Raw genomic sequence first — 57105 nt, 5'->3', positions numbered from 1 at the left:
TTGCATATATTTATACACCGGGATACTATGTAATTCCCTTTGTAACAATGGTATTTCCATAACGAAGTAGCCTGTCTTATGAGTAAACGCATCCCAAACGACATGCGTGAGCATACCAAATAAAGCAGAATAGCAAAATACAAAGAAATCCTTCCATGTATGAAGCCCCCACCTCTCATCTACTGCATATGCAAAATAGCCAGCAAACGGTTTAGGTAAATGTGTTATAAACGGCTTTTTTAAAATGTAATGATACATATATGCTAACAGAAATACAAGTGGTAAATTTAAATATAAGAATCCAAGCCATGTATGCCCAATAACACCATACGGTCTAAAGTGTAAAAAATATTCAAAATCAGGCGCCATACTGCCTAATATAAGAGCCGTTACTGAAATATATTTGGACTGCTTTTTCACAAAAGGAAGGACTGCTGCTGGATGCGCAAATGTAAACGGCATGTTTTAACTCCTTTTCATATCTTCAATAGAATACCATCTATCATAACGAGAGAATTGATCTTGATGCAATATTTATTTTCACATTGGAATATGATAGTTTACATGTTATAATCCACATAAAATATTCAGAAAATAAGGAGAGGTTCACGTGTCATTAACACTTGCTTTTTTCTCATTCTGCTTATCTTCTTTGTACTTACATACATCGGCTTTTTTCTGTGGAAGCACTTAAAAATTATAAAATATATGCCTGCTCTCGTTGGTTTTATAAGCGTTCTTTTTATTTTCATATGGAGGAGAATGACTTTAAGCTGGGAAGGTCTTGGCTTTGGCGCACTTCAATATACAATACTATTTGCAAGCTGTCTTACCCTTGTATTTGCTGCTTTTTTAGAATCAAAATCCGTTATGAATTGAGGTTTATATATTGATTGACGTACCCTTTTTAAAAAATGTCACATTAAAAAAAGAAAATATCCCTAGTTTTTCCGCATATCCTTACTGTCTACCCGCTATCCGAACTTTACAATCACTTGCCTTCCATCCAAATGTAACATTCATTATTGGAGAAAACGGAACGGGAAAATCAACATTACTCGAAGCAATTGCAATCGCTTTAGGATTTAATGCAGAAGGTGGAACGAAGAATTTCCGCTTTAGCACAAACGATTCACATTCATCTTTACATGAATACCTTCGAATTTCTAAAAGTTTCAATACACCAAACGACGGTTTCTTTCTTCGTGCTGAATCATTTTATAACGTTGCTTCTTATATTGATGAGATGGATGCTGATCTAGAAGCACGCGGGAATCCAGTTATTGACTCATATGGTGGTATCTCACTACACAAACAATCACACGGCGAATCATTCTTTTCCTTATTTATGAACCGTTTTTCAGGACAAGGTTTATACATTTTAGATGAGCCTGAGGCCGCTCTATCACCAATGAGGCAACTTTCCATGCTTATTCGAATGCACGAACTAGCGGAACAAGGTTCACAATTTGTTATCGCGACGCACTCTCCTATTTTAATGGCTTATCCTGAATCCACTATATATTCTTTAACACAAGAAGGGATTCATGAATCCACATTAGAAGAAACCGAGCATTACCAAACGACAAAACTTTTCTTTGAAAATCGTGATCGATTATTTCATCATTTATTTGATTCTTAATAAAAAAGAAGCAGCGATTGCTGCTTCTTTTTTATAGTGCTTCTATAAATAATGCTACCCCAATACCGCCACCGACGCATAGAGAGGCAATTCCTTTTTCTAAACCGCGTCTCTTCAATTCATGAATTAAACTTACAGTAATACGAGCTCCTGTACAACCGATTGGATGTCCAAGTCCTACACCGCTACCGTTTACATTCACTTTTTCACGGTCTAAACCTAATTCTTTCTCTACAGCTAGGTATTGAGCCGCGAAAGCTTCATTAATTTCCAGTAAATCAGCATCTTCTAATGACCAATCTACTTTTTCTAACCCTTTACGAATTGCTGGTGCTGGTCCAATACCCATAATTTTCGGATCTACTCCAGCTACTGAATATCCAACAATTCTAGCTAACGGCTGTAAGCCTTTTTCTTTCGCTTTTTCTTCGCTCATTAATACTAGAACCGCACTTCCATCATTAAGGCCAGATGCATTCCCTGCCGTTACAGATCCATCTTTACGGAAAGCTGGTTTTAATCCTGCTAATTTTTCCGCTGTAATATCTGCACGTGGATGTTCATCCTTCGAAAATACTATTTCTTTTCTACGTTCTTTTATCGTAATAGGAACAATTTGCTCGTCAAAATATCCAGACTCGATTGCTTGCAGTGCCAATGTATGACTACGAAGCGCAACTTCATCTTGTTCCTCTCTTGTAATTTCATATTGGTCAACTAAATTTTCAGCCGTTTCACCCATCATAATATGGTGAATCGGATCTTCTAGTACTTCCCACACCGTATCACGAATTTCTCCGTGCTGTAGACGTTGTCCCCAGCGGTGCTGTTTTAATGCATAAGGGCTTGAGCTCATTGCTTCTACTCCACCTGCAATTACAACATCACTTACACCTAATTGAATTTGCATTGCAGCTGACATAATTGCTTGCATACCCGAAGAACATTGACGTTGGATTGTATAACCCGTAACTGTGTCAGGAAATCCTGCCGCTAATGCAGCTGTTCTTGCAGTATTTGCTTCATCAGTTCTTTGAATACAATGACCTAAAATTACTTCATCAACTTCGTGTGGTTCTACCCCGCCTCGTTTTACAGCTTCCTGAAGTACAGGAACCGCTAATTCTACTGGCGTTACATTTTTTAGCGCTCCTCCAAAAGTTCCAATTGGCGAACGAACTGCAGCTGTAATAACAACATTATGCATTTTGCACTTGCCCCTCTCTTATGTACCCTAGTCAGTTTTTAGGTGAAATTCCATAAGATGTATGTCTACATCTATCATACTATAAACATACTAAAAAATCAAAATATTTAATATAATAAAAATAGAAGGAATTAACCTTCTATTCTGTTAATGCATATAAAAATTTTTGTAAAATTTTCTCTGTCGTTTCATTCAATTTTGGTAACTTATCTACCGGAAAATATTGAAGCTTCAATCCCTCATGATCAAGCCTTAATTCTCCACTCACATGATGCCCCTGATACAGATGAATAACATTAAAAATTTCATCCCCATTAGGATAACGGAAATATACTTCCTTTCCTGATAAGACACCTAGAAATTGCATAATTTTTGCAGTTAATCCCGTCTCCTCGAATAATTCTCGGCGAGCAGTTTCTTCCGTCGTTTCTCCTAGTTCCATCGCGCCGCCAGGTACACCCCAATCATATGTATCTGACCGATATTGAAGCAATACTTCTTGATTATCATTTAGTATAATTATTGCTGATCCAACAAGAATAAGTGGTCTTGTCCCAACGACTTTGCGTAACTCTTCAATATACCCCAATATGTAAACTCTCCTTTCCTCACCCTTCCTTATCATAACAAAATTTTTCTCCTTTTGTTGATGTAATTTCAAAGAAAAAAAAGGAAGCTTTCGCTTCCTTTTTTCCAATTTTATTTCTTAAAACTTTCATATTTTACAGCTTCAAAAGCTTCTTCAATTTCATCATTACGATAATGAACGTATGTAAAACGCCCTAATTCTACTAATCTTGCTATTTCTTGTAACGCTTTATGTTGCTCATATGTTTCCTCCAGCTTAATATGTACATAAAACTTCATTAATGGATATTCATATAAAGGTTCTCCCACCTCTACATATACATCTTCAACCCCTTGTACAACTCTTACATAACTCGCAAATTGATAAAGTGCTTCTCTGTCTGAAACGATTTTTAATGTATACATATATTCTCCCCCTTTTCTTTACTATATCAAAAAGATGACCACACCATGTTATAGAACTATGAAATTTTTTCGACTTGTAATAAACAAGGCTTTTATCCATACATAGGGTCTTTTCCCAACATATATTATAGAAAGAATTTTTTCAGTTGAGGTGTTCCTTATGGATCCATACGTCAATATATGTATTTGCATTACTCCAGGCGCCGATATTTCTGATGACCGTATCGCAAAAGATTTAGCAGTTGCAGAATCAATTTGGCACCCCATTACATTTCAAATTAAAGACGTAATTATTTTAAATGAACTTTTTCGTTTTTCTGACCGTGAAATTAGTTATAAAAATTCTATTCAAAGTCAGGAAAAATTAGCATCCTTTTTCCAAACATGTGTAAATGAAGCTCCTGCATGCGACCTTTACATTTGTTATATTGGCAGTGATTATTTCAAAGAAACAGCCGTAATTGCCTGCGCGTACTCTTTAGCCAAACAACAGCAACTTACTGGTTATATCGTTTTAACAAATTCGGCTGCTCCCATGAAAAATATATATACGCTCGCTCACGAAGTCGGTCATATTTTATTTACAAGACGTGTTCATGGAAAACTTACTCACGCAGATCCTCATTCCCCAACTGGCTCGGAGCACCATCCTTCTCCAACAAATCTTATGTACCCTATCGTACCTCGTCCTGAAAACGTCCATATTCAATCCCTATTAACAAACGAACAAAAAGCACTCTCTTTACAAAGTTCTTTATTACAAAGAAAAAAACAGTAACTGTCATGTTACTGTTTAAAACAATTTATTCCAATTAATAAACGATATACCGGCTGCAAAGGATACACTATACACCTAAAACGAATCCCTCTAAAAATCAAAATATAGTATTTCTTTGGAAATAATTTTTTGTATATCCAGAGCAGCCACTTTTTTGAAATACTAGTTTACACTTTTTCTCTCTTCAATTTTTAAAGACCATCTCATTAACCCATATATACTTCCATACATAAGTAATATCTTTGCAATTCCCCAAAATACATTTTTTTCTTCTAATCCTTTAAATATAAACATAATCGCTAAAGGAACAATTAGCACCAAAACACCCATCCAACCAAGGACATACACTTCTCCAACGAAAAGTAATAAAAAGATACTTGCTGCTAATATGTATGTTTGCATTGTCGATAATTGCAAAATAGGTGTACCGTACCATTTATCAACAAACATCAATAATACTAATAATAAAATGGGAACCATTACTATTATGTAAATAATTCCGAACTCTACAAATTTATTTTTAAAAGAAGACATTCTAAACGCAACAATGGTTCCAATAATCGTAATGATTAAGACGATAGGATAGCCAATTAACTGTATATTCGTTAGTGTAAATTGCTGATTTGGATTATTAAATAAAATATGAGTTAATATCCAATACCCGCCAATACCAATTATCATCGCAAGAATACTCTTTATACTCCCACCTTTATCCTTCTCCATCTCTTTCGCCAATTCTTCCGCATACTCTTTTGGTGAATCACCAAATATATCCGTTACCGTCTTTCCCTCTTTCTCACCTTCTATTAAATGAAGCTCTGCATCTTCTATAAAAGCGTCCACATCTTCTTCTTTCATTCCTTTTGTTATTAAATACACTTTCGTATCGATTAAAAACTTTTCTCCTTCTTTAGAAATCTGCATGATAACCCCTCCCTTATTTAACCGTTACTCTTCTATTCGTCTTCATCATAATTTCAAGGAAAATTAAAATAAACAAACTTCCGTATAAACATATAATTTGAAATAACATTGGCATAAGATCTTCTGATGTGAATGTTTTAAACAGTAACATAATAGAAAGTGGAATAATTAAATATAAGTTTTTAAACCATCCTTCAAAATACATATTTATCGCTACTGTGATGACAAATATACCTCCAGCTAATATATAGCTTTGCGTTTGAGTGAATATAAACATTTTGGTAGGATATATCACATCTAATATTGTTACAGCCCCTATTAGAAACATTGGTACGATCATAACTAAAGCCCACATAGAAAACCACGTTTTTGTAAAACTTGTTACGAAGGTCATTTTGCGAAGTAGAAAATTAGGACCCATTACAGCTACAATCAATGTAAAGCTATAGCCAATGCACTGAATAAGTGACATCTGTAATAATCCGTTATTCACTATTAGGATAGAAGCAATAATCCAAAACGATACGATATTCATTACTGTAAAACCAATTTGCTTCCACGTTTCCTGTCTATCCTTTTCCATTACTTTTACAAGTTCATTTGCATATTCTTTCGGTGAGCTTCCGAAAATATCTTCTACACTTTTCCCATCACTCTCACCCTCGATTAAATGAAGTTCTGCATCTTCTATAAAATTTTCAATATCGCTTTCTTTCACACCCTTTGCCACTAAAAATAATCTCATATCTAATAAAAACTTTCGTGCTTCACTTGATATCATTATTTTTTTCTCCCCTTCCCCTCAAGTAGACGCTCTACACTACTTTGCATCGCTTCCCAGCGATCCATAAATTCATGAAGTGCTTCCTCGCCTTTTTCTGTTAATGTATAATATTTTCGCTTTGGGCCAGATGGAGATTCCTTCATTACACTTGTTATTAATCCTTCCTTTTGCATTCGTATTAATAACGGATAAATACTTCCCTCACTCGCCATTGTAAAGCCATACTTCGCTAGCTTTTCACTCATTTCATAACCGTATATTTCACCTTCAGAAATAATAGCAAGTAAGCATCCTTCTAAAATCCCTTTCAGCATTTGACTTGTCGACATAATTCAAATCCTCCCACTATCTTGTTTTACAAGATAGATAAGCGTAAGTATCTTGCTTTACAAAATAGTATAGCAGAGACTATTTTGCAAAACAAGATAGCTAACAATATTTTTCCAAATCTTTGCAGGATTTTTATTATCCCCTCTCTAAATAGAGCAATATGAGAACTTTATTACGAAGGGATGTTTTTCACCATGGTTACAAATCGAGTTGTCTTTTTAACAGGTGCTGCAAGCGGTATTGGTTATGAAATGGGAAACGCTTTCGCAAAAGAAGGTGCAAAAGTTGTGATTACCGATCGTCTTGAAGAACGTGCAAAAGAAGCTGCTGAACAATTACAAAAAGAAGGCTATCAAGCTATCGGTTTAAAATGTGATGTTACATCTGAAGAAGAAATTACCGCTGCAATTTCTCAAACCGTTACTCATTTCGGTTCATTACATATATTAATTAACAACGCAGGAATGCAGCACGTTTCACCAATTGAAGATTTTCCAACTGAAAAGTTTGAACTACTTATTAAAATTATGCAAATCGCTCCTTTTATCGCAATTAAGCATGCCTTCCCAATCATGAAAAAACAAAAGTATGGCCGAATTATTAATGTAGCCTCCATTAATGGCCTCGTTGGATTTGCAGGAAAATCCGCCTACAATAGCGCGAAGCATGGCGTAATCGGATTAACAAAAGTTGCTGCTTTAGAAGGCGCTACTCACGGAATTACCGTTAATGCGCTTTGTCCTGGTTATGTCGATACCCCACTTGTACGTAATCAACTACAAGATTTAGCTACTACACGAAATGTACCACTTGAAAATGTTTTAGAGGATGTCATTTATCCACTTGTACCACAAAAGCGCCTATTACAAGTACAAGAAATCTCTGATTATGCTATGTTTTTAGCGAGTGAAAAAGCAAGAGGTATAACTGGTCAAGCAGTTGTTATCGATGGTGGCTATACTGCTCAATAAAAATAAAGTTTGCTCACGAAGAGCAAACTTTATTTTACTTTCTATCGCGAGGACCTTCCTACTTTAGTAATTGTTTAGGAAGTTTCTCGATTGCAACAATTACCCCATCTAATTTACTTTCAATACGATGGAGTAAATATAATGTTACAACAATCGGAAACCCTACATTACCTATCATCCTGATCCATTCTTCCATCTTTCTCTCCTCCTTTCATTATATAAATAAGAGTGAGAAATACATTTAGGCATAAAAAAACAAGCTATTATGTATTAGCTTGCTTTTCAAATAATAATGCAATTTCCTGTTTATAATCTCCTCGTACAATACCTTTCTCGGTAATAATACCTGTAATTAATTCATTTGGTGTTACATCAAATGCTGGATTATAAACAGTAGTTCCAACTGGTGCCACTTGTTTTCCAAAAATTTTCGTAACTTCTGTCTCGTCTCTTTCTTCAATAACAATTTCAGCGCCTGTTTGTTTCGTAATATCAAATGTCGATAACGGAGCTGCAACGTAAAATGGAATATCGAAATACTTTGCTAATATAGCTAAATTCATTGTTCCGATTTTATTTGCTGTATCTCCATTTGCGACAATTCGGTCCGCTCCTACAATAATCGCGTTTATTTCTTTCGTTTGAATAGCATGCGCTGCCGTATTATCTGTAATAAGTGTTACATCAATATTTGCCTGTTTTAATTCCCAGGTCGTTAAACGCCCCCCTTGTAAAACCGGTCTCGTTTCACACGCATACGCATGTAAACGTACACCTTTTTCTTTCCCAATATAAAACGGTGCTAATGCAGTACCATATCTAGCAGTTGCAATACTTCCAGCGTTACAAATTGTTAAAATGTTATCACCGTCTTTAAAGCATGTTAATGCATGTTCTCCAATACTCCGGCATACCGCTTCATCTTCTTGCTGAATGAGAAGCGCTTCTTCTTCTAATTTTCTTTGTGCTTCTTTTATTGTAGTAATTTCTCGAATTGATTCTCTCATACGATCGATTGCCCAAAATAAATTGACTGCTGTTGGGCGTGACGTTCCTAAATAATTACAATCTCTATTAAACTTCTTTTGAAATTCTTCCATATGTACAGTATTATATTTTTTTGATGCAAGTGCCAAGCCAAATGCAGCTACAATTCCAATTGCAGGTGCTCCTCGTACTTCTAGCATGACAATACTTTTCCACACCTCTTCAATCGTCGTTAATGTTTTGTATTCTGTACTATGCGGCAAATTTGTTTGATTTAATACTGCAATGGCATCACCTTTCCAACTGACAGATCTCGGAACAGTAACAATTGTACTCATGCTTTTATCCCTCCAAAAACTGTCTGTTGAAATAATGTTCGGAACAGTTGAATATCAGCGCTCTTAGATTCATATTTTATTAGTTCTTTACCTAAGGATAACGCTTGTTTCTTAGCTTGAATTCTCGTTTCTTTATTTGCTATTCCATCTAAATCAGCTACATGCGCTAAGCCAATTGTTCTACGGATAAGCTCACATCCGGCAAATCCAACGGCATCCGTAAAAATATTTTGCAAAATTATTGGCAACCATTGTTTCTCTTTCGTATATGCTTCTACACCTTCTCCAATCCATAGCTTCGTAAAAGCTTCTACAAAATAACTCCATGTTTTCTCAATATGGAAAAATAGCACACTTCTTTTTTCCTCTTCACGGGATAGTGCATTTAATAATAAATTTGCAATAAATTGGCCAAGATCAAATCCAAATGGACCATATGTTGCAAATTCGGGATCAATTACTTTCGTTTCAGCAGGTGATGAAAAAATACTACCAGTATGTAAATCACCATGAATAAGCGCTTCTTTTCTTGTTAAGAACTTATATTTATACTGTGCTACTTTTAATTTTAAATTTTTGTCACTCCACAGTTCATCCACCGCTAGTTGTAACTCTGGTTCATAATCATTCGTATCATAATGACTAAACGGATCTGTAAACACTAAATCTTCTGTAATTTTGCAAAGGTCTGGGTTTACAAATGCACCTTCTAGTACCCTTTTCTCTTCTGACTCTAACCCGAAATCTGAAGTATAAAACAAAACATGTGCTAGAAAACGACCAATATGTTGGGATAAAAGTGGGTACTCCTCTCCATCTATTAATCCTTTTCTTGTAATTGTTAGCCTCGATAAGTCTTCTATGACCGTTACTGCTAACTCTTCATCATGACTGTACACTACCGGCACATATTCCGGCACATACTTCGCAAAAATTTGTAATGCTTTACTTTCAATCGTCGCTCTTTTTATAGACAGTGGCCAGCTCTCACCAACTACTTTCGCATATGGCAGTGCTTGTTTTATTATAATAGACTTCTCTCCATCATCTAATTTGAACACGTAATTTAAATTTCCATCTCCAATTTCATGACAAACTACATTTGCTTTCTTTTCAAAATAACCGTGTTCTTTCGCATATTGTATAGCTGTCGTTTCAGTTAATGAATAATATCCCATCGTCTTCTCCCCCTTTTTTAATTCAGAGGTTTTTCTGACGTAGAAAAACCTCTTTCCACAAAGAAAGAGGTTTGAAGTTTATCTTCTCCCCTCTTATCTGCCAGAAAGGTTTACTTTCTGCTGGAATTAGCACCGTGCCTTTTGGCGTAAATAAACGCCCCATTTCACAATGGTATTACGGTCGGTTGCTGGGCTTCATCGGGCCAAATCCCTCCACCTGCTCTTGATAAGAGTTGTATAATTTTTCGAATTTTTAACTTTATGTTGAAGACTATACCAAGAATAAAAATCACTTGTCAACATTTTATTTGTATAATTCTGGACGACGATCTGCAAAAACTGGAATTCCTTTGCGTACTTCTTTAATTTTCTCAAAATGAAGCTCTCCAAATAAAATTGATTCTTCTTCATTCGCTTCTACAACAACTTCGCCCCAAGGATCGACAATTAAAGAATGACCGGCAAACTCATTATTCGGATCCTTTCCTGCCCTATTACATGCAACAACATAACACTGATTTTCAACTGCTCTTGCTTGCAGTAACAAACGCCAATGCGCTAAACGAACCAATGGCCATTCTGCTACAACAAATAAAACTTTTGCACCTTTAGCAGTATGAACGCGCATCCACTCTGGAAAACGAATATCATAACAAATTGTGCCGGCGCACTCTACATCATCTAGCCTAAATTCACCTGTACTATTTCCAGCGATTAAATATTTATGTTCATCCATAAGCTGAAATAAGTGCACTTTACTATATTCATTGACTAGTTCTCCTTCCTTGTTTACCACATACATTGTATTTGTAACACCTTGCTCTGTTTGCTTCGCTATAGAACCACCGACAATATGTACACCATATTGCTTCGACCATTCTTTCAGCTTTTCTTTCGTTTGCAATCCATCCCTATCTGCAATTTCAGTAAGCCTCGTTAAATCATATCCCGTTGTCCATAGTTCTGGTAAGACAATCACATCTGGTCTTTCCTTCATCGCTTCGCTTATTTTATTTTTAGCATTCTCAATATTTTTTTCTACATCTCCAAAGACAATATCCATTTGAATACATGCGACTTTCATTTTGTCAGCCCCATTCTTAATTTTTTCTTTACAAAATACTGGAAAGATTATATCATTTGTCACTAGAATTGTAACAACTTTCAAAAGAGGTGGAAAGTATGAAATTATTTCAACCTTCTGAGATAGTAACATCATTGCCTACACAATTTTTTGCTTCACTTGTTGCAAAAGTTAACAAAGTCGTTGCAGCTGGTCACGATGTTATTAATCTAGGTCAAGGTAATCCAGATCAACCAACACCGCAGCATATCGTAAAAGCTTTACAAGATGCTGCTGAAAAGACCATTCATCATAAATATCCGCCATTTCGCGGACACGAAAGTTTAAAAGAAGCCGTGGCAACATTCTATCAACGCGAATATGATGTAGTAGTAAATCCAAAAACAGAAGTTGCTATTTTGTTTGGTGGAAAAGCTGGATTAGTAGAATTACCAGTTTGTTTTACAAACCCTGGTGATACTATTCTCGTTCCAGATCCAGGCTATCCAGATTATTTATCAGGAGTTGCTTTAGCAAAAGCACAATTTGTAACAATGCCGCTACTTGCAGAAAATAATTTTTTACCAGAATATACGAAAATTGATGCCACTACCGCTGAGCATGCAAAGTTAATGTTTTTAAACTATCCAAATAATCCTACCGGTGCTACTGCATCAAAAGATTTCTTTGATGAAACCATTCATTTTGCTAATGAACATAATATATTAGTCGTTCATGATTTTGCTTACGGTGCTATTGGATTCGATGGTCAAAAACCTGTTAGTTTCTTGCAAGCAGACGGTGCTAAAGATACAGGTATTGAAATTTACACTCTATCGAAAACTTTCAATATGGCTGGATGGCGCATCGCTTTTGCTGTGGGGAATGAAAGTGTGATTGAGACAATTAACTTATTACAAGATCATATGTATGTTAGTATTTTTGGTGCAGTTCAAGATGCTGCCCGCGAAGCACTATTAAGTTCACAGTCTTGCGTAATAGACCTTGTAAATAGTTACGAATCTCGAAGAAACGCTCTTGTTTCAGCTTGTCACTCAATTGGTTGGAATGTAGACATTCCAACAGGCTCATTCTTTGCATGGCTTCCTGTTCCGAAAGGATATACATCTGAGCAATTTTCTAATATTTTACTAGAAAAAGCACACGTTGCAGTTGCTCCTGGTGTTGGATTTGGTGAACATGGTGAAGGATATGTCCGTGTTGGTCTCTTGCATACAGAAGATAGATTACGAGAAGCCATTAATCGAATTGATAAATTAAATTTTTTCAAAAAGTAATTGACAACATGAAAAATATCTGACAAAATTCAGTTATCTTAAAAATTTAAACATTTCTAAATACTTCTTATCAAGAGCAGGTGGAGGGACGAGCCCGACGAAACCCGGCAACCGATCTACAATTGTAGACACGGTGCTAATTCTCGCAGCATTATGCTGACAGATAAGGAGCTGGTTGTAAAAAAACCTCTCCTTAGCTGAGAGGTTTTTTTATTTAACTAGGAGGTTTTAACAATGAGCGGAATTATAGCAACGTATTTAATCCATGATGATTCACATAACTTAGAAAAAAAAGCCGAGCAAATTGCACTCGGTTTAACAATTGGCTCTTGGACTCATTTGCCACACTTATTGCAAGAACAATTAAAACAACATAAAGGCAACGTCATTCATGTTGAAGAACTAGCTGAACAAGAACATACCAATTCGTATTTACGTAAAAAAGTTAAACGCGGGATTATTAAAATCGAATATCCGTTATTAAACTTCAGTCCGGACTTACCAGCAATTTTAACAACTACATTCGGAAAGCTATCACTTGATGGCGAAGTGAAATTAATCGACCTAACATTTTCAGAAGAGTTAAAACAATATTTCCCTGGTCCAAAATTCGGGATAGATGGTATTCGAAATCTTTTACAAGTTCATGAGCGTCCCCTTTTAATGAGTATTTTTAAAGGAATGATTGGGCGAAATATTGGGTATTTAAAAACGCAATTACGCGATCAAGCAATTGGTGGTGTAGATATAGTAAAAGATGATGAAATATTATTTGAGAATACATTAACACCACTTACGAAACGCATTGTATCTGGAAAAGAAGTTTTAGAATCCGTATATGAAACATACGGACATAAAACGTTATATGCCGTAAATTTAACAGGACGAACTTTTGATTTAAAAGAAAATGCGAAACGCGCAGTGCAAGCTGGGGCAGATATTCTATTATTTAATGTATTTGCTTACGGACTAGATGTACTACAATCACTTGCAGAAGATGATGAAATCCCAGTTCCTATTATGGCACACCCTGCTGTAAGTGGTGCTTATTCAGCATCCAAGTTATATGGAGTTTCCTCTCCATTATTACTAGGAAAGCTACTACGTTATGCTGGGGCTGACTTTTCATTATTCCCATCTCCATACGGAAGTGTTGCACTAGAAAAAGAGGAGGCTCTTGCCATCTCAAAACATTTAACTGAAGACGATGCATTTTTCAAGAAGAGTTTTTCTGTTCCGTCTGCTGGTATTCACCCTGGTTTCGTTCCCTTTATTCTACGAGATTTCGGTAAAGATGTTGTTATTAATGCTGGCGGCGGGATACATGGGCATCCAAGTGGGGCGCAAGGGGGCGGTAAAGCTTTCCGTACTGCAATTAATGCTACTTTGCAAAATACACCACTCCATGAAGTAGATGACATAAATTTGCATAGTGCACTACAAATATGGGGAAATCCCTCTCATGGGGTGAAATTATGAGTATTCAAGTATTTTGTGATTTCGATGGCACGATTACAAATAATGATAACATTATGTCCATTATGGAAAAATTCGCACCACCAGAAGCCGAAGAAGTAAAGAATAGAATTTTATCACAAGAGCTATCTATTCAAGAAGGTGTTTCTCAATTATTTCAATTAATACCTACTAGTCTACACGATGATATGATTCAATTTTTAATAGAAACTGCTGAAATCCGTAGTGGTTTTCAGGAATTTATACAATTTGTAAATGAAAATAACATTTCTTTTTACGTTATATCAGGTGGAATGGATTTCTTCGTCTATCCACTCTTACAAGGAATCATTCCAAAAGAGCAAATTTACTGTAATGAAACAGACTTTTCAAGTGAATTCATTACAGTTAAGTGGCCTCATCCTTGTGATCATCATTGTCAAAATCATTGCGGATTATGCAAATCATCTTTAATCCGTAAATTAAGTGATACGAATGACTTCCATATTGTGATTGGAGATTCAATTACTGATTTACAAGCTGCGAAACAAGCAGATAAAGTATTTGCTCGCGACTTCCTTATTACAAAGTGTGAAGAGAATTATATTGCTTATACACCGTTTGAAACATTTCACGATGTTCAAACCCAATTAAAACATTTGTTGGAGGTGAAATCATGAAACAACTTTTTCGTCAATGGTATGACTTAAGCGAGATAAAAAAAGAATTAACAACACGAAATTGGTTTCCAGCAACGAGTGGTAATATTTCTATAAAGGTTAGTCATGAGCCACTTACTTTTCTTATTACAGCAAGCGGTAAAGATAAAACAAAAACAACTCCAGATGATTTTCTATTAGTAGATCATCTAGGGCTTCCCGTATTAGAGACTGAATTACGCCCTTCAGCAGAAACAATATTGCATACACATATTTATAACAATACGAATGCCGGGTGCGTACTTCATGTTCATACAACTGATAATAATGTCATCACAAATTTATATAGTGATGCAGTCACCCTTCAAAATCAAGAAATTATTAAAGCTCTCGATATTTGGGAAGAAGGTGCCACAATTCACATTCCTATTATTGAAAACCATGCCCATATCCCAACGCTTGGAGAAAACTTCCGAAAGCATATACAAGGAGATTCGGGAGCAGTATTAATTCGTAACCACGGTATTACCGTATGGGGCCGAGATAGCTTTGATGCAAAGAAAAGATTAGAAGCTTATGAGTTTTTATTCCAATTTCATATAAAACTATTATCAATTCAAGGAGGCGTTTCTAATGGCGCAAATTCGTATTCATGAAGTAAATACTCGCATAGAAAATGAAGTAGAAGTATCTAAATTTCTACAAGAGGAAGGCGTTTTATATGAGAAATGGAACATCTCTAAACTTCCTACTTATTTAAATGAAAATTATTCATTAACAGATGAAAACAAGGCTGAAATATTAGCTGTGTTTTCAAAAGAAATCGCTGATGTTTCAGCGCGCCGAGGTTATAAAGCACATGATGTAATTTCACTTTCAAATAGCACACCTAACCTTGACGAATTATTAATTAATTTCCAAAAAGAACACCATCATACCGATGATGAAGTTCGCTTTATTGTTAGTGGACATGGCATCTTTGCCATTGAAGGAAAAGATGGCAAATTCTTTGACGTTGAACTTGAGCCAGGCGATCTCATATCTGTTCCAGAAAATGCAAGACACTATTTTACCTTGCAAGATGATCGTCAAGTTGTAGCTATTCGTATTTTTGTTACAACTGAAGGCTGGGTTCCGATCTATTAAGGTAGTTAGTTGAATAAAAGGACTTGGATCCCCTTTTCCAACCTTTTATTCACTCTACATATATACATCCTCCTATAGAACAGGCTTATTTCAAAAAATGAAATAAGCCTGATTTTTTATGTACCTAACCATACGATTCCTTTCGTTCAAAAAAACAACCTCCCCCTTCTATTTTTTAAGTGTATTTCTGAACATTTATTGAACTTTTTTTGAATTTTTTCTGAAAATTCTGTTTTGTTTATGGTATACTACTATTAAATAAAAAGGAAAAGAATATCGCAAACAGAGGGGGATAATCATGAGTTTACTTATCGCACTTATACTAGGGGTTACGTGTGGAGCACTTCCTGTTATTCTAGGAGCTATTATGGAAGAGTTAGAAGTTGGTGTTTTAGGTTTTGTCGCATCTTGTGTAAGCGCTTTATTTTTTGGTTTATTCGGTGCTATTCCTGTTTCAATTCTGTGTGCATTTTATATAGTACGCCATGCTCGTGCAAAACAATTTGGTCCTAATCACATCGCGCAAGTTATTCCATTCCCAATTGAACGATGCCGCCGAGCTTCTAGCTTATAATTATAAAAATTAAATATACCTAAATAAATAAAAGTCCTCAAATGAGGACTTTTATTTATTTTCTTCTAGAAATTGAAACAATTCTTGTAAATGTAGGACATCTTCACTATAGCTAACAGATACGTGACATATACCGTCAATCTCTGCTTGCATATAAAGATCAACCCCATCTCGATCATATTTCAATGCCAAATAAAACTCCATTTCTTCTAACATCTTTTTTGAAGTTCGAATAACATAATGCCCCTTCTCATCTCTTCCATATTCGAATTCCGGCTCAAAATCATATTTTTGTTTAAAAGCTTCTTTTTGTTTTGCACTAATTTGTATACAAGTTGCTCGCTGAACAGTATCAATCATCTCATCAAATTTTTGAAGATCCATCTCATTTACCCCCTTATGTATTTTTTGTATAAAACTTGTGTTCCGCTATTCTCTTCCCCATCTTTCATTAACTCTTCATACAATTCCTTCGCCAAACTTAAACCTGGTACTGGCAATTGCAATTTTTCAGCCTCATCTAAAGCTATCTTCATATCTTTCATAAAATGCTTTACATAAAACCCTGGTTCAAAATCTCCCTTTAACATTCGAGGAGCTAAGTTACTCAATGACCAGCTACCTGCTGCTCCCGTTGAAATACTCTCTAATACTTTATCTGGGTCTAGTCCAGCTTTTTTCGCATAAGCAACAGCTTCACATACTCCAATCATGTTAGAAGCAATCGCAATTTGATTGCACATTTTTGTATGTTGTCCACTTCCAGCTGGTCCTTGCAACTGAATATTTGTCCCTAGTTTTTCAAATAACGGTAAACATTTTTCATATATTTCTTTTTCGCCACCGACCATAATTGCGAGCCTTGCTTCTTTCGCACCAACGTCTCCTCCAGATACAGGCGCATCTAACGTATATACATTCTTACTTTTACCGGTTTCGTTAATACGTTTTGCCAATGTTGGTGTAGATGTCGTGAAATCAATTGCTATCGTACCTTCATTTGCATTCTCCAAAATTCCATCTATCCCAAAGTACACTTCTTCTACATCATGTGGATATCCAACCATAGTCATTACAACATCAACTTGCTTCACTAACTCTTTCGGTGTATCACACCAATTCGCACCATCTTGCACTAAAGAGTCTGTCTTCGTTTTCGTTCTATTATATACATATACTTGATAGCCGTCTTGCATTAAATGACGCACCATACTTTTTCCCATTACACCAATACCGATGAAACCTATTGATACATTTTTACGTTCCATTTTCTCATCCCCTTTGTTCTAATAAATCACTTACCATCTTTCGAAACTCATTATTAAAATCATCATCTATACTATTTTTCACATTTGAAAATAATATAACAAAAGTACCTTTTTCTTTATTAAAATTATTGAAAGTGTTCCAACCAGATAGTACACCATGATTATGAAAATAATCCGAATATATGTAAAAACTATATGCATATTTTCGTTCTGTTGAAGGTGAAAACATCGCTTGTCTACTTTGTTCAGAAAGAAGTTTCCCATTTATAATCGCTTCGTCTAATTTCTTCATATCGCCAACTGTCGTATACATCTCACCGCATCCGTATAACCACTCCATTAACAATTTTTGTGCAGGTTCAAGTACATTCTCTTTCTTTACATATCCTTTAGTAAAATGCTGATCTCCCTGAACCATATTTCCCATACCAGATTCATGCATTTCTGCTTTAGTAAATATATTTTCTTTTATGTAATCTCCTAAAGGTTTTTTTGATATGCTTTCTATAATATAGGCAAGCACCATATAATTATAATCTGTATATCTCCAACCTGCGCCTGGTGAAAATTCTAATTTTTGACTTCCAATCCAATTTACTAAATTTATACGAGAAGCGGCATTCACTTTCCCTTTTCCGCTTTCTGGTAAACCTGATGTGTGTGTTAACAAATGATATAAGGTGATATTTTTATCTACCGGAAAAGAGGGAATATATTTATTTACATTATCTTGAATATTTAACTTCCCTTGTTCCTGCAGCTGTAAAATAGATGTGGCCACGACTGTTTTCGTAATAGAACCGACACGATATTTTGTTTGAGGCGTATTTTCTATCTTATTTTGAACATCAGCATATCCATATCCTTTATTCAATATAACATGCTCTTTATCTGTTACTAAAACTGTTCCATTAAATTGCTTTCCTATTAAATATTGATCTAACTTTTGAGATATACTAGCATAATCAATTTGTTTTTCTTCTTTTTCTTCTATATTCTCTTGTACTTCTGATTCAATAGTAGGATTCACCTTAGTTGTTAATACAGTGCTTTCCTTTATATTGGGATTATAGAGAAAATAGTATACTCCACCACAAACTACAGCAGACAGCGAAGCCATCGTCATTATTTTTTTATCATGTTGTTCCTCCATAATTCCTTCGTCCAAAATCCCCCCCACATTCTATTATCAAACAATAAAAAAAAATCGCAACAATTTGTTGCGAAAAATCACTTTTTTTCTTTTCTATATACACACACTTGATTTTTCCCATTTTTTTTCGCTTCATATAATGCAATATCCGCTCGTTGCATTAATTCTTCTCTTGTAATCCCTTGTTCATATAACGCGACTCCAAAACTCGCTGTTAATTTCGAAATTCCGGAGAAATGCTTTGTTTCAATGAAAAATCGTAATGATTCTGCAACCTGAAATGCTTCTTTTTCTACTGTATTAGTTACTAATATAATAAATTCTTCTCCTCCCCACCTTGCAAATACATGTTGCTGCTCCACTTTAGATTTCATAAGCTCTGCAAGCTGAATTAATGCTAAGTCACCAAAATCATGGCCATACGTGTCATTTACTGTTTTAAAATTATCTATGTCAAATAAAATAAGTGCTATTTTTTCATCGTTACGCATTGCATTATCCCATTCTGCCTCTAGTATTTGTTGGAACTTCAAACGATTATAAATCTCTGTTAACGAATCTATCATAGCAAGCCTTTCTTGTTCTTGATAGATTTCATCTAATTCTGTAATCTCTGTACACTTCACAATAAATCTTGATAAATCTTCTGGCAGTGGTGTCGCACGCAATAAAAAAGTTGACACTTCCCCTTCATAATTAGACATCTTAATTCTTCTATCATATGATAATGTATCATCTAACCATGTTATATCATGAGTTGTTGAATAGTATCCGTTTTCTCTAATAAAATGTTCAGCAAATACTAAATGTTGCTCACGATAGGCAAATAAATTTTCATATCCGAAAAACTCTAAAAAATTTGTATTACAATCAACAATCTCATCGTCTTCTACTATAAATAATAGATCATTTTGAAAATCAAACATCGTTTGAAGTAGTTCTTGTTGCAAACTTACTTGCCGCACTAAAGAAAGTTGATACAAACTCTTATTCACTTCCTCTAACACCATTTGTGGAGTCACAGGAGCTATCACAATATTACGTATTCCTAACGTAAGCACCTCTGCAAACTCGCTTGTTATCTGTTGATCCCAAATGACAATAAATGTACTCTGTGGATTATACATATTCTTTATATATTTTATTTGAGAAAAATCTGTTACATACATAATTACAATATGTGGTTTTGTTCTCTGAAACAATAATTCTCCTTCTTCAAAACTATTTGCTATAAACATACATTTTGGATGAATATTTTCTATCGTTTGTTGATGTGTGCATCCATTTTCTATATAAAGGACATTTAACTGAAGATCTTGTAATACATTTTGGAAAACCGTATTCTCTAATAAAAAATGTAGTATGTTCATCACTAGTCTTCACTCACTTCATATATCTTGTTCTACTGCATTCCTCACAAACATTTTATAAAAAAACTGTTCTCTAAATACTTTAATAAGTGAGGGATACATATTAACAAGCTAATTGAGAATGTTCTCTTCGTTTTTTCACTCTATAAATTCCTTTTCTAGTGTATGATTATAGGAATTGTATCGTTTGTATGAATGCCCTAGCTTCCTCTTTAAAACTTGACAATTAAAATAAAGATATTATATTCTTAAATTCGACAACTTACAAAATGTAAGTAGAATATATTACATGTATTTTTTTATAATTTGATATGTTACTTGGAGGATATATAATGACAAACGACAACTTTTTTAATGTTCTATACGAACGCACATCTACACGTGCATTCAACCCAGATAAAGAAATTTCATCTACAGAGTTACACGAGATTTTAAAGGGAGCTGCTCAAGCACCTTCTGCTTGGAACTTGCAGCACTGGAAATTCCTTGTATTCCAAGGTGAAGATGTACAGAAACGATTGCATCCAATTGCTTATAACCAGCAACAAATACTTGATGCTTCTGCTGTAGTCGCTATTTTAGGTGATTTAGAAGCTTATAAAAACGTTGAACCAGTTTATGGTCCAATTGTAGAACAAGGATTTATGAAAGAAGAAGCAAAAGAGCGCTTAGCTAAAAATATTGAGTCTGCATATGCTCGTGAGCAATTCCCAAGAGATGCCGCCTTTTCAAATGCATCTTTAGCAGCAATGCAACTTATGCTTGCGGCTAAAGCAACTGGCTGGGATACTTGTGCTATTGGTGGTTTCAACCCACAAGCACTTACAGAAGAATTCAATGTTTCATCTCGTTACGTACCAATTATGCTTATTACAATTGGTGAATCAACTTTAAAAGGTCATCCTGCACCACGAATGAGCGTAGAACAAGTGAGTGAATGGGCAAAATAATAAAGTGAACCTTTAATCAATGTGAGGGGCTTACTGCCTGTTAATACGGGATAAAAAAGAAACGAAGGTAATTTCATTACCTTCGTTTCTTTTTCTTCTGTCACACACCCGTAATATTACAATGTATTATTCGACATCTATACATAAAAAAACAGTAAACTTCATGCTATTCCCATACACATAAATGGCGTTTCGTGTCGAATTTTGTTAAAACATCGAAATATAACCGTGTGTTTTTGTTACAATTATGATACAATGATAACAAATAGATAACAAGAGAGGGATTTTCATTGAGTTCATACGGAAGCTTTATCGCACTTTTAAGTTACATAGTAACTGTACTGCTGTTATATTTTATTGGCGATGCTACAAACATATCAGTGTTACAATTCCCAAAAGAAGAAACGTTCCAATTAGACGCAGAAAAACATACTGCAAGATCCATTGCACCACTACTCTTAGCTCTCCCTGTATATATCATCGTTTTATATAAAAGTAAAAAAGTGTAAAGCCTACCTATTTCATTCATTTCGGTGGTCTTTACACTTTTTTGTGATATTTCCCCTATTTTAAACATCATTCCGTACTAAACACCCAGCTAGTCTTTTAAAATGAGAAAATCACCCAGAAAAAATTCCACTCTCTGTCCAGTCACTCATTACCGAACTTACATAGATTATAAGTGTGAAGGGGGTGATGAGGATTATGTTTGGATCATTTGGATGCTGTGATAACTTTAGAGACTGTCATCATCGTGAAAGAGAGTGCGACCATCGTGACCATCGCGAGAAAGAGAGAGAGAGAGAGGTAAAACCACAACAACCAGCTGTATGTAACGTGCTTGCTAGCATTTCAGTTGGAACAGAACTTTCTCTTTTAAGCATTAGAGGTAACGGAACATTCAACAATGTAATTTTTGAAGGTTTCGCTAACGGCGTTGCTCTTTTCTCTGCTTTAGCTCGTAATAACAAAGACGATAAAGATAATAATAAAGACGATAAGAACAATCAAAATCGAAATACTTTTACTGGTATTTTACGTGTATGCCCAACTGATATCGTTGCTATCGCTATCTAATTCCGTTCCTTATCCTCTATAGTAAGAAAATAAGATTTACTTTTCTCATAGAAAAAACCTGAGACCGATTTCAAATCGACTCAGGTTTTTTTATTGATTATATGCTTTTAACTAGTTCAACAACTTCTTCAGCAGTTGACATCATTAATGCTTTTTCTGCTAATGTTTCCATTTCTGCTTTTGACAACTTGCTTAGTTGTGTTCTTGCAGGAAGAATAGATGTTGCACTCATACTGAACTCATCTAAACCTAATCCTAATAATAATGGGATAGCAAGTGAATCTCCCGCCATCTCACCACACATACCAGCCCATTTGCCTTCTTTATGAGCCGCATCGATAACCATTTTTACAAGACGTAAAATAGACGGGTTATATGGTTGGTATAAGTAAGCTACTTGTTCGTTCATACGGTCTGCAGCCATTGTGTATTGGATTAAGTCATTTGTTCCGATAGAGAAGAAATCAACTTCTTTTGCGAATTGATCTGCTAATACTGCTGAAGCTGGGATTTCAACCATCATACCCACTTCAATAGAATCAGAAACAGTTGTACCCGCTTCTACAAGTTTCGCTTTCTCTTCTAATAAGATTGCTTTCGCTTGACGGAACTCATCAAGAGTTGCAATCATTGGGAACATAATTTTTAAGTTACCGTATACGCTAGCACGAAGTAATGCACGAAGTTGTGTACGGAACACATCTTGCTCATCAAGACATAAGCGAATTGCACGGTATCCTAAGAATGGGTTCATTTCTTTTGGTAAATGTAAGTATGGAAGCTCTTTATCTCCACCGATGTCCAGTGTACGAACAACAACAGGTTGACCTTCTTTTACACCTTCAAGAACTGCTTTATACGCTTCGAACTGCTCTTCTTCTGTTGGAAGATTGTCACGGCCCATGTATAAGAATTCTGTACGGTATAAACCAACGCCTTCTCCGCCATTATCGATAATACCTTGTACATCATTTGGTGTTCCGATATTTGCAACAAGCTCAACGTGATGTCCATCACTTGTTACAGTAGCTTGGTCTTTTAATTTTGCCCATTCAGTTTTTTGCTCTTCAAATTTCGCTTTCTTTTCTTCAAAAGAACGAAGAGTTTCTTCTGATGGATTTACAATTACTTCTCCATCTAAACCGTCGATGATTACGATATCGCCGTTTTGGATTTTCTCCATAACAACTTTCGTACCAACAACTGCAGGAATTTCCATAGAACGAGCCATAATTGCAGAGTGAGATGTACGTCCACCGATATCAGTTGTAAAACCTTTTGCATACTTACGGTTTAACTGAGCTGTATCAGATGGTGTTAAATCTTCAGCAATGATGATTACTTCTTCAGAAATTGTACCAGGGTTTGAGAAGTTAATTCCTAGTAAATGTGCAAGAACGCGTTTTGTTACGTCACGAATGTCCGCAGCACGTTCTTTCATATATTCGTTATCCATGTTTTCAAACATAGAAATAAACATTGATGCAACTTCATCCATTGCAAATTCAGCATTTACTTTTTCACTATTTACTTTATCTTTTACTGGGTTTACTAGTTCTGGATCATTTAACACTAATAAATGTGCTTCAAAGATCGCAGCTTTATCAGCACCCAGCTCAGCAAAAGCATGGTCCTTAATTGCTTCTAATTCAGTTTTTGCTTTTTCAAGCGCAGCGTCTAAGCGTGCAATTTCAGCAGCTTCGTTTGTAATTGATTTCTTTTCGATGTTAAATTCAGGATTCTCAAGTCTGAAAGCCTTTGCAATAGCAATCCCACTTGATGCAGCGATCCCTTGAATATTAAGAGTCATTATTCTCCTAATCCTTCGTTTTTCATAGTTTCTTCGATAGCTGCTAGTGCTTGAGCTGCATCATCACCATTTGCAGTGATTTTAATTTCTGCGTTTTGTTGAATGCCTAAAGACATAACGCCCATGATTGATTTTAAGTTAACGTTTTTTCCGTTATACTCTAAGTTAATGTCAGAACCAAATTTGCTTGCAGTGTTTACAAGTAGAGTTGCTGGACGAGCATGAATTCCTGAGTCGCTAGTTACTTTAAAGATTTTTTCCATGATAATTTATCTCCTTTAAATTACAGTATTTTTTAGTTGTATAGACGTGAGTACTACATCATCTATTGTATATAATAGGCGATGTTCGGTCAACCACATCGCCTATTATAATTATAAACATTTTGCGTCAAATTCCTACTGAATGTCAATAATAGCGTTTTCGCCCTTCTTAACATTTCCATCTTTTTTCAATTCGACTTGTTGTCCTTGTTGTAAATTCGTAAAGACAATTGGTGTAATGATAGATGGTGCATTTTCTTTTACAAATGCAAGATCTACTTTTAATAATGGTTGTCCTTGTTTCACTTTGTCGCCTTGTGCTACAAGTGCTTCAAAACCTTCACCATTTAATTTTACAGTATCAATACCGAAGTGGATTAAAATTTCTTTTCCGCCTTCAGATTGAATACCAATCGCATGCTTTGTAGGGAATACGTTGACGATCTCACCGTTAACTGGGGAAACTACTGTTCCTTCTGTTGGCTCGATTGCAAATCCGTCTCCCATCATTTTTCCTGAGAATACTTGATCAGGTACTTCTGTAATCGGTAAGATTTTCCCTTCAATTGGTGATACGATTGTTTCGTTTTCATCAACTTGTTTAGGAGTTTCTTCTACCTTTACAGGCTCTTCTTTTTCAACATGAGGTGTACGACCTGACATAATATCATGAATTTGTGATTTTAATGTGTCAGATTTCGGTCCAAAAATAGCTTGAATGTTATTTCCAACTTCAAGTACACCAGCTGCTCCAAGCTCTTTTAAGCGATCTTTGTTTACATTCTTTTGTTCGTTAACTTGAACACGTAAACGAGTAATACAAGCGTCTAAAGAAGCAATGTTTTCTTTACCACCAAGTGCTACTAATACTTCACGTGGAAGTTCTCCTGCTTCTGTTTTACCTGCGCCGTCATTCGCATTTGCTACTTCACGACCAGGTGTTTTTAAATCCCATTTACGGATTGCAAAGCGGAATCCGAAGTAGTAAATAACTGCTAGTACAAGACCAACAATAATTACCCACCACCATGCTGTACGGCCTGGCAGTACACCGAATAACATAAAGTCGATTAAACCACCAGAGAATGTCATACCAATTTTAACACCTAAAATTTGCATTGTCATAAATGATAGACCAGCGAATACTGCGTGAATTCCGAATAGTACTGGTGCTACGAATAAGAATGAAAATTCAAGTGGTTCTGTAATACCTGTTAAGAAAGATGTTAATGCAGCAGAACCTAAAATACCAGCTGCTAATTTTTTATTTTCTGGACGTGCTTCATGGTACATTGCTAATGCTGCTGCTGGAAGACCGAACATCATGAACGGATACTTACCAGTTGTAAATGTACCTGCTGTTAATTCTACACCGTCTTTTAACTGTGCCATAAAGATCTTTTGGTCACCACGGATTAATTCGCCAGCTGCATTTGTATACTGACCGAATTCGAACCAGAACGGTGAATAGAAAATATGATGTAATCCAAATGGAATTAATGAACGTTCAATTAAACCGAATATGAATGCCGCTAATGTTCTATTTGCATCAATCATTTGATGTGAGAACGTATTTAAGCCACCTTGAATGTATGGCCAAATGAAACACATGATTATACCTACTACTAAAGAGAATGTTGCAGTTGCGATCGGTACGAAACGCTTACCTGCGAAGAAACCTAAGTATGATGGTAATTCAATGTTGAAGTATTTATTGTAGCAATATGCCGCTACTATACCGATGATAATACCACCAAACACTCCCGTTTGTAGCGTTGGAATTCCTAATACGTTTGCATATGCTGGATCTGTAAATCCAATTTTTACTGGGTCTGCTCCAGAACTTGTTACTTTCACTAGCTTATCTACTTCTAAGAACACACTCATCGTTTTGTTCATAATTAAGTAGCCGACGAACGCTGCTAATCCAGCTACTCCGTCTCCACCAGCTAAACCAATTGCTACCCCAACTGCGAATAATAATGCAAGGTTAGCGAAAATAATATCACCAGATTGTTCCATAATTTTTGCTACCATTACGAACCAATCTGCTTTTAAAGCAGGAATAACATTTGTTAACTGTGGATTTTGAAATGCATTACCAAATCCAAGTAAAATACCTGCTGCCGGTAAAATCGCTACTGGAAGCATTAACGCTTTTCCGACTTTTTGAAGAACACCAAAGATCTTCTTAAACATGGAAACCCTTCCTCTCTTATCTATATTGATACCTTCCGACAAACGCCAAAAAGACATGAGGAAAAAAAGATAGAACGATAGCTATACAAAGGGTAGTATATCCCTTTCTCAAGCTTACATTCCTTGCTTTTCTCCACTCATGCCTGATCGAATCAGTAACACGTGTCAAAAATAGGTTTACGTATAAGTTCACTATAATTAAGGCAAACGTTTTCGTTACTTACCTTAATGTGTTTGTCGAAATTTGTATAACTTTGCAATAGTTATTATACATAACTATTGTAAGCGATTCAATGATTTTTTTTAACGTTTTCATTTTAGACAAAAATATATGTCTTTTTACACATGCTCTGCTTTCACTAAGCGCTGCAGGTGCATCGTTAAATATATGCTCTCTGCTTCATACACAGGAAGTTGCAATTCTTTTTGCATGACCTTAACTAGCTTCCAAGCTAAATTATAACAGACAGGATATTCTGCCTTTAATAAATCAGCAAAACTTTGTGATTCCTCTACTTTTTCCCCTTTTTTTACCCGTTCAATTGCGTATTGTAAATGACGGATAAGGCGTAAATAGTGGATACTTTCTTGGTCTAATGTAATTTGTAAGTTTGTCTCAATTAAAGATACGAGCTGTGCAATGAGACGGGAGTTTTGATTAACTGAAGATAAATCTGAATTTGTAAGCGAACTGTAAATATGGAGTGCAATAAAACCAATTTCTCCTTCTGGTAATGTAATTTGTAAACGAGAATTTAAAAGGTCTACAACACCTTCAGCAATTTCATATTCCTCTGGATAGAGCATTTTCGTTTCAACTAAAAAAGGATTATCAATTGTAAGTCCTTGTTTTAACCGCTTAATCGCAAAAGAAATATGATCTGTTAAAGCGATATGAATATGTTCATTCAATGGTGATTTTGCTTTTTCTTGAATGTAGAACATAATATCATTCATTAATTCAATTAGTTTTTCACTCACATGCGGCACTAACAGTTTGTATTGTTCACGATCACGTTCATTTTTTAAAACAAACATTTTTTCAATTTGTTCTTGCTCCAATACATCTTTCGCTTTTTTCCCAAATCCAATTCCTTTACCAATCACTACTACTTCCTCATGTTCAGGATGGCTAGCAATGATGACATTATTATTTAAAACTTTTTTAATTTCTAGATAATTATTCATATAACACCACCCTCGTACTTAAATAGCCTGCTTTTATGTTACAGAACATTCTTCTTTGTCGTCAATGTAAAACATCTACCATTTCATAAAAATTCATTTTTTAGACATGTTTATATATGATGCGTATAATGTAAGAGCAACTGTACATAGAAAGGAGATAACAACATGATTAAAATGTTTGTAAGTGATATCGATGGTACAATGATGCAACACGGAGGGTTAATTGACGAACAAGATATTGTAGCACTTCGTAGTCTTGCTGAGCAAAATGTTATTCTTTGTTTCGCTTCTGGCCGATTGGATAATGAAATTGCAGACTTAATGAAAGCTGTAAATACAAATTTCCATCGTATTAGTGTAAATGGTGTTTTCGTGTACACATATGAAAACAAGCAACTATTATCTGCAACATTCGATTCGAGTATTCTACCTGATCTGTTAGCAATGACAAATGAAGATCCTTATTTTCGTTATGTAAGTGATGAGCATAATTATTACATTGAAGAGAAAACACCGTTCATTCATGAGCTTGAACAACAAGTAACGATGACTTCTGTTGAAGAACCGCATCTATTACAGAAAATTGATGATACAATTTTCCCAAATAAAATCTCTGTCGGTGGAACAAAGGAAAGCTTACAACTCCTTCAGAAAAAAATTGATGAAAAATTCCATGGAAAAGTTAGTACATTCATTTCAGCAGAACAATGTTTAGATGTAATGCCACCTAATATTAGTAAAGGGGCTGCTATTTCTGTTTTATTAAAAGAGTTTCAACTACAACCAGAGGAAGTTGCTTGCATAGGGGATTCTTATAATGATATCCCGATGTTTTCTTTAACTCCTCACAGTTTTGCTATGTCTCAAGCAGATGAAGCAGTAAAAGAACACGCTCACTATGTAGTAAATACAGTTAAAGATGCTGTTAACCACGTAATTGCTCATAATAAAAATACGACTCACTCCTTATAAGGATGAGTCGTATTTTTTCTTTACATGTTAAACAATTTGACATTAACTGTACTTCACAAACTGAAATATATTATTTGTTACGTGCGATGTTTGTAATAAACTTATAACGATCCCCACGATAAATACATTTCACATACTCTAACGGTACTTCACCTTCTGAATATGACCATTGACGCATTACAAGCACTGGCGCCTTTTTAGGAATATGCAGATGTTCAGCTTCATTATCCGTTGCAATTGAAGCTTCAATTGATTGAGTAGCGCTAACAAGTTTAAAGCCCAGTTTTTTCTCTAAATGTTCATATAAAGATTGTTGCAATATTTCTTCGTTAATATCTTTTACAAGAGCTGGCGACAAATATGTCGTCTCAAAAGCAATCGGTTCATCATCAGCTAAGCGAATACGCCTCACTTCATAAACCGACTCTCCCTCCTGTATTCTCAACCGGTCTGCTATTTTCGCAGTAGCTGGAACTAGGCGGAAACTAAGTAATTGACTACTTGGGTTCATCCCACGAGAAATCATATCTTCTGTGAATCCCGTCATTCCTTGCAGTTTTTGTTCCACTTTCGGAAGTTGGACAAACGTACCGATTCCACGTTTCCGATATAAATAGCCTTGTTCCACTAAATTATTAATCGCCTGTCTGATTGTCATACGACTCACTTCGAACTTATCGCAAAGTTCATTCTCAGATGGGATTTTATCTCCCGGCTTCCATTCGCCGTCCTCAATTAGCTGTTTCACCCACTCTTGAATCTGATAATAGATCGGAAATGGTGAATACTTGTCGATGTTCATCAGCAATCGCCTCACTGCATAAAGATAGAGCTTCTTGATCAGCAATTACGGTTACATTCGGATGACGTTGTAAAACTGTAGCAGGACACGCTTCACTATATTCACCTTGCAATAATTCTTTAAGAGCTTCTGCCTTTTTAGAACCCATAGCAACAAGTAGAACTTGTTTCGCTTTCATAATGCTTCCAATACCCATTGTAATCGCATGAGTTGGCACATCTTCTTCTTTTTCGAAGAAGCGAAGGTTTGCTTGGCGTGTAGATTCTGTTAATTCAACAATGTTTGTTGGAGAATTAAACAGTGTTCCTGGTTCGTTAAATCCGATGTGACCGTTTTCACCGATTCCAAGAATCTGTAGGTCAACTGGGTTAGCAGCTAGAATGCCCTCGTAACGTTTGCACTCTTCCTCTAAATCACTTGCCATCCCGTTTGGTACATAAGTTTGTTTAAATGGAAGATGATCAAACAACTGTTCTTGCATGAAATAGTGATAGCTGTTTTTATCTTCATGTGGTAAATTTACGTACTCATCTAAGTTTACAGTGGTTACACGGCTTGTATCAAGTTTATTTTTTCGCATTTCTGCATAAATACCTAATGGAGAGCTTCCTGTAGCCATTCCCAATGTTGGATTTTCTTTTGTTTTTACAACTTCTTCAATTAATTTATAACCTGCTTCTGCTAGTTCTTCTGGAGTTTTTACAACAAGAATATTCATTTAATTACTTCCCTTCCTTCATATGAATTCCTAAACGAACCGTATCATATACATGTAAATCTTCATTCATCACAACAAAGTCTGCATCTTTTCCTACCGCTAATGCACCTTTATGATTTAATCCAAACTCTTCTGCTTGGTTAACTGATGTCATCAGTACTGCATCTTCGATTGAACAACCTGTAAATTCAATTACATTTCGGAAAGCTTGATCCATTTTTAGAATACTACCAGCTAACGTTCCATCTTCTAATCGAGCACTACCATCTTTTACATGTACTGGCTGTCCGCCAAGCTCATATAATCCATCTTCAAGACCTTTTGCACGCATTGCGTCAGTAATAACACTTACTTTTTTCGGTCCTTTTAATTTATATGCTAATTTCACCATATCAGGGTGAATATGAATACCATCTGTAATTACTTCAACCATTACATCTGGATTTAATAACACATGACCAACAACTCCTGGTTCTCGGTGATGTAATCCACGCATTTGATTGTATAAATGCGTTGCATGTGTAATGTTTCTATTTTTTAGTTGCGCATCAATTGCATCTGTATGCCCCATTGTGCCAACAACACCAGTTTCAGCAAGATACTGTTCAAACTCTAACGCACCTTCTTCTTCAGGTGCATATGTTACTAATTTAATTAGATTCCCGCTTGCTTCCTGCCATTGTTTAAATTGTTCAATATTCGCAGGAACAATATGTTCAAGTGGTTGTGCACCTGCACGTTTTTTTGAAACATACGGTCCTTCTAAGTGAATATATTCGAAATGTGCTCCTTTTTCTTTCGCTTCCTTCGCAGCATGTAGTGCCGCTTCGATTGCTTCTGGAGCTTGTGTCATTGTTGTTGGAAAGTAAGTTGTAACTCCTTCTTTTAACATTTCTTTACCTAGAGTTACTAATCCATCGCTATTTGCATCCATCGCATCAATATCGTATCCACCATGAATATGAACATCAATCATACCTGGAATCACAATCTTCCCTGCCGCATCTAAAACCGCTTCATTTTCTTGTGATACATATTGAGCCATCAAACCAATTTCTTTAATTGTTTCTGCGTAACGAATAAATCCGTTTCCCACTACTTCTTGACCTGTATAAATTTTGGCATTGATGACAACTTGCGTTTTCATTTTCATCGATCCTTTCCCATGAAATACCTACTTGTTATTATTACCTTATTCGCCTAATTCCATCTTAATATATGCACGAGTAGTTGTCTAGACATTCGAATGAAATTTCCTCTTTGTTTAACAAAAAGGAAACTTAGTACGTCTCTTGCAATTATAATATATGTTATTCAGTTTTCCAAAAAGGGAGAATATCCCCTATCATATTACTCACTTAAGTAATGGCATTAATCCACTAGAGCCTATTGTAATATGCTCGCCGTCTGTTTCCATTTCTACTGTACGTTTATTTGTTCCATATATCATTATACCATGCTGTTTTAAGCGTCTCACTACACTTTGATGCGGATGTCCATATGGATTTCTGCTTCCATATGAAAGAATCGCAAACTGTGGTTCTACTTTCTTTATAAACATTTCACTTGTTGAAGTATAGGAGCCATGATGTCCCACCTTTAACACATCTGCATGTACATCAAATTGCTTTAATATTTCAGTTTCCGTCCGCACATCAGCATCACCCATTAGTAAAAAATCCGCTTTTCCGTATCGTACCTTTAACACAATTGAAGATTCATTATTTTCATCTTTTGATTTCCCATTGTTTAATACTTGTATGGAAACATGCGGATCTAGCGGTATGTATTGTCCCTCTTTTACTGAAACGAAAGGAATTCCTCTTTTTTTAATATGATTCCGGTATGTGTGATACGTAAAAGAACTATATGTTTTTCCACTATCTAATATAAGCGATACCGGCATTTGCTCTACAATCGGAATGAGTCCTCCAATGTGATCCATATCAGGATGCGTACTGACGATAGCATCTAAATGGTTAATCCCTTTTTCGATTAGTTTTTGAATGATAACCTCACCGGCTTCATAAGGTCCCCCATCAATTAACATCGTTTGTCCATTTGGCAATGTAATAAGTGTCGCATCACCTTGCCCAACTTTTAAAAAGCTCACTTTCATTTTACCAAAATGTTGTCGCTGCATATGTAAAGGAGACGCGGTATGAATAGACATCATATATCTTTTAGCCGATGCACTATTTAAAGAAAAGCATAACAAAACAGAAACTAACAATAAAATACTTCGCATACTTCTCATAACTCGTCTCCTTTTTTCAATTAGTATGGCACGGTATATAATTGATATACAAAAAAAGCTTAGCAAAATGCTAAGCTTTTATTTCGATATCTCCTGTAAAGAACCAAAGAATAAATCTGCTTCATTCATTTGTTCATTCTCTTCAGAAAGTGCCGGTAAATCATCTAATGTTTTCAATCCAAATGTATCCAAAAATTCTTTCGTTGTTCCATATAAAATAGGACGCCCTGGCCCTTCTGCTCTTCCCATTTCTTTTATAAGTAAGTGTGAAACTAACGTTTGTAACGCCTTATCGGTTTTCACCCCTCTAATCTCTTCCATTTCAGTCCTTGTAATAGGTTGACGATATGCCACAATCGCTAACGTTTCTAAAGCAGCCTGAGAAAGTGAAGCAGCTGTTGGGATATCTATTAATTTTTGATAGTACGAAGCATGTTCTTTCTTTGTAGCAAAACGATATACTTTTGCATACTGTACAATTTGCAAACCGCGGTGTGCACCTTCACATTCTTTTTGCATTTCTTCTAAAATATCGATTACTTCATTTCCTTCAATTTCAAGCACCTTCGCTATTTGTTCTGGATAAATCCCTTCATCACCAGAAACAAATAAAAGCCCTTCAATGATTGATTTCTGTTCTTTTCTATCCATTTTACGAGCTCCTTCCTCCAATTTTCTCCATAAAAATACACATCAAAAAACCGAATCACAATCAATGCGTTCGGTTCAATATTTTTTCTCTTGTTCCAAACGATACATTCAAACCTAGCATGAGATATATTATTTCCATCCCATTTTCCATACTAACTCTATGCAGATTTAGTAGAGCTTGATACGAAAATTTCATCAAAATTATGTTCCTGTTCAATTATGATTTGTTGATTTTTCATAAGCTCAAGAACCGCTAAAAATGTTACAACCATTATTTCCCGTTCATCATCAACAAACAAATCATAAAAACTTTGACGACCACCTTGTATTTCTAACTGTTTTAAAATATCAATCATGCGCTTTTCAATTGGTATTTCTTGACGAGTAATACGTGTTGTTACAGGTTTCTTTGCTTTTTTACGGCGCATTAATTTTTGAAATGCCGCTAGCATATCATATAACGTAACATCAAGAGGCAAGTTTGTCTCCTCTTCTTGTTGTAACGATGTAAAATCAATTGGCGGACGTGTATATAGCTGTGCTCTTTCTTGTTCTCTTTCTTTTAGCTCAGTAGCAACTTGCTTATATTTCTTATATTCAATTAACCTCTCCATCAATTCTTGACGAGGATCATCTATAAAGTCATCACCGTTATCAAGTACATCTTCTTCATGTTTCGGCAACAACATTTTACTTTTAATTTGTAATAAAGTCGCAGCCATTACTAAATACTCACTTGCAACATCTAATTGTAGTTCTTTCATCGTATGAACATAAGATAAATATTGCTCTGTAATTTCCGCTACAGGAATATTATATATGTCAATTTCATAACGATGTATTAAATGTAACAATAAATCTAAAGGCCCTTCAAAAGCCTCTACTTTAAAATTATACTGCACAAAGCATCCCACCACATTTTTTCTATAACAACATAAGTATAGAGCATACTCATGTTCTATCCAACCTTTTTAAGAAATTTAATTAAAAATAGACCTATGCCTATATCATCATGCCCACCGCTTCATATGATAACAGTGTAGTAAGAACAATGTAGGAGGTCAAAAAACTATGGGTCACGTTGATTGCGGTTTTAGCGGTGGGTTCGCATTACTTGTTGTATTGTTTATTTTACTAATTATTGTAGGGGCAACTTGCTTCTGCTAATATGAACAATAACGACTAGGGGCAATTCCCTAGTCGTTTATTGTTTATATTTCTATGATACACTTGTATTTATAACCGTTAAACAGGGGTGAAGAAAATGTATCCTACCGAATACATACAATTTTTAATTCATTTTCACGGAGATTATGATTATTTTGAATGCCACGAAACACTGGAAGAATATTGGAAAACAAAACCGAGAGGAAATCGTGATAATTATTTAGTCGGTCTTATTCAAATTGCAGTTTCTTTATACCATCAAAGACGCTCTAACTGGAATGGTGCAGAGAAGATGATGAAAAGCGCCATAACGATTTTAGAAAAAAACAGTGCACCTTTACTACGTTTAGGAATAAATCAGACACAACTTCTATGCTTACTCCAGGATAGATTGCAATCTATACAGAAAGAAGAGAGTTTTACACCGTTATTTTTACCGTTATCGGATACAGCATTAGAAAAGCAGTGCATGGAATTATGTCAGAAACAAAACCTTCCTTGGAAAGACGTGAATGCTACTTCTAATGAATATATAATACATAAGCACACGTTACGTGATCGAACAGAGGTCATCGCTGAACGAAACGAACAATTACAAAAAAGAAAGCAGAGATAATAAACCACTTATCTCTGCTTTTACGAATGTATATTTTGTTCTAGCCCTTTACACTTTTTGCAAAAACTTGCTGTTTGCTCATTTCCGCAAATTGTAAACTCAAGAAATTTACTCTTTAACTCTTGAACCATCTTCGTCCCAATACCCATATGACGATGAGACGGGTTCACACTCAAATGCTGAATTTCCAACACTTGATTCTCTTTTTTTACAATCCCCATTATACCAACAAAATCTTCGTTTTGTTTCCACAAATACAATTGCCAATCATCCTTTGCTTCATAATCTTTCATAGTCAATTGTAATGTTTTCACATCTTTTTCAGTTGGCATAAATGAAAGAAGCCCCATTGCAATCTTTTCATAACTTTTTTTAAAACGAATTAACATAACCCTTATCCCTTCTTACAAAAGTTACAAACTATTAATCCCCTCAACCACTCTTTTCATATCACATTCATTTTACAATATTTTCAACAGAGTGAGAAGGGCCTAAAACAACTTGATAATCATACAAAGCGAAAAGAAGAAAGTCAAATATATGTTTCAGTACTATTTTTTCTAAGTAGATTAACAAAGAAACGCTGTTATATGAAAGTAAAAAGAAACATCCACCGCTCATTACACTTCAATATTCATCACCTGAGAGCAAATGAATTCTAGCAAAATTAATGTAATAAAAATATTTATTGAAACATGAAATCTAATGTATTCTATGTAATTTGTTAAAATTTTGTTCTTATAAGCGCCATATTTTCGCTACAATAACAGTACTACTTGTATCATGTACTGCAAACGAAATACCCATTCCTATTAAAAAAAACAAAAAAGAGAGCCATAGCTCTCTTTTCCCATTAACTTATTCTTCCCAAACTTTAACTTCTTTCATTACATCGCCTTGACGCATGTTTAATACTGTTTCAATACCGCTTGTTGCTTTACCGAATACAGTATGTACACCATCTAAATGCGGTTGTGGCTCATGAACAACAAAGAATTGGCTACCGCCTGTATTACGGCCAGCATGAGCCATAGAAAGTGAACCTACAAGGTGTCTATGAGGATTTCCATCAGTTTCACATGGGATAGAGTAACCTGGGCCACCTGCACCTGTTCCTGTTGGATCTCCACCTTGGCTTACGAAGCCAGGAATAACGCGGTGGAATGTCACACCATCATAAAATCCTTGCTCTGCTAGTTTTTTAAAGTTTTCTACTGTTTTTGGTGCCTCTTCTGGGAAAAATTCTAACTCGATTTTTTCGCCATTTCCCATTAATATGTATCCTAAAGTTTTCATACGTATATGTCTCCTTTCAACTATCTCAGCACTATATTACCACATTCATGACTAGAAACAAAAAGAATCCGACAATCTAGATACTTCTTTTTTGAAATGTGGAAAAAGCTAGGTGACAAATAAGAAATATATACTATAATAACTGTGTTGCCCGAAAATTTTAGAAAGAGAAAGGGAGCGATTTTTCGTGAAAACGAAATTACTAGCTCTGCTATTGGCTGTAACGGTATTTATGATGCCAACAGCTTCGTTTGCAGACATCATCGAAGGAGAATCAATTGTTACACTAGGAGAAAACTTGTCTGAACAACAAAAACAAGATCTGTTAAAAGAAATGAAAGCACCAAAAGATGCTACAATCATTACTGTGTCTAATGCGGAAGAACATAAATTTCTAGAAGGGATTGTTCCAAAAGCGCAAATTGGTACGAGAGCAATTTCCTCTTCTATGATTACATACACAAAGCCAGGGTCTGGTCTCATTGTACGTTCAAAAAACATTAATTCGATAACAGATGCAATGTACACAAACGCACTTATTACAGCAGGTGTGAAAGATGCAGAAATTCAAATTACTGCACCATTTAAAGTTTCAGGAACTGCTGCTTTAACCGGTTTAATGAAAGCCTATGAAACAACATCGAACAAAGCAATTCCTGAGGAAGTAAAAAAAGTAGCCAATGAAGAAATGGTGCAAACAGCCCAGCTCGGCGATAAAATTGGTGAAGAAAAAGCAGTTCAACTTGTTGCAAAAATTAAAGAAGAAATTGCCAAAGAACAGCCAAAAACGACTGAAGATTTACGTTCATTAATTAAAAAAATTGCGGATCAACTTGGTATTACATTAACGGATGAACAGTTAGATAACTTAGTTGCGCTATTTGATAAAATGAAAAATCTTAATATCGATTGGAATCAAGTTGGCAGTCAGTTAAATAAAGCAAAAGAACACGTTTCTGCCTTTTTAGGATCTGAAGAAGGGCAAGGTTTCCTAGATAAAGTTAAAGATTTCTTCTCAAGTATCATTGATTTTGTTAAATCGTTATTCAAGTAAAAAGAAGCTCGTCACCGACGAGCTTCTTTTTTATACAAGTAATGGCAATTTCATAACAGCTTCTTCGACCGAACGAACAATATGATTTGCCTTATTCTTCACATATGGATGAGCATGATGTAGAGTAAATGAATGCGGAGTTACTTCAAACATAGAAATATCATTGAAAGAATCTCCAATGCATGCAACTTCATTTGCTTCAATTTGTAAATGTTCCATTAGTCGCCTTAAAGCACTCCCTTTACTTACTCCCCTTGGCATAATGTCAACATAGCGTTTACCAGACATAAAAACTTCCGCTTCGCTCTGAAATGTATCTCGTAACTCTTGATCTAATGCTGCAATTGTCTCTTCTTCCCCAAAAACAAACAATTTCGCAGGATGTACAGTCTTACCAAATTCCTCTTCTAATGCTTCTATCTCAGCAATATGCACGCCCATATACGTTTCAAAAGTATGATGATGTTCATTCTTTCTTTTTGTATACCGTTGCTCATTTGCACAAACAATATCTGCTAGTCCCTTTTTATGGATATATCGATATATTTCCTGGGCAATCCCATCTTCAAAACTTGATTCATGAAATATTTTTCCATCCGGCAGTAACATCGTTGCTCCATTTAAACTAGTTGTGTAATATTGGAATGCAAACCTATTTACGACTTCATCAATTCGATGAGTAAAGCGGCCAGAGGCAAAACAAATATTTGTCCCTTTTTCAGCTAACCAACAAAGTGCACGTTCATCTTCTTTTTGCATATGATTCACATTGTAAACGAGCGTATCATCTAAATCACTTACAAATAATTTAATCATGTCCTCTTCCCCTTCCATACACAATATCTACTCTAAGTGTACACAAAAAATGTTTGATTTTTGTTAAAAAACAATAAATTTTTGCTAAAAAAATAAACGGGTGTATAATCCCGTTTATTTTTGTCTTTTTACATTTTGAGGTCTTACAATACTTGGTCGTACTTTTAAACTAGACATCGTCGGGCGAAGTAGAATTTTTGTTAATGCACCCCAATCAAATGGTAAAAACGGCCATAAGTAAGGTGTTTGTAAACTTTTTATAGACGTTAAAAATAAAATCAATATCGTCATACCAATTACAAATCCCATCTCATGGAAGAGACCTGTTAAAATAATAACAAACAATTTTCCAACTTTATTTCCTAATCCTAATTCATAACTCGGTGTTGCATATGCACCGATCATAGAAACTGCTACATACAAAATAACTTCTGGTACAAACAAACCTACATCGATTGCTATTTGACCAATTAATATAGCGGAAATTAACCCTGCTGCAGAAGATAACGGCGTTGGCGTATGAATGGCTGCCATCCTTAAAAACTCAAGTCCGATTTCGGCCATCAACACCTGTAATAGAATTGGTAAATGTGTCATCTTAGTCGGTCCAATGAAAGCAAGGTTTTCTGGTAAAAGAGTTGGATCAAATACAAACACTAACCAAAATGGTAGTAAAAATAAGGAGAATAAGACACCTAAAAAGCGTACCCAACGTAAAAATGTACCGACAGCTGGATTTTGTCTAAACTCTTCCGCATGCTGTAAATGGTGGAAATATGTTGTTGGAGTAATCATAGCACTCGGTGATGTATCAACTAGTACTAACACATGTCCTTCTAATAAATGATTCGCCGCTACATCCGGTCTTTCTGTATATCGAATAAGCGGGAATGGATTATAGCTTTGCTTTACAACAAATTCTTCCACTGTTTTATCCGCCATCGTAATTCCATCGACATCAATGTTATTTAATTCTTGTTTTATAATCTTTACTAAATCTGGATTTGCAACATCTTGAACATATGTAATACAAATATCCGTTTGGGATCTATCTCCTACTCGAATCATTTCATTTCGAAGACGTGGGTCACGTATCCTTCTACGAATTAACGCTGTATTTACAACGATATTTTCAACAAATCCATCCCTTGCACCACGTACCACCTTTTCTGTATCTGGTTCTGTCGGCGTCCGGCCCGGATAACTACGAACATCTATTGCGAACGCTTCCGTTTCACCTTCCACAAATATAACGATGAGTCCTGATAATACTTGAAGCATTACCTCATCCATCGTTTTCACTTTGCTTACTTGTTGATGGATTAAACGATTCTCTAAAAGCTTCACTGTATCTTCTTCTACATCCCTTATCTCATTTGTATCCACTGCTTCTTCTAAAATAGGGATAATATAATTTGTATCACAAAGTCCGTTTACAAATAACACACCAATTTCTTTATTTAAAATTTGAAATTTACGAATGCCAACATCGTATGTAACACCCAGTCCAGCTGTTTGCTTTAAGTAATTTTCATTATCACTTATGAAAGATGAAATAGGGATTTCCACTTTTTTAGGTTTCGTCATAAAAACCACTCCTTTCCAAAATTAATTGAATCGCTTTTCTAGTAATAGGTGATCCTCTCTCCCATTCATCGTTTCCACACATCTTACCAATATCACCAACTCCCACAATGACAGGAACATTCAGATCATCTAAACAATAAATTGTATCTCCGCTAATTCTGCCAATTTCACCATCTGGAAGTCCAAATTTATCAACACCGTATTCCGTTAAATTCCCGTTCCGATCTACACTGACATCTACACGTGCCCATTCCCAATGATGTGTATTAGACGCTACTGCCAAAATCCCCAGTACATCAATTTGTTTATGTGTGGCTACATATTTTAAAGCCTTTTCACCAGATCCTTCTCCAATAAATCCACTGTCATCAAACATGACAAATACAGGGTCATATGGCGTTTGCATAATAAGCTCAACAACTTTCTTCCCTGTTAATTTGGTTGGATTACTTTGTGATGCTGAAATACACCTTCCCCCAAATTCCTTCGTTAAAAGCTCAATTGTCCGCTTTGCATATTCATCTCCATCTGTGACCAAAACAACCCTTCGTCTCATTTGATTTATCCTTTCGGTTTACATATAAGTGCTACAAAAAATGAAAATAATATCGCTGCAGAAATGCCTGCAGACGTTAAACTAAACATACCCATACCAATCCCAATATATCCGTGTTTTTCTGCCGCATGCATTGCCCCATGTAATAGCGAATGTCCAAAACTTGTAATAGGAACTGTCGCACCAGCACCAGCAAACTTTATAAGCTTATCGTACAATCCGAATCCATCTAAAACTGCTCCTATAACTACAAAGGTAGCCATTAAATGGGCTGGTGTTAACTTTGCGAAATCTAACAATACCTGTCCAATTACACAAATGGCGCCTCCTACAAGAAATGCATATATAAAATCCACAATTCACTCTCCCTTCACTCTCTCAAATACGACACCATGTGCAATTGTTGGAATGGTTTCTTTCTGCTGCATCATCATCGGACTTAATAACGCGCCAGTAGCAACGACAAAAATTCGTTGTAAATTCCCTTTTTGCATCTCGCTTAATAAATGACCATATGTGACAACAGCTGAACAAGCACAACCACTACCACCGGCAAATACTTCTTCTTGACCGGAATCATAAATCATTAATCCGCAATCATTATATATATGCCTAAGATCATAACCTTCTTCCAATAACAGTTGTTTTGCGATTGGTGTCCCAATAGCTGATAAATCACCGGTAACAATCAAATCATAATCTGCTGCACTCCTCTTCAAATCTTCAAAATGTTGTTGAATTGTATGAGCAGCAGCAGGTGCCATCGCCGACCCCATATCTAAAGGATTCGCAATCCCTAAATCTTGCACTTTTCCAATCGTAGCTGCCGTAATTTTAATAGCACTTTTTTCTTTACTAATTAATATGGATCCCGCACCTGTAACAGTGGAATTTGCTGTTCCTGGTTTTTGTCCCCCATACTCTGTTGGATAACGGAACTGTCTTTCAGCCGTTGCATTATGACTACTTACCGTCGCTAAAACACGATTTGCGAATCCACCATCTATAAAGGCTGATCCAACCGCTAAAGTCTCCATCGAGGTTGCACAAGCGCTAAACATCCCTAAAAAGGGAATCCCCCAATTACGTGCAACATAATTTGCTGTCACTGTTTGATTTAATAAATCACCCGCTAAAAAGAAATCAATTTGTGATGTTTTTACATTTCCTTTTTGCAAGACTTGTTGAATTGAATCTGACATTAATCTTCGTTCAGCAAGTTCCCAGTTTTCCTCTCCGCAATGTAAATCATCATATGAAATATCAAAATCCTTCCCAAGAGGGCCTTCAGCTTCTTTTGGACCGACAGCAGTACCGGTTGCATTCACATAAATATCATTTTGAAATACCCACGTTTGTTTTCCGGTCAACCTCATACTAGCCCCTCCTTTAAGACATAAAAATGTTAAAAGTATATCTTATTAATCCAATAACGTATGCACCAACAACCCCAAAAACGATAACACTTCCCGCTAGCTTAAACATATTTGTAGCAACCCCAAGCACAATTCCTTCACTCTTATGTTCTAGCGCAGCGCTCGCCATAGAATTCGCAAATCCCGTAACAGGTACGGCCGATCCCGCTCCAGCAAATTGACCGATTTTATCATATACACCACAACCTGTTAAAATCGCCGATAATAATACAAGCGTTGCAACTGTCGGATTTCCTGCCTCTTGTTCACTGAAATGAAAATAATGTATATAAAATTTCATCAATACTTCTCCGACAGTACAAATGAATCCACCTACAAGAAATGCCTTGACACAATTTAGAAAATAGTTTGGTTTTGGATGGTACTCCTTCACTTTATTTATGTAATCATCCTTTAGTTTTCGCCCTGTCATTTATATATTGCCTCCTACTTTACGAAATAAATCCAGTGAAACAATGAGCCTATTACTTTGCCAAGTACAAGAGCAACGAGTAAAACAACGATTTTCCCTTCTACCCCTACTCGTTTCGCTAAAATAGGTAAAACATTTAACACTTCTGTTAATGCGGCTGCAAGCATTCCAATGAATGTGCCACAAAATATTCCTAATATGACAAGCCAATATTGCGACGTTTGAAATGTAATGTTTTTCAAACTACACCAAGCTCCTGTTAACGTACCTGCAATAACTGCCCACTCAAAATATTGAATGTGCTTTCCACTTCTCGTTAATTGAGCTAGACGGGGGATTATACCAAGTACAGCTAAAAATGCGACATACCCGCTACCTACTGCAATTCCTCCCGCTAAACCAATTAAAATAACAAGCCCAGACTCAATCATCGGCAAGTTGTTTCATATTGTCCTTGTTTTCATGAACAATTACATATTGGTCAAGTGACTGCTGGTATTGGAACATCTCCACTTCTAACGGACTCGGCTCTTCATTAATTCGCTTTTGAAATACATGATTAAAAAATAAGACCATACCTAACCCAAGACCTACTGAATAAGGAATTTGAAATAGAAGTGGTTGTGCCTTAAATTCTCCCGTAATCATGTAATATAACCGCTGGTGCACTTGTTGCATGCTTACATCTTCATGGAAATAAATGATCGCAAGAGCCGCTCCAATAAAAAGTAACAACCATACAAGTCCGAAGAAAATCGGATGTACTTTCTTTTTTTCATATATAATTTCAACAAGAGTTTGTCCAGAACCGAGTAAATTAATTTGTATATGAGCCGCTTTTCGCCTAATAATCTCAATAATTTTCATAACATCAATTACAACATGCGTCTTATCATGCGCTGTTATTTTGTAAACTACCTCATCCTGTAACAACTCAACTACCACAGTATCTCCGGCAAGTTGAGCGACATCACGTAGTTTCACTTCATACGTAGGAGAAACTTTTAATCGATTACGCATTTTAATATAAATTGTTTGTTCCAATTTCCATTCACCTCTTCACTCTTCCTCGTAGTTGTAGTATGGTTATTGAATTTTTTTCTAATACAATTTTTTCATAAAAAAACATCTGTACCGTTTCGGTACAGATGTTTTTTAGTTTATGCCTTTTTCTTAAATAAATTTGCAATACTTAATGCGAGTCCTCCCCAAATGACTACCATACCAATAACCATCATCATAATCGCTGATCCGCTCATTATGAAACACCCCGATCTTTCCATTCTTTTTCAAGCTTAGCAGAATCTGAATGTATTTGTGCATTCCATTTCTTTATACTAATGATTAGTGCAACGATAAGGAACGCTGCTGCAATTGACCAACCATATGTTACGACAAACTCCGTTGGATAATCTCCGTAGTTCTTTTTAATATTTTGGGTTGTACCATCAATTAACATGTATCCTAACATAAGCGGGGTAATAACGAGTAAACTTACTCTCCAAAACGTCCCTAACTTAATATCAGATACGAAGTTTGCGTGATTTTGATAAACTGGTAAACGGCGTAGAATGAGCCCTATCGTAACTACTTCCACTAATGCAATTGAAATTAATCCGAAGTTATTAGCGAAATAATCAACAACATCTAAGAACATAAGCCCGCCACGTGTTGCAAAAACAAGGGAAACTAGTACGAGAAGCGTTCCCATAATTCCAATTGTTTTTTGGCGGCTTAAGCTAAACTTTTCAGATACGGCAGCAAAACATACTTCCGCAAGCGAAATGAGGGATGTAATTCCAGCAACCGTTAATGATAAGAAAAATAATACGCCAAATAACGGTGACATCGGTAATTCATTAATAATTTGCGGGAATACTACGAATGCAAGTCCTACACCAGCACTTGCTACTTTATCAACTGGTACTCCCATATTGTTTGCCATAAATCCAAGAGCTGCAAAGACCCCAATCCCTGCTAATAATTCAAATCCTGAGTTTGCAAAGCCAGTAATAAAGGCATTATTTGTTGTATCTGAGTTTTTAGGTAAATAACTAGAATACGTAATCATAATTCCAAATGCTAAAGATAAGCTAAAGAAAATTTGACCGTAAGCAGCAAGCCATACCTTTCCATCAAAAATACGACTCCAATCCGGTTTAAAGAATGCATCTAATCCTTGCATCGCACCTTCCATCGTCACTGCACGAACTACGATAATAAGGAACATAACAACTAATAAAGGAATGAAAATACGGTTAACAACTTCGATTCCTTTTTTAACTCCTTTGAATGCTACACCGAGCACGATAATCCAAACGAGAGCTAATGGAATTAATACTTCCGGTACGAGCCCTCCAAACTGTCCAGGCTTATCTGCAACATGCAAATACTCTTTAAATAAAAATGATTGCGTGTCTTTCCCCCATGCTCCAGTAATTGCAAAGTACGTATAGGAAATAGACCAAGCAATAATTACTGCATAATATGTTGAAACGATAAACGTTACACACATTTGCCACCATCCGATAAATTCAGCACGCGGACTAATACGGAAGAATGTAAGTGGCGCTGAACCACGATGACGATGCCCAAGAGCGAATTCAAACGCCAATAATGAAATACCAGTCGTTAATAATGCGAATAAGTACGGTAAAAAGAATGCGCCTCCCCCATTTTCATACGCTGTATAAGGAAAACGCCATATGTTTCCTAATCCAACGGCAGAGCCGACCGCTGCGAAAATGAATCCAGCCCTCGTTCCCCATTGTTGCCTCGTTTCCATATTTCCTTCCCCCTTTGTGACAAGTTCATACTCGGATTATATTTTAAATTTACTAAATTATCAATAAATTCTGTTAATTTTTACGAAAGTTTACAATCTCCTCCTATTAAAGTCATAAAAAAAGATCGAATAGATAGCTACTCATCTATTCGATCTTTCATCTGTTTTAATATTTTCTTTTCAAGTCTTGAAACTTGTACTTGCGAAATACCTATGCGCTCCGCTACTTCTGATTGGGTTTGGTCTTTATAGTAGCGTAAATATACAATTAAACGTTCTCGATCATCTAATTCTCTAATTGCTTCTTTTAAAGCAATTTTATCGAACCATTTCGTTTCAGATTGATCGGCAATTTGATCTAAAATAGTGATTGGATCTCCATCGTTTTCATACACCGTTTCATGTATGGATGAAGGAGCACGACTCGCTTCTTGCGCCAGAACCACTTCTTCTGGCGTTAGTTCTAACGCTTCGGCTACTTCGTTAATCGTTGGTGCCCTTCCGAATTCTTTCGAAAGCTCGTCTCTCATCTTTCGAATTTTATTTCCTGTTTCTTTTAAAGATCTACTTACTTTCACTGATCCATCATCACGTAAAAATCGTTGTATTTCTCCAATAATCATTGGAACTGCATATGTTGAAAATTTCACGTCGAAAGATAAATCAAATTTATCTACCGATTTTAAGAGCCCAATACATCCAATTTGAAATAAATCGTCTGGTTCGTATCCTCGATTAAGAAAACGCTGCACAACCGACCATACGAGACGCATATTACTTTGAACGATTGTATCTCTAGCTTGTTGATCTCCATCTTGACTTTGTTGAATTAACGCTTTTAGCTCGTGGTCCTTTAACTGAGGTTTCTTCTTCTCATTTTTGACCTCTATGTCCATAGGCTATTCTCCTTAATTGCATAGAGCGTTACTATTTGATAAGTATTTTGTCAAATGGATTGTTGTCCCGAAAGATTCGTTTGAAATAACTTCTACTTCATCCATAAAATTTTCCATGATAGTAAATCCCATTCCGGAACGCTCTAATTCAGGTTTAGTTGTAAAAAGGGGTTGTCTTGCTTCATCTAAATCAAAGATGCCAATCCCTTCATCTCGAATCGTGAGTTTCACCATTGCTTCTTCCAAAATTACAGAAATATAAACAACACCTTCTGCATTTCCATCGTATCCATGAATAATTGCATTCGTAACTGCTTCTGACACAACTGTTTTAATCTCCGTAAGTTCTTCCATCGTTGGATCTAGTTGCGCAATGAAAGCAGCTACTGTAACGCGAGCGAATGATTCATTTTGACTTAATGCTGAAAATTGAAGGTTCATTTCATTTCTCATTTATGCCACCCCCAACGTCGCGAGCGCATGCGCTTCACTTTCTTCTAAGCGAACAATTTTAAATAAGCCCGACATTTCAAATAAACGTTTAACAGGCGGTGAAATTGCACAAACAACCATTTCTCCACCTAATCCTTTTACATGCTTATATCGGCCTAATATAACACCTAAACCAGAACTATCCATAAACGATAAGTTCTCTAGGCTCAAAACAATATGATGAACACCATGTGTCTCAATCATATCTGTTACTTTCGTTCGCAACTCTTCAGCAGTATGATGATCTAATTCACCCGCTAGTCTCACACATAGGACGTCACGCTTTACTTCTAATTGCATGGAAAGACTCACACGATTTCCTCCTTATGCTCAAACTTTACTCATTTACATACATAAAGATTTTCGTGATACAACATAAGAATCCTTCCTACTGACAAAAGAAGAACTATTTCGCCATAAAGTGAAACCATTCGGCAATTATTTACTTTCATACGAATAGAAAAGCGGCAAAATGTTTGCCGCTATTTTGATGTTGAAAACATCCCAAAACTTCTTTTAAATAACTCCCACCAGCTCGCTGCAGCAACATCTTCTTTTGCTACAATTGTTTGTTTTAATAAAACATCTTTATCTTTTTTAATAACAAGTGTACCAAGCGCGTCACCTTTTTTAATCGGTGCTTTCACTTTCTTTTCAGCAATTACTTCTTGCTTTACTTTGTCCATATTTTCGCCCTTCTTCATAAGAAGAGACACATTGTCTGACGCAACTAAATCTACTTTTTCTTTTTTCCCTTTTCCTACTTGTACAGTCTTAATTTTTTCTCCTCGTGTATACAATTTCTTTGTCATATATTGTCCAAATGCGTAGTCAAGAAGCTTTGTTACTTGGTTGTTCCGTTCTTTCGATGTAGGTGCTCCCATAACAACTGAAATAACACGCATCCCATTCTTTTCAGCCGATGCTGTTAAACAATATTTTGCTTCTGTCGTAAAGCCCGTTTTCACACCATCTACTCCAGGATAAAAACGTACTAACTTATTCGTATTCACGAGCCAAAACTTCTTATTCGTATCTTCACGTAAATAGTCTTCGTATTTACCTGTATATTTGCGAATAAGTGGGTACTTCATCAATTCTTTTGCCATTATAGCCATATCATTTGCTGTGGAATAATGGTCTTTAGCCGGAAGACCTGTTGGGTTTTGAAAATGAGTATTTTTCAGTCCTAAATCTTTCGCTTTTTTGTTCATCATATTTACAAAACCTTCTTCTGAACCCGCGATATGCTCCGCTACTGCAACTGACGCATCATTTCCAGATGCAATAGCAATACCCTTTAGCATTTCATTTACAGTCATCTCTTCTCCAGGCTCTAAAAAGATTTGTGACCCACCCATTGAAGCTGCATGCTCACTTGCTCTAACTTTATCGGTCAGTTTTAGTTTTCCTTTTTCAACTTGTTCCATAATTAATAGCATTGTCATAATCTTCGTCATACTAGCAGGTGGTAACTTCTCATTTGGATTTTTGTCAAACAAAACTTTACCCGTATCTTGTTCAATTACAATTGCTGACGACGCTTGTTCCGCTAACTTCGGCGCTGTTTCTTCTGTTTTCTCCTGCTTCGTCTTCTCAGATTGTGCGAAACTAACTGAAGTACCAGAAAGCAATAACATGAAACAAACAAGTATTCCAAAAACTCGCTTCATGACTAACCCTCCATTCTATATCAGACCTATTTTTTCCAATTTTTTATTTTTTAATACCATATTTTTCTAATATTTTCAGTTGACAAATACATTCATCACCTATATTGTATTAAGTGTATTACACACAGTAGTACACTTAATACACACGAGAAAGGAGACATTGCTCTTGCATATTCAACTTGATCCAAGAAGCAACACTCCGATATGGGAACAAATTGTTCAAAATATAAAAGAACTCGTATTGAAGAACATGTTAGCCCCAAGTGACAAACTACCTTCTGTACGCGAACTCGCTTCTTTACTCGTTATAAATCCAAACACAGTGAGTAAAGCGTACCAAGAGTTAGAGCGACAGGGGATTATTGAAACATTACGAGGAAAAGGAACATTTGTATCCCAATCGATTACCCCAACATTAGACGAAAGGAAAATCGCTATGGTTGAAAAGCAATTTCATCAATTACTATTAGAAGCCTCTTATCTTGGTGTTACGAAAGATAAAATACATGATTGGATAGATTCATACTACAAAGAGATTGGAGGAAATGCGGATGTTGAAAGTGACAAGCTTGAAGAAAACAATTGATAATCAAACGATTTTAGATGATGTTTCTTTCACATTACAAAGAGGAAGTATCATCGGATTACTCGGAAGAAACGGTGCGGGGAAAACAACTTTATTACGAACGATGGTCGGTATTTTAGACCCTGATGCCGGGACTGTTACATATGAAGATACAAACATTCATCAGTGTCCTGAAATAAAGCAAAAAATTGTATATGTCCCTGATTCTACTAACATACTGAACGGATATACGGTAAAAGAAATTGTAAAGTTTTATAAAGAAGTTTATACCGCATTTGATGAAGCATATTTCTATAAACTGTTAGAACGTTTTAACTTACCAAACAAACGAATTCGTAGTTATTCAAAAGGCATGAAAGCATTACTTGCCATCATTTTAGCCGTTTCTACAAAAGCAGAATATATCATTTTGGATGAACCGACAAACGGACTTGATCCTATCGTTAAAAGGCAGATTTTGCAGTTTCTCGTTGGAGAAGTTGCAGAAAAAGAGATTACCATTTTCATCTCAACTCACCATTTAGATGAAGTGGAACAAATTGCAGATACAATTATTATATTAAAAGGCCATACTATATCTTCTATTACATCACTAGACGATGCCAAATCACGATTTGCAAAAATACAAGTAGCTTACGAACGTTCATTACCTCAAAAACTAGAAAACTTAAGCAATATTAAAATATTAAATCAAACAGGAAAAGTATATACAATCTTAATTGAGGGAAATGTGGCTGCAACACTGGAGAAGTTTTATAAAGAACAACCTATAATCATTGAAGAATTAACAATGTCACTTGAAGATGTCTTCGTTACGACACTAGAGGAGGATGGGTATGTTTCATAAGGCGTTGTGGATGTGGAATTGGAAGCGCGGGAAATATGCTGTGTTGCTATTCTTCTTTAGTTCGCTTTACTTGTTATCTTTTGGTTACTATAGAAGTGCTCAGGTACAACTTGCTAATTATTATAGATTGCAAGAAAAAGGAACGTTCTATTACTATTATGAATTTTGGTCAAAGACAGGTAATAATTTTCGGCTAACTTTTCTTATTATTTGCTTAGCTTGTTTATTTATAGGATGGGAACGTAATAACCAGTCTAATACCCTAATGGCAATGCCATTTACAAGAAAAGATATTTTCTTTTCTAAATGGGCTTTCGGTTCATTCTGGATTATAGGGTCTCTGCTTGTAAACTGGATCCTTATGTACGCTATTTATAGAACAACCATTCATTTTGATTACCAATCTTTCAGTCCGTTTCATCGATACTTTCTTTATGCAATTGTTTCTTATGTTGCAGTTTATACAACTGCATTATGTATCGGTACTTTTACTGGAAGCATTGTTTCACAATTTGTATTTTGTATTCCGTGGCTTCTAATGGGGCTTACATTCATATCATTAGCGTACAACCATACAATACAACATTTAGATGCTATAGCTCCTAAAAATAATGACTTATATCAACAACTTTATGAAATCAATCAAAAAACAAATATAGTTGCACCAATATATCGATTTTCTATCACTTACGACTATGATCCAGTATCACGAAAAAAGGAAAAAGACCCAACTACTTTAAGAGATCCAGCATCTTATCACTATTATTCGGCTAAGTCGATGTTAGTCCCTATTTTTTATACAATAGTTAACCTATTACTTGGCGCATATTTATATTCACGATCACCAAATGAAAACAGTCAAAAAATATTTATTTTCCAAAAGTATTTAAAAATATGGATATGGGGGACAACCATTTATTTTGCACTATTAGGTGGCTATAAAATGAATCAATTTCATTTCTTACCTAGCTACTATATCAGTTTTTTTATAGCTGGAATCATTACCTATGTCGCATTATCACGACTAACAAATTATAAATTTTTTTAAAGGAGGGATCCTATGTTTCAAAAAGCATTGTGGCTAAGAACATATCAACAAAGTAAATATGTTGTATGGCTATTGTGGCTCAGCAGTTTCTATACTTTATCATATATGTACTATATGGCTTCTATTGAACAACAACAATATTTAAAGATGAACAAAGCATGGAACTATATATATCATTACCACTTTAACTTAACACTTTTAAATCCTGTCTTGTTGTTAGGTAGCATACTGATCGTTCTAGCCTGCACTTTAATTGGATGGGAAAGGCAAAATAACGCTAGCGATTTGTTATGGTCTATGCCCTTTAAACGTTCACACCTCTATATAACAAAGTGGTTGTTTGGAATCTGTAATATTGTTGCAATTATCGTTTTAAACTGGGGATTATTTGCCATTATGAAAAAAACAACTTTTCATAATAAATATCAAATCTTTTCCCCATTCCATACGTACTTTCTGTATATGTTAATTGTACTAATTGCTATTTATACACTTGCATTATGTATAGGAACAGTTGCTGGAAATATCGTATCCCAAGGAATTATTTCTGCTATAATAATCATTTTTCCATTCTTACTTCCATCTCTTATGGTAGGGGTAATTAGTGTTCATTCTAACGCAGATGGGGAAAAGATTTATAATAAAATAAACAATATAACGGAAAATTTACGTATTTCTAGCCCAGCAGAAGAATTTAATATTGTATTTGATTACAATCCACAAAATGCTTACACCGATCCTAAAGGCGTTCGTCATGATGAACCCAATTTTTCATACATTCCTTCAGCCAAAACATTGATTGGACCTATTGCACATATTATTATTTTATTACCACTTGGTATATATTTATATGTTCGTTCCGTCAATGAGCGAAATGGTAACTTCATATTATATCCGAGACTACAAAAAGCAATTATCATATGTGCTATTTTACTGATTGGAATCGTTGGAGGTTTAACATTAAGTAGTACTCACTCATTGTCCAGCTTTTACATCGGATTTTTGGTGACTAGTTTCATTACGTATTTCTTCCTGCCTAAAATATTAAAATGGAAATTCTCTTGGAATTTTAAATAAAATAACCTCCTCTTCATGAGGAGGTTATTTCACATTCTCTCTTCTTTTCCCATACTCTTTTTCTTGCTTCGTTCCAAACCCGTCACCATTTGCGACGATTTGATCTGTTGGAGCAACTATACTTTCAGCAATTCTCCATTCTCCTCCTTGTTGAATAAACACTTGCATAAAATAATTCATGCCATTTAACTGATACGGATTTTCTTTTTTCACTTCATAACGAGCTGCAACATAATACACTTGCACATTCTCAGCCTCAAACTTAGAAATATATTGCGATAATCTCGGGATATACTGTGATGCTTTCTGAAGTGGAAGTTGTTTTACTTTTACAAGAGAAGACTTTGTTACATTACTGATCGTATCTTCATGCCGAATGTTATCACTATGATGAAATAAAATAGCATTCTGCATTGAACGAATCCATAGCTTTGAATATAAAACAGGTTGCTTATTTGAAATATGTTGTAATTCTTTTTGAACGACTTGAAGAGGCGTAGCCGCATCCGCGAACTGATTAAAGCAGAAAAAACTTCCAATCATAATGAAAAGCGTACAAATACGTTTCATAATTTTTCACTCCGATTCTTTTTAATTAAAGTATTGGAGTTTCAAAATTTTTTTATTCAAAAGAAAAAGGATAGGAAAGCTTTCGCTTCCTATCCTCATTTATTATAATACGCGGCCAAATAGCTCTAACACCATTTCGATTTCTTGGTCGCTCCAACCTTTAAATTTCTCTTTATAATATTCTTTACGCACAGCTTCAAGTTTTTCAGTTACTTCTCTTCCGTGTTCTGTAATTTCTAGGTACACGATACGACGGTCTGAATTTGAACGCTTTCTTTCTACAAACCCTTTTCGTACGAGACGATCAGTAACAGCTGTAATATGACTAGAGGTTACGTTTACTTCACTCGCAATTTGCGAAGCCATCTGTGGACTGTTTAAAAATAACGCGCGTAATACAGAAAATTCATTGTATGGCATATGTTCTGCAAAACGTGTATTAATATCATTTTGTAATAAACGTATCATCTTTCGAAATGATCCGGATAACTCTAAAATCAGTGTTTCTCTTTTTTCGTTCACTAGCCTCGTCCCTTTTTTATCATATTTACACATATTATAATCTATAAATACCCTTATTGTATATGCTTTCTTTCTTTAACATTCTCATTTATGTAACTTTTTCATACAAATTTCTTTTTTGTTCACACATATACATATAAATAAGGATGGTGATGGAAGATGCAAGGTGGAATGAATCCTTATTTACACAACGTACGTACGGCTAATACTGGTAAAGAAGCTACCATTACGGTGCAAGGTGAAGGCGTTGTAAAAGCAAAACCAAATGTTGTTATATTAACGATTGGTATTCGTACAGATCATAAAAATGTAAAACAGGCACAAGAAGAGAATGCAGTGCAATCAAAACAATTATTAGATGCACTAAAACAACTAGGTATTGCCGACAAAAATATAGAAACCATTTCATATACGATTACGCCCCAGTACGAATATGTAAATGATAAAGCATTACTACAAGGATATCGTGTGGAACATTTGTATGAAATTACCGTTTTAAATGTACAAAAAGCAGGGGAAGTATATGATATAGCTGTTTCAAATGGAGCAAACTTAGCAAAAGGGTTACGTTTTCGAATATCTCATCCAAATAAATATTATGAGCAAGCTCTCATTCAAGCTCTGCAACAAGCGGTAGAAAAAGCTCGTGCTATTGCGAGTACATACAATTTAAACATTAATCCAGTTCCACTCTCATTCGTTGAAGAATCCGCCCAATTACCACGGGAAGTGACGTCCTATGCTACTTTACATGCGCAAGCAGCTCCGCCCATTCAATCAGGAGAATTAGAAATCATTTCAACAATACGAGCCATTTTTACGTATTTATAAATAATTTCTTTTATAAGTAAACGTTATCATTTTCCTTGTTGTAAAAACATGATGTTCTGATATAATAAAGGACGGTGAGCTCTTACAAAAGAGATATCACGGGTGGGAGAGGGATATGAAAAAGAAGGTTTAACATGAAAGGAATACTTGAAAGAACATTTAAATTAGGTTTACACGAAACATCACCAAAACAAGAAGTTTTAGCTGGAGTTACGTCATTTTTCACAATCGTATATATTATGATTGTAAATGCATCAATTTTATCGGATGCTGGCATTCCTCTTGAAGCTGGAATTTTAGCAACTGTTTTCAGTTCATTTGTCGGATGTCTGCTCATGGCATTTTGGGCAAATGCACCTGCTATTCTTGTCCCTGGTATGGGCGTAAATGCATTCTTCACGTACACTGCTGTGCATACGCTCGGATTAGCTTGGCAGGAAGCATTAGCAGCTGTCTTCATCTCTGGTATTATTTTTGCAATTGCTGCGTTTACACCAATCGCTCGCGTGCTTTCAGTATCGATTCCAAAGTCATTAAAAGAAGCTATTACTGTCGGCATCGGATTATTTTTAGCATTTATCGGATTGCAAAAAGGTGGTTTAGTCGTTTCGAATCCAAATACTGCTGTTGCAATGGGTAAATTAAGTAACCCTGTCGTTCTTGCGACACTACTTACTCTTATCGTTGCACTTGTACTATTTATTCGTAACGTACGTGGAAGCTTTTTATGGACGATTGCAATAGGAACTGGTATTGCATGGCTATTTGGTCTTGTTGATACAAGTCAAATCGGAAATAGTTCATTCTCATTCGCTAATTACGGCGATGTGTTTGGAGCTATGTCATTTGGCAAACTTTCTTCCTTACCGTTTTGGATTGCAACATTCTCCTTAAGCATGGTGCTTATTTTTGAGAACATGGGACTTCTGCACGGTTTATTAGAAGATGACCGTAAATTCCCACGTGCTTACCAAGCCAATGCAATTTCAGCAATGACATGTGGTCTATTTGGCACAAGCCCTACCGTATCAACAGTAGAGAGTGCTGCAGGTATTACTGCAGGCGGAAAGACAGGTCTGACGTCTATCGTTACAGGGTTGTTATTCTTCGCATCACTGTTTGCACTTCCGTTTGTGAAACTAATTCCTGATAGTGCCATTGCACCAATCTTAATTATTATTGGCGGCCTGATGATTACAAGCATTCAGCAAATTCCTCTGAACGATTTTTCAGAAGGATTTCCAGCGTTCTTAATTATCGTCATGATCCCGCTCACATATAGTATCGCTGATGGCATTGCGTTCGGATTTATTGCTTATCCTATCTTAAAAATTGCTCTTGGAAAGCGTAAAGAAGTCGCACCGTCTATGTATATCGTTACATGCTTATTCTTAGCCATGTTTGTATTACATGCTATTGGTTAAGTAAAAACACCGAGGAATTTCCCTCGGTGTTTTTTACTTAAACCATCCTTTTTTGTAAAACCAAGCCATCATCCCACCGCCAATTAGCGCCATTAGAAGTAGACAAATAAAATAACTATATTGTCCACCAAGCTCTGGCATATGCGTAAAGTTCATTCCGTATACTCCCGCAATAAATGTTAATGGCATGAAAATAGTCGAGAATACAGTTAATGTTTTCATAATGTTATTCATATGATGTGAGTTTAATGAAAAATAGCTATCCCGAATATCTGCCGTTAACTCGCGGCTTGCCTCAATCATTTCTGTCAGTTTAAGCAAATGGTCATGTATATCTTTAAAATAAATCTCATGATCACTTATACCGTAAAAACGAGTCGAATTTAAAATACGATACAATAAATCACGCATCGGAATGATTGTGCGCCTTAGCTTCGATAAATCTGCACGTATATCAAATACTTCTTCTAATACACTTCCTGCTGTCTCACCCGTTAAATTATCATCAATTGCATTTAAATGATCCTCAATGTAATATACAGGCGCAAAATAGTCATCTACAATTTGGTCGATAATTGTATGCGCTACGTGTAAAGGACTATTTTTAATACGCTTCTTTTCTCCAAGTGTTTTCCATACTCTTTCGATTGCATTGTTATGAGAAAAGTGGAAAGAAACAATAAAACGATCACTAATAAATAAATCGATCTCGTGCGGTTCTAATCCATCCTCACCAAATGCATGAAGAACTAAAAAGTTATATCCATCATAAAAATCAACTTTTGGTCTCTGTACATATTCTATACAGTCTTCAATTGCAAGGGGATGGAACTTAAAATGATCTTGCAAAATGTATGTATACTCTTCTTTCGTTGGCTTATATAAATCTAGCCAATACCATACAATATGGTCTTTCGTTGTTTCTTCTAGCGAAACATCATATAATACTTCATCTGTTTTTGTTATTGCACAAATTCTAATCATAATTTCACCCATTATTATTATAAACAAAAAATAGCAAAAAAAGCCAAGGAGAAATACTCCTTGGCCCTTTTTTATTATTCGGTAACGATGCCGTGCACTAATGTTGGTGCATCTACATGTTCGTTAGCAATCTTCATATTCTCATAAATTTTTGCTTTTACATCTTCCACATTTTCACGGTTTGCGTAAATTGTAACAAGGGATTCACCTTTTTTCACGCTGTCCCCTACTTTTTTGCGAAGCATTAAGCCAACTGCTAAATCAATTTCAGATTCCTTCGTCGCACGTCCTGCTCCTAAAAGCATTGCTGCTGTTCCGATTTCGTCTGCAACGATTTCTGATACATAACCGTCTTCCTTCGCTTCTACTTCAATTTTAAACTGTGCTTGTGGTAATTTAGAAGGATCATCAACAACAGAAGCATCTCCGCCTTGCGCTGATAAGAACGTTTTAAATGATTCTAGCGCTTTACCGTTGTTCATTACTTCAATTAATTTCTCACGTGCATCTTCTAAAGATGAAGCTTGTCCAGCAAGGTATACCATTTGACTTCCAAGCGTTAAACATAACTCTTCTAAATCTTTCGGCCCCTTACCTTGTAATGTATCAATTGCTTCTTGTACTTCAAGTGCGTTACCAATCGCCTCACCAAGTGGTTGACTCATATCAGAAATAACAGCCATCGTATTACGACCAACGTTATTACCAATGCGCACCATTGCTTCTGCTAAACGTTTTGCATCTTCATCTGTTTTCATAAATGCACCTGCTCCAGTTTTTACATCAAGAACAATTGCATCTGCACCAGCAGCAATTTTTTTACTCATAATCGAACTTGCAATAAGCGGAATTGAGTTTACTGTTGCCGTTACATCACGAAGTGCATATAACTTTTTATCCGCAGGTGTTAAGTTTCCACTTTGACCAATAACTGCGATTTTGTTTTCATTTACAAGTCGCATGAATTCATCATTTTCGATTTCAACATGGAATCCTGGAACTGCTTCTAATTTATCAATTGTACCACCAGTATGTCCTAACCCACGTCCAGACATTTTTGCAACTGGTACACCTAAAGCGGCTACTAATGGACCTAACACAAGTGTTGTTGTATCACCAACACCACCTGTTGAGTGCTTATCTACTTTTATCCCTTCAATAGCTGATAAGTCGATTGTATCACCGCTATTTACCATTGCCATCGTTAAATCAGCACGTTCTTGATCGTTCATATCTTGGAAGAAAATTGCCATTGCAAGTGAACTTACTTGGTAATCAGGAATATCACCATTCGTATATCCTTCAACAATAAAGTTAATTTCTTCTGTCGTTAATGCATGTCCGTCACGTTTTTTTGCAATTAGGTCCACCATTCTCATTGTGAGGTCACCCCTTCATTTGTTTTACGATTGCTTTTACTAATGC

At 35.6% G+C, this 57105-nt stretch carries 69 protein-coding genes, 1 pseudogene and 2 riboswitches (2 of these 72 cut by a window edge); of the genes and pseudogenes, 23 read left to right on the top strand and 47 right to left on the bottom strand.

Annotated features, from left to right (window positions below):
- Positions 1 to 462, bottom strand: partial view of a DUF4184 family protein gene (locus DN394_RS07125; protein ID WP_097993673.1) — the 5' portion only. 267 nt of this gene lie to the left of the window's left edge; 462 of the gene's 729 nt are visible here — the first part of the coding sequence; its start codon is at positions 460 to 462; the stop codon falls past the left edge of the window.
- Positions 463 to 615: 153 nt separating this feature from the next.
- Here DN394_RS07125 and DN394_RS07120 point away from each other — a divergent pair, with 153 nt between their 5' ends.
- Together DN394_RS07120 and DN394_RS07115 are read left to right on the top strand one after the other, a co-directional pair.
- Complete coding sequence (locus DN394_RS07120) at positions 616 to 879, top strand: hypothetical protein (RefSeq protein WP_097917837.1); 264 nt, start codon at positions 616 to 618, stop codon at positions 877 to 879.
- 10 nt (positions 880 to 889) lie between these two features.
- Positions 890 to 1642 (top strand): AAA family ATPase, encoded by a 753-nt coding sequence (locus tag DN394_RS07115; RefSeq protein WP_000567977.1) that lies wholly within the window; start codon positions 890 to 892, stop codon positions 1640 to 1642.
- Between the two features lie 31 nt (positions 1643 to 1673).
- On the opposite strand, the gene DN394_RS07110 is transcribed toward DN394_RS07115, so the two are convergent.
- The 3 genes from DN394_RS07110 to DN394_RS07100 form a co-directional block, all read right to left on the bottom strand.
- Positions 1674 to 2849 (bottom strand): acetyl-CoA C-acetyltransferase, encoded by a 1176-nt coding sequence (locus DN394_RS07110; RefSeq protein ID WP_000552069.1) that lies wholly within the window; start codon positions 2847 to 2849, stop codon positions 1674 to 1676.
- A gap of 139 nt (positions 2850 to 2988) precedes the next feature.
- Positions 2989 to 3438 carry an NUDIX hydrolase gene (locus DN394_RS07105; protein ID WP_000540530.1) on the bottom strand — a complete coding sequence of 150 codons (450 nt, stop codon included), beginning with the start codon at positions 3436 to 3438 and terminating at the stop codon, positions 2989 to 2991.
- A gap of 110 nt (positions 3439 to 3548) precedes the next feature.
- Positions 3549 to 3842 carry a DUF3928 family protein gene (locus DN394_RS07100; protein ID WP_097993678.1) on the bottom strand — a complete coding sequence of 98 codons (294 nt, stop codon included), beginning with the start codon at positions 3840 to 3842 and terminating at the stop codon, positions 3549 to 3551.
- 160 nt (positions 3843 to 4002) lie between these two features.
- Here DN394_RS07100 and DN394_RS07095 point away from each other — a divergent pair, with 160 nt between their 5' ends.
- Entirely contained in the window at positions 4003 to 4620 is a 618-nt protein-coding gene (locus DN394_RS07095; protein WP_097917836.1) for a DUF955 domain-containing protein, read from the top strand.
- A 15-nt stretch (positions 4621 to 4635) separates the two neighbouring features.
- On the opposite strand, the pseudogene DN394_RS29720 reads toward DN394_RS07095, so the two are convergent.
- The 4 genes and pseudogenes from DN394_RS29720 to DN394_RS07075 all read right to left on the bottom strand — a co-directional run.
- Positions 4636 to 4772: pseudogene (locus DN394_RS29720) on the bottom strand (DNA-binding protein); the annotation flags it as partial.
- A 10-nt stretch (positions 4773 to 4782) separates the two neighbouring features.
- Complete coding sequence (locus DN394_RS07085) at positions 4783 to 5544, bottom strand: DUF1129 domain-containing protein (RefSeq protein WP_088064332.1); 762 nt, start codon at positions 5542 to 5544, stop codon at positions 4783 to 4785.
- A gap of 13 nt (positions 5545 to 5557) precedes the next feature.
- Positions 5558 to 6325, bottom strand: a complete 768-nt coding sequence (locus tag DN394_RS07080) for a DUF1129 domain-containing protein (protein ID WP_097993679.1) — start codon at positions 6323 to 6325, stop codon at positions 5558 to 5560.
- Entirely contained in the window at positions 6325 to 6657 is a 333-nt protein-coding gene (locus DN394_RS07075) for a PadR family transcriptional regulator (RefSeq protein WP_000107986.1), read from the bottom strand. Before DN394_RS07075 ends, DN394_RS07080 begins: the two co-directional genes overlap by 1 nt.
- 195 nt (positions 6658 to 6852) lie before the next feature.
- On the opposite strand from DN394_RS07075, the gene DN394_RS07070 reads away from it, so the two are divergent.
- A complete protein-coding gene (locus DN394_RS07070) occupies positions 6853 to 7629 on the top strand; it encodes a 3-hydroxybutyrate dehydrogenase (protein ID WP_000258444.1) in 777 nt (258 codons plus the stop codon).
- Positions 7630 to 7687: 58 nt separating this feature from the next.
- Here the strand turns inward: DN394_RS07070 and DN394_RS07065 are convergent, their stop codons facing one another.
- From DN394_RS07065 to DN394_RS07050, 4 genes are all read right to left on the bottom strand, one after another.
- Positions 7688 to 7825 carry a YvrJ family protein gene (locus DN394_RS07065; RefSeq protein ID WP_000393342.1) on the bottom strand — a complete coding sequence of 46 codons (138 nt, stop codon included), beginning with the start codon at positions 7823 to 7825 and terminating at the stop codon, positions 7688 to 7690.
- A 67-nt stretch (positions 7826 to 7892) separates the two neighbouring features.
- Complete coding sequence (gene mtnA / locus DN394_RS07060) at positions 7893 to 8954, bottom strand: S-methyl-5-thioribose-1-phosphate isomerase (RefSeq protein WP_098091961.1); 1062 nt, start codon at positions 8952 to 8954, stop codon at positions 7893 to 7895.
- On the bottom strand, positions 8951 to 10132 hold the full coding sequence (mtnK, locus tag DN394_RS07055; protein ID WP_048565667.1) for an S-methyl-5-thioribose kinase: 1182 nt from the start codon (positions 10130 to 10132) through the stop codon (positions 8951 to 8953). Before mtnK ends, mtnA begins: the two co-directional genes overlap by 4 nt.
- A gap of 90 nt (positions 10133 to 10222) precedes the next feature.
- Positions 10223 to 10365, bottom strand: a riboswitch (SAM riboswitch).
- A gap of 71 nt (positions 10366 to 10436) precedes the next feature.
- Complete coding sequence (locus DN394_RS07050; RefSeq protein WP_002107779.1) at positions 10437 to 11300, bottom strand: carbon-nitrogen family hydrolase; 864 nt, start codon at positions 11298 to 11300, stop codon at positions 10437 to 10439.
- 14 nt (positions 11301 to 11314) lie between these two features.
- On the opposite strand from DN394_RS07050, the gene DN394_RS07045 reads away from it, so the two are divergent.
- The 6 genes from DN394_RS07045 to DN394_RS07020 all read left to right on the top strand — a co-directional run bounded on the left by DN394_RS07045 (position 11315) and on the right by DN394_RS07020 (position 16327).
- Positions 11315 to 12493 (top strand): pyridoxal phosphate-dependent aminotransferase, encoded by a 1179-nt coding sequence (locus tag DN394_RS07045; protein ID WP_098091962.1) that lies wholly within the window; start codon positions 11315 to 11317, stop codon positions 12491 to 12493.
- A 64-nt stretch (positions 12494 to 12557) separates the two neighbouring features.
- Positions 12558 to 12663: riboswitch (SAM riboswitch) on the top strand.
- Between the two features lie 64 nt (positions 12664 to 12727).
- Positions 12728 to 13972, top strand: a complete 1245-nt coding sequence (gene mtnW / locus DN394_RS07040) for a 2,3-diketo-5-methylthiopentyl-1-phosphate enolase (RefSeq protein WP_097917831.1) — start codon at positions 12728 to 12730, stop codon at positions 13970 to 13972.
- Positions 13969 to 14628, top strand: a complete 660-nt coding sequence (locus DN394_RS07035) for a 2-hydroxy-3-keto-5-methylthiopentenyl-1-phosphate phosphatase (RefSeq protein WP_097917830.1) — start codon at positions 13969 to 13971, stop codon at positions 14626 to 14628. Before mtnW ends, DN394_RS07035 begins: the two co-directional genes overlap by 4 nt.
- Positions 14625 to 15263, top strand: a complete 639-nt coding sequence (locus DN394_RS07030) for a methylthioribulose 1-phosphate dehydratase (protein ID WP_000811321.1) — start codon at positions 14625 to 14627, stop codon at positions 15261 to 15263. The genes DN394_RS07035 and DN394_RS07030 overlap by 4 nt, the downstream gene beginning before the upstream one ends.
- Entirely contained in the window at positions 15241 to 15753 is a 513-nt protein-coding gene (locus tag DN394_RS07025) for a 1,2-dihydroxy-3-keto-5-methylthiopentene dioxygenase (protein ID WP_000057324.1), read from the top strand. Before DN394_RS07030 ends, DN394_RS07025 begins: the two co-directional genes overlap by 23 nt.
- Positions 15754 to 16051: 298 nt before the next feature.
- Positions 16052 to 16327, top strand: a complete 276-nt coding sequence (locus DN394_RS07020) for a hypothetical protein (protein WP_000054671.1) — start codon at positions 16052 to 16054, stop codon at positions 16325 to 16327.
- A 51-nt stretch (positions 16328 to 16378) separates the two neighbouring features.
- Here the strand turns inward: DN394_RS07020 and DN394_RS07015 are convergent, their stop codons facing one another.
- From DN394_RS07015 to DN394_RS07000, 4 genes are all read right to left on the bottom strand, one after another.
- Entirely contained in the window at positions 16379 to 16711 is a 333-nt protein-coding gene (locus DN394_RS07015) for a DUF3909 family protein (RefSeq protein WP_097917829.1), read from the bottom strand.
- A gap of 5 nt (positions 16712 to 16716) precedes the next feature.
- Complete coding sequence (locus DN394_RS07010; protein ID WP_046956421.1) at positions 16717 to 17595, bottom strand: NAD(P)-dependent oxidoreductase; 879 nt, start codon at positions 17593 to 17595, stop codon at positions 16717 to 16719.
- A 4-nt stretch (positions 17596 to 17599) separates the two neighbouring features.
- Entirely contained in the window at positions 17600 to 18748 is a 1149-nt protein-coding gene (locus DN394_RS07005) for a serine hydrolase (protein WP_141498574.1), read from the bottom strand.
- A 77-nt stretch (positions 18749 to 18825) separates the two neighbouring features.
- Positions 18826 to 20118: a GGDEF domain-containing protein gene (locus DN394_RS07000; RefSeq protein ID WP_001023199.1), complete on the bottom strand. Its 1293-nt coding sequence runs from the start codon at positions 20116 to 20118 to the stop codon at positions 18826 to 18828.
- Between the two features lie 332 nt (positions 20119 to 20450).
- Here DN394_RS07000 and DN394_RS06995 point away from each other — a divergent pair, with 332 nt between their 5' ends.
- The 3 genes from DN394_RS06995 to DN394_RS06985 all read left to right on the top strand — a co-directional run bounded on the left by DN394_RS06995 (position 20451) and on the right by DN394_RS06985 (position 22145).
- Positions 20451 to 21068 carry a nitroreductase family protein gene (locus tag DN394_RS06995; RefSeq protein WP_097917828.1) on the top strand — a complete coding sequence of 206 codons (618 nt, stop codon included), beginning with the start codon at positions 20451 to 20453 and terminating at the stop codon, positions 21066 to 21068.
- A 290-nt stretch (positions 21069 to 21358) separates the two neighbouring features.
- Positions 21359 to 21577 carry a hypothetical protein gene (locus DN394_RS06990; RefSeq protein WP_000100492.1) on the top strand — a complete coding sequence of 73 codons (219 nt, stop codon included), beginning with the start codon at positions 21359 to 21361 and terminating at the stop codon, positions 21575 to 21577.
- A gap of 196 nt (positions 21578 to 21773) precedes the next feature.
- Positions 21774 to 22145 carry a DUF3915 domain-containing protein gene (locus DN394_RS06985; RefSeq protein ID WP_141474858.1) on the top strand — a complete coding sequence of 124 codons (372 nt, stop codon included), beginning with the start codon at positions 21774 to 21776 and terminating at the stop codon, positions 22143 to 22145.
- Between the two features lie 97 nt (positions 22146 to 22242).
- Here the strand turns inward: DN394_RS06985 and ptsP are convergent, their stop codons facing one another.
- The 4 genes from ptsP to glcT form a co-directional block, all read right to left on the bottom strand.
- Positions 22243 to 23955 carry a phosphoenolpyruvate--protein phosphotransferase gene (gene ptsP, locus DN394_RS06980; RefSeq protein ID WP_000174214.1) on the bottom strand — a complete coding sequence of 571 codons (1713 nt, stop codon included), beginning with the start codon at positions 23953 to 23955 and terminating at the stop codon, positions 22243 to 22245.
- A complete protein-coding gene (gene ptsH, locus DN394_RS06975; RefSeq protein ID WP_000411080.1) occupies positions 23955 to 24218 on the bottom strand; it encodes a phosphocarrier protein HPr in 264 nt (87 codons plus the stop codon). Before ptsH ends, ptsP begins: the two co-directional genes overlap by 1 nt.
- A 135-nt stretch (positions 24219 to 24353) precedes the next feature.
- Positions 24354 to 26417, bottom strand: coding sequence for a PTS glucose transporter subunit IIABC (gene ptsG / locus DN394_RS06970; protein ID WP_097917826.1), 2064 nt, complete (start codon positions 26415 to 26417; stop codon positions 24354 to 24356).
- A gap of 339 nt (positions 26418 to 26756) precedes the next feature.
- Positions 26757 to 27605: a glucose PTS transporter transcription antiterminator GlcT gene (gene glcT, locus DN394_RS06965; protein ID WP_001067321.1), complete on the bottom strand. Its 849-nt coding sequence runs from the start codon at positions 27603 to 27605 to the stop codon at positions 26757 to 26759.
- 165 nt (positions 27606 to 27770) lie between these two features.
- Between glcT and DN394_RS06960 the strand changes: the two genes are divergently transcribed.
- Positions 27771 to 28577 carry an HAD family hydrolase gene (locus DN394_RS06960; RefSeq protein ID WP_098091965.1) on the top strand — a complete coding sequence of 269 codons (807 nt, stop codon included), beginning with the start codon at positions 27771 to 27773 and terminating at the stop codon, positions 28575 to 28577.
- Positions 28578 to 28647: 70 nt separating this feature from the next.
- Here the strand turns inward: DN394_RS06960 and phnF are convergent, their stop codons facing one another.
- From phnF to scpA, 6 genes are all read right to left on the bottom strand, one after another.
- Positions 28648 to 29379, bottom strand: a complete 732-nt coding sequence (gene phnF, locus DN394_RS06955) for a phosphonate metabolism transcriptional regulator PhnF (RefSeq protein ID WP_002194085.1) — start codon at positions 29377 to 29379, stop codon at positions 28648 to 28650.
- A complete protein-coding gene (gene nagB, locus DN394_RS06950) occupies positions 29309 to 30097 on the bottom strand; it encodes a glucosamine-6-phosphate deaminase (protein WP_097917825.1) in 789 nt (262 codons plus the stop codon). Before nagB ends, phnF begins: the two co-directional genes overlap by 71 nt.
- Positions 30098 to 30101: 4 nt before the next feature.
- Entirely contained in the window at positions 30102 to 31244 is a 1143-nt protein-coding gene (gene nagA / locus DN394_RS06945; protein ID WP_097917895.1) for an N-acetylglucosamine-6-phosphate deacetylase, read from the bottom strand.
- Between the two features lie 207 nt (positions 31245 to 31451).
- On the bottom strand, positions 31452 to 32354 hold the full coding sequence (locus DN394_RS06940; RefSeq protein ID WP_046957457.1) for a ComEC/Rec2 family competence protein: 903 nt from the start codon (positions 32352 to 32354) through the stop codon (positions 31452 to 31454).
- Positions 32355 to 32432: 78 nt separating this feature from the next.
- Positions 32433 to 33005, bottom strand: coding sequence for a segregation/condensation protein ScpB (gene scpB, locus DN394_RS06935; protein WP_000375162.1), 573 nt, complete (start codon positions 33003 to 33005; stop codon positions 32433 to 32435).
- 158 nt (positions 33006 to 33163) lie between these two features.
- Entirely contained in the window at positions 33164 to 33907 is a 744-nt protein-coding gene (scpA, locus tag DN394_RS06925; protein WP_001199757.1) for a segregation/condensation protein A, read from the bottom strand.
- Between the two features lie 169 nt (positions 33908 to 34076).
- On the opposite strand from scpA, the gene DN394_RS06920 reads away from it, so the two are divergent.
- On the top strand, positions 34077 to 34172 hold the full coding sequence (locus DN394_RS06920; protein ID WP_074539905.1) for a YjcZ family sporulation protein: 96 nt from the start codon (positions 34077 to 34079) through the stop codon (positions 34170 to 34172).
- 97 nt (positions 34173 to 34269) lie between these two features.
- Positions 34270 to 34788: a DUF309 domain-containing protein gene (locus DN394_RS06915; RefSeq protein ID WP_046957458.1), complete on the top strand. Its 519-nt coding sequence runs from the start codon at positions 34270 to 34272 to the stop codon at positions 34786 to 34788.
- A gap of 20 nt (positions 34789 to 34808) precedes the next feature.
- Here DN394_RS06915 and ribT read toward each other — a convergent pair whose 3' ends face one another.
- Positions 34809 to 35177, bottom strand: a complete 369-nt coding sequence (gene ribT / locus DN394_RS06910) for a GNAT family N-acetyltransferase RibT (protein ID WP_000908397.1) — start codon at positions 35175 to 35177, stop codon at positions 34809 to 34811.
- A gap of 469 nt (positions 35178 to 35646) precedes the next feature.
- A complete protein-coding gene (locus tag DN394_RS06905) occupies positions 35647 to 36084 on the bottom strand; it encodes a peptidylprolyl isomerase (protein WP_149293690.1) in 438 nt (145 codons plus the stop codon).
- 187 nt (positions 36085 to 36271) lie between these two features.
- On the opposite strand from DN394_RS06905, the gene DN394_RS06900 reads away from it, so the two are divergent.
- The gene (locus tag DN394_RS06900) at positions 36272 to 37138 is read left to right on the top strand and encodes a DUF1002 domain-containing protein (RefSeq protein ID WP_000850509.1); all 867 of its coding nucleotides are present in this window, start codon (positions 36272 to 36274) and stop codon (positions 37136 to 37138) included.
- A gap of 30 nt (positions 37139 to 37168) precedes the next feature.
- Here DN394_RS06900 and DN394_RS06895 read toward each other — a convergent pair whose 3' ends face one another.
- The 14 genes from DN394_RS06895 to dacF all read right to left on the bottom strand — a co-directional run bounded on the left by DN394_RS06895 (position 37169) and on the right by dacF (position 47791).
- On the bottom strand, positions 37169 to 37972 hold the full coding sequence (locus tag DN394_RS06895) for a Cof-type HAD-IIB family hydrolase (protein WP_141498569.1): 804 nt from the start codon (positions 37970 to 37972) through the stop codon (positions 37169 to 37171).
- Positions 37973 to 38068: 96 nt separating this feature from the next.
- Positions 38069 to 39541, bottom strand: a complete 1473-nt coding sequence (spoVAF, locus tag DN394_RS06890) for a spore germination protein SpoVAF (protein WP_046956415.1) — start codon at positions 39539 to 39541, stop codon at positions 38069 to 38071.
- On the bottom strand, positions 39528 to 40097 hold the full coding sequence (gene spoVAEA / locus DN394_RS06885; protein ID WP_001254417.1) for a stage V sporulation protein SpoVABEA: 570 nt from the start codon (positions 40095 to 40097) through the stop codon (positions 39528 to 39530). Before spoVAEA ends, spoVAF begins: the two co-directional genes overlap by 14 nt.
- A gap of 5 nt (positions 40098 to 40102) precedes the next feature.
- Positions 40103 to 40453: a stage V sporulation protein AE gene (gene spoVAE / locus DN394_RS06880; protein ID WP_000345909.1), complete on the bottom strand. Its 351-nt coding sequence runs from the start codon at positions 40451 to 40453 to the stop codon at positions 40103 to 40105.
- A gap of 3 nt (positions 40454 to 40456) precedes the next feature.
- Positions 40457 to 41473: a stage V sporulation protein AD gene (spoVAD, locus tag DN394_RS06875; protein WP_046956414.1), complete on the bottom strand. Its 1017-nt coding sequence runs from the start codon at positions 41471 to 41473 to the stop codon at positions 40457 to 40459.
- A gap of 13 nt (positions 41474 to 41486) precedes the next feature.
- The gene (gene spoVAC / locus DN394_RS06870; RefSeq protein ID WP_000147730.1) at positions 41487 to 41945 is read right to left on the bottom strand and encodes a stage V sporulation protein AC; all 459 of its coding nucleotides are present in this window, start codon (positions 41943 to 41945) and stop codon (positions 41487 to 41489) included.
- 14 nt (positions 41946 to 41959) lie between these two features.
- Entirely contained in the window at positions 41960 to 42376 is a 417-nt protein-coding gene (gene spoVAB, locus DN394_RS06865; protein WP_000572948.1) for a stage V sporulation protein SpoVAB, read from the bottom strand.
- On the bottom strand, positions 42369 to 42989 hold the full coding sequence (gene spoVAA / locus DN394_RS06860; protein ID WP_046956412.1) for a stage V sporulation protein SpoVAA: 621 nt from the start codon (positions 42987 to 42989) through the stop codon (positions 42369 to 42371). The genes spoVAB and spoVAA overlap by 8 nt, the downstream gene beginning before the upstream one ends.
- Positions 42990 to 43105: 116 nt before the next feature.
- Positions 43106 to 43204, bottom strand: a complete 99-nt coding sequence (locus tag DN394_RS06855; protein ID WP_000016829.1) for a methionine/alanine import family NSS transporter small subunit — start codon at positions 43202 to 43204, stop codon at positions 43106 to 43108.
- The gene (locus tag DN394_RS06850; protein ID WP_149293689.1) at positions 43204 to 44730 is read right to left on the bottom strand and encodes a sodium-dependent transporter; all 1527 of its coding nucleotides are present in this window, start codon (positions 44728 to 44730) and stop codon (positions 43204 to 43206) included. The genes DN394_RS06855 and DN394_RS06850 overlap by 1 nt, the downstream gene beginning before the upstream one ends.
- A 137-nt stretch (positions 44731 to 44867) precedes the next feature.
- Positions 44868 to 45626: an RNA polymerase sporulation sigma factor SigF gene (gene sigF, locus DN394_RS06845; protein ID WP_000350733.1), complete on the bottom strand. Its 759-nt coding sequence runs from the start codon at positions 45624 to 45626 to the stop codon at positions 44868 to 44870.
- Between the two features lie 12 nt (positions 45627 to 45638).
- A complete protein-coding gene (gene spoIIAB / locus DN394_RS06840) occupies positions 45639 to 46079 on the bottom strand; it encodes an anti-sigma F factor (RefSeq protein WP_048546248.1) in 441 nt (146 codons plus the stop codon).
- Positions 46080 to 46430 carry an anti-sigma F factor antagonist gene (gene spoIIAA / locus DN394_RS06835; RefSeq protein ID WP_000059133.1) on the bottom strand — a complete coding sequence of 117 codons (351 nt, stop codon included), beginning with the start codon at positions 46428 to 46430 and terminating at the stop codon, positions 46080 to 46082.
- Positions 46431 to 46600: 170 nt separating this feature from the next.
- The gene (gene dacF / locus DN394_RS06830; RefSeq protein WP_097917823.1) at positions 46601 to 47791 is read right to left on the bottom strand and encodes a serine-type D-Ala-D-Ala carboxypeptidase DacF; all 1191 of its coding nucleotides are present in this window, start codon (positions 47789 to 47791) and stop codon (positions 46601 to 46603) included.
- Positions 47792 to 47957: 166 nt separating this feature from the next.
- On the opposite strand from dacF, the gene DN394_RS06820 reads away from it, so the two are divergent.
- From DN394_RS06820 to DN394_RS06805, 4 genes are read left to right on the top strand one after another with little or no spacing between them, the layout of a single operon-like run.
- Entirely contained in the window at positions 47958 to 48377 is a 420-nt protein-coding gene (locus tag DN394_RS06820) for a GntR family transcriptional regulator (protein ID WP_000548037.1), read from the top strand.
- Complete coding sequence (locus DN394_RS06815) at positions 48343 to 49224, top strand: ABC transporter ATP-binding protein (protein WP_098091968.1); 882 nt, start codon at positions 48343 to 48345, stop codon at positions 49222 to 49224. The genes DN394_RS06820 and DN394_RS06815 overlap by 35 nt, the downstream gene beginning before the upstream one ends.
- Positions 49214 to 50272, top strand: a complete 1059-nt coding sequence (locus DN394_RS06810) for an ABC-2 transporter permease (RefSeq protein WP_149293688.1) — start codon at positions 49214 to 49216, stop codon at positions 50270 to 50272. Before DN394_RS06815 ends, DN394_RS06810 begins: the two co-directional genes overlap by 11 nt.
- Positions 50273 to 50284: 12 nt before the next feature.
- The gene (locus DN394_RS06805) at positions 50285 to 51349 is read left to right on the top strand and encodes an ABC transporter permease subunit (RefSeq protein ID WP_098085093.1); all 1065 of its coding nucleotides are present in this window, start codon (positions 50285 to 50287) and stop codon (positions 51347 to 51349) included.
- 24 nt (positions 51350 to 51373) lie between these two features.
- On the opposite strand, the gene DN394_RS06800 is transcribed toward DN394_RS06805, so the two are convergent.
- The gene (locus DN394_RS06800) at positions 51374 to 51919 is read right to left on the bottom strand and encodes a hypothetical protein (RefSeq protein ID WP_098091970.1); all 546 of its coding nucleotides are present in this window, start codon (positions 51917 to 51919) and stop codon (positions 51374 to 51376) included.
- A 102-nt stretch (positions 51920 to 52021) separates the two neighbouring features.
- Entirely contained in the window at positions 52022 to 52441 is a 420-nt protein-coding gene (locus DN394_RS06790; RefSeq protein ID WP_001003311.1) for a MarR family winged helix-turn-helix transcriptional regulator, read from the bottom strand.
- A gap of 159 nt (positions 52442 to 52600) precedes the next feature.
- On the opposite strand from DN394_RS06790, the gene DN394_RS06785 reads away from it, so the two are divergent.
- Together DN394_RS06785 and DN394_RS06780 are read left to right on the top strand one after the other, a co-directional pair.
- Positions 52601 to 53272, top strand: a complete 672-nt coding sequence (locus DN394_RS06785; RefSeq protein WP_001161444.1) for an SIMPL domain-containing protein — start codon at positions 52601 to 52603, stop codon at positions 53270 to 53272.
- 134 nt (positions 53273 to 53406) lie between these two features.
- Complete coding sequence (locus DN394_RS06780) at positions 53407 to 54696, top strand: NCS2 family permease (RefSeq protein WP_000676236.1); 1290 nt, start codon at positions 53407 to 53409, stop codon at positions 54694 to 54696.
- Positions 54697 to 54729: 33 nt separating this feature from the next.
- Here the strand turns inward: DN394_RS06780 and corA are convergent, their stop codons facing one another.
- From corA to DN394_RS06765, 3 genes are all read right to left on the bottom strand, one after another.
- Positions 54730 to 55692, bottom strand: a complete 963-nt coding sequence (gene corA / locus DN394_RS06775; protein WP_002008459.1) for a magnesium/cobalt transporter CorA — start codon at positions 55690 to 55692, stop codon at positions 54730 to 54732.
- A 62-nt stretch (positions 55693 to 55754) separates the two neighbouring features.
- Positions 55755 to 57059 carry a pyrimidine-nucleoside phosphorylase gene (locus DN394_RS06770; RefSeq protein ID WP_001243064.1) on the bottom strand — a complete coding sequence of 435 codons (1305 nt, stop codon included), beginning with the start codon at positions 57057 to 57059 and terminating at the stop codon, positions 55755 to 55757.
- Positions 57060 to 57066: 7 nt separating this feature from the next.
- Positions 57067 to 57105, bottom strand: partial view of a purine-nucleoside phosphorylase gene (locus tag DN394_RS06765; RefSeq protein ID WP_001078444.1) — the final stretch only. Its footprint extends 783 nt past the window's final position; 39 of the gene's 822 nt are visible here — the last part of the coding sequence; its start codon lies off the right edge, out of view — the gene reads right to left on this strand; the stop codon is at positions 57067 to 57069.

It is taken from the genome of Bacillus sp. BB081 (assembly GCF_008368895.1).
GTDB lineage: Bacteria > Bacillota > Bacilli > Bacillales > Bacillaceae_G > Bacillus_A > Bacillus_A wiedmannii.
Note: the sequence above shows the minus strand (reverse complement) of the source record. Positions and strands in the feature narration are given on the sequence as shown.

Bases quoted from the DNA above. Each gene is read 5' to 3' on its own strand.
- DN394_RS07110 (WP_000552069.1), bottom strand. From the start codon at position 2,849: ATGCATAATGTTGTTATTACAGCTGCAGTTCGTTCGCCAATTGGAACT.
- DN394_RS07100 (WP_097993678.1), bottom strand. From the start codon at position 3,842: ATGTATACATTAAAAATCGTTTCAGACAGAGAAGCACTTTATCAATTT.
- DN394_RS07095 (WP_097917836.1), top strand. From the start codon at position 4,003: ATGGATCCATACGTCAATATATGTATTTGCATTACTCCAGGCGCCGAT.
- DN394_RS07085 (WP_088064332.1), bottom strand. From the start codon at position 5,544: ATGCAGATTTCTAAAGAAGGAGAAAAGTTTTTAATCGATACGAAAGTG.
- DN394_RS07080 (WP_097993679.1), bottom strand. From the start codon at position 6,325: ATGATATCAAGTGAAGCACGAAAGTTTTTATTAGATATGAGATTATTT.
- DN394_RS07075 (WP_000107986.1), bottom strand. From the start codon at position 6,657: ATGTCGACAAGTCAAATGCTGAAAGGGATTTTAGAAGGATGCTTACTT.
- DN394_RS07070 (WP_000258444.1), top strand. From the start codon at position 6,853: ATGGTTACAAATCGAGTTGTCTTTTTAACAGGTGCTGCAAGCGGTATT.
- DN394_RS07065 (WP_000393342.1), bottom strand. From the start codon at position 7,825: ATGGAAGAATGGATCAGGATGATAGGTAATGTAGGGTTTCCGATTGTT.
- mtnA (WP_098091961.1), bottom strand. From the start codon at position 8,954: ATGAGTACAATTGTTACTGTTCCGAGATCTGTCAGTTGGAAAGGTGAT.
- mtnK (WP_048565667.1), bottom strand. From the start codon at position 10,132: ATGGGATATTATTCATTAACTGAAACGACAGCTATACAATATGCGAAA.
- DN394_RS07045 (WP_098091962.1), top strand. From the start codon at position 11,315: ATGAAATTATTTCAACCTTCTGAGATAGTAACATCATTGCCTACACAA.
- mtnW (WP_097917831.1), top strand. From the start codon at position 12,728: ATGAGCGGAATTATAGCAACGTATTTAATCCATGATGATTCACATAAC.
- DN394_RS07035 (WP_097917830.1), top strand. From the start codon at position 13,969: ATGAGTATTCAAGTATTTTGTGATTTCGATGGCACGATTACAAATAAT.
- DN394_RS07030 (WP_000811321.1), top strand. From the start codon at position 14,625: ATGAAACAACTTTTTCGTCAATGGTATGACTTAAGCGAGATAAAAAAA.
- DN394_RS07025 (WP_000057324.1), top strand. From the start codon at position 15,241: ATGGCGCAAATTCGTATTCATGAAGTAAATACTCGCATAGAAAATGAA.
- DN394_RS07020 (WP_000054671.1), top strand. From the start codon at position 16,052: ATGAGTTTACTTATCGCACTTATACTAGGGGTTACGTGTGGAGCACTT.
- DN394_RS07015 (WP_097917829.1), bottom strand. From the start codon at position 16,711: ATGGATCTTCAAAAATTTGATGAGATGATTGATACTGTTCAGCGAGCA.
- DN394_RS07010 (WP_046956421.1), bottom strand. From the start codon at position 17,595: ATGGAACGTAAAAATGTATCAATAGGTTTCATCGGTATTGGTGTAATG.
- DN394_RS07005 (WP_141498574.1), bottom strand. From the start codon at position 18,748: ATGGAGGAACAACATGATAAAAAAATAATGACGATGGCTTCGCTGTCT.
- DN394_RS07000 (WP_001023199.1), bottom strand. From the start codon at position 20,118: ATGAACATACTACATTTTTTATTAGAGAATACGGTTTTCCAAAATGTA.
- DN394_RS06995 (WP_097917828.1), top strand. From the start codon at position 20,451: ATGACAAACGACAACTTTTTTAATGTTCTATACGAACGCACATCTACA.
- DN394_RS06985 (WP_141474858.1), top strand. From the start codon at position 21,774: ATGTTTGGATCATTTGGATGCTGTGATAACTTTAGAGACTGTCATCAT.
- ptsP (WP_000174214.1), bottom strand. From the start codon at position 23,955: ATGACTCTTAATATTCAAGGGATCGCTGCATCAAGTGGGATTGCTATT.
- ptsH (WP_000411080.1), bottom strand. From the start codon at position 24,218: ATGGAAAAAATCTTTAAAGTAACTAGCGACTCAGGAATTCATGCTCGT.
- ptsG (WP_097917826.1), bottom strand. From the start codon at position 26,417: ATGTTTAAGAAGATCTTTGGTGTTCTTCAAAAAGTCGGAAAAGCGTTA.
- glcT (WP_001067321.1), bottom strand. From the start codon at position 27,605: ATGAATAATTATCTAGAAATTAAAAAAGTTTTAAATAATAATGTCATC.
- DN394_RS06960 (WP_098091965.1), top strand. From the start codon at position 27,771: ATGATTAAAATGTTTGTAAGTGATATCGATGGTACAATGATGCAACAC.
- phnF (WP_002194085.1), bottom strand. From the start codon at position 29,379: ATGAACATCGACAAGTATTCACCATTTCCGATCTATTATCAGATTCAA.
- nagB (WP_097917825.1), bottom strand. From the start codon at position 30,097: ATGAATATTCTTGTTGTAAAAACTCCAGAAGAACTAGCAGAAGCAGGT.
- nagA (WP_097917895.1), bottom strand. From the start codon at position 31,244: ATGAAAACGCAAGTTGTCATCAATGCCAAAATTTATACAGGTCAAGAA.
- DN394_RS06940 (WP_046957457.1), bottom strand. From the start codon at position 32,354: ATGAGAAGTATGCGAAGTATTTTATTGTTAGTTTCTGTTTTGTTATGC.
- scpB (WP_000375162.1), bottom strand. From the start codon at position 33,005: ATGGATAGAAAAGAACAGAAATCAATCATTGAAGGGCTTTTATTTGTT.
- DN394_RS06920 (WP_074539905.1), top strand. From the start codon at position 34,077: ATGGGTCACGTTGATTGCGGTTTTAGCGGTGGGTTCGCATTACTTGTT.
- DN394_RS06915 (WP_046957458.1), top strand. From the start codon at position 34,270: ATGTATCCTACCGAATACATACAATTTTTAATTCATTTTCACGGAGAT.
- ribT (WP_000908397.1), bottom strand. From the start codon at position 35,177: ATGTTAATTCGTTTTAAAAAAAGTTATGAAAAGATTGCAATGGGGCTT.
- DN394_RS06905 (WP_149293690.1), bottom strand. From the start codon at position 36,084: ATGAAAACTTTAGGATACATATTAATGGGAAATGGCGAAAAAATCGAG.
- DN394_RS06895 (WP_141498569.1), bottom strand. From the start codon at position 37,972: ATGGAAGGGGAAGAGGACATGATTAAATTATTTGTAAGTGATTTAGAT.
- spoVAF (WP_046956415.1), bottom strand. From the start codon at position 39,541: ATGACGAAACCTAAAAAAGTGGAAATCCCTATTTCATCTTTCATAAGT.
- spoVAEA (WP_001254417.1), bottom strand. From the start codon at position 40,097: ATGAGACGAAGGGTTGTTTTGGTCACAGATGGAGATGAATATGCAAAG.
- spoVAD (WP_046956414.1), bottom strand. From the start codon at position 41,473: ATGAGGTTGACCGGAAAACAAACGTGGGTATTTCAAAATGATATTTAT.
- spoVAC (WP_000147730.1), bottom strand. From the start codon at position 41,945: ATGACAGGGCGAAAACTAAAGGATGATTACATAAATAAAGTGAAGGAG.
- spoVAB (WP_000572948.1), bottom strand. From the start codon at position 42,376: ATGATTGAGTCTGGGCTTGTTATTTTAATTGGTTTAGCGGGAGGAATT.
- DN394_RS06855 (WP_000016829.1), bottom strand. From the start codon at position 43,204: ATGAGCGGATCAGCGATTATGATGATGGTTATTGGTATGGTAGTCATT.
- DN394_RS06850 (WP_149293689.1), bottom strand. From the start codon at position 44,730: ATGGAAACGAGGCAACAATGGGGAACGAGGGCTGGATTCATTTTCGCA.
- sigF (WP_000350733.1), bottom strand. From the start codon at position 45,626: ATGGACATAGAGGTCAAAAATGAGAAGAAGAAACCTCAGTTAAAGGAC.
- spoIIAB (WP_048546248.1), bottom strand. From the start codon at position 46,079: ATGAGAAATGAAATGAACCTTCAATTTTCAGCATTAAGTCAAAATGAA.
- dacF (WP_097917823.1), bottom strand. From the start codon at position 47,791: ATGAAGCGAGTTTTTGGAATACTTGTTTGTTTCATGTTATTGCTTTCT.
- DN394_RS06815 (WP_098091968.1), top strand. From the start codon at position 48,343: ATGTTGAAAGTGACAAGCTTGAAGAAAACAATTGATAATCAAACGATT.
- DN394_RS06810 (WP_149293688.1), top strand. From the start codon at position 49,214: ATGTTTCATAAGGCGTTGTGGATGTGGAATTGGAAGCGCGGGAAATAT.
- DN394_RS06805 (WP_098085093.1), top strand. From the start codon at position 50,285: ATGTTTCAAAAAGCATTGTGGCTAAGAACATATCAACAAAGTAAATAT.
- DN394_RS06800 (WP_098091970.1), bottom strand. From the start codon at position 51,919: ATGAAACGTATTTGTACGCTTTTCATTATGATTGGAAGTTTTTTCTGC.
- DN394_RS06785 (WP_001161444.1), top strand. From the start codon at position 52,601: ATGCAAGGTGGAATGAATCCTTATTTACACAACGTACGTACGGCTAAT.
- DN394_RS06780 (WP_000676236.1), top strand. From the start codon at position 53,407: ATGAAAGGAATACTTGAAAGAACATTTAAATTAGGTTTACACGAAACA.
- corA (WP_002008459.1), bottom strand. From the start codon at position 55,692: ATGGGTGAAATTATGATTAGAATTTGTGCAATAACAAAAACAGATGAA.
- DN394_RS06770 (WP_001243064.1), bottom strand. From the start codon at position 57,059: ATGAGAATGGTGGACCTAATTGCAAAAAAACGTGACGGACATGCATTA.